53 protein-coding genes and 1 pseudogene (1 of these 54 running past the window's edge) are annotated in these 57,671 nt (G+C 52.1%); 15 read left to right on the top strand and 39 right to left on the bottom strand.

Annotation, left to right across the window (positions count from 1 at the left end):
- The 8 genes from ACPV3A_RS28975 to ACPV3A_RS28940 form a co-directional block, all read right to left on the bottom strand.
- Window positions 1-434 carry part of the coding region annotated (locus ACPV3A_RS28975) for a solute symporter family protein (protein WP_426202989.1) on the bottom strand (this coding region is incomplete at its 3' end). 684 nt of the annotated region lie to the left of the window's left edge, so 434 of the 1,118 annotated nt are shown.
- Window positions 435-569: 135 nt separating this feature from the next.
- The gene (locus tag ACPV3A_RS28970; protein WP_071218739.1) at window positions 570-2,081 is read right to left on the bottom strand and encodes a solute symporter family protein; all 1,512 of its coding nucleotides are present in this window, start codon (window positions 2,079-2,081) and stop codon (window positions 570-572) included.
- A gap of 6 nt (window positions 2,082-2,087) precedes the next feature.
- Window positions 2,088-2,387: a DUF485 domain-containing protein gene (locus ACPV3A_RS28965; RefSeq protein WP_426202986.1), complete on the bottom strand. Its 300-nt coding sequence runs from the start codon at window positions 2,385-2,387 to the stop codon at window positions 2,088-2,090.
- A gap of 186 nt (window positions 2,388-2,573) precedes the next feature.
- Complete coding sequence (locus tag ACPV3A_RS28960) at window positions 2,574-3,371, bottom strand: LytR/AlgR family response regulator transcription factor (RefSeq protein WP_426202984.1); 798 nt, start codon at window positions 3,369-3,371, stop codon at window positions 2,574-2,576.
- A complete protein-coding gene (locus ACPV3A_RS28955; RefSeq protein WP_426202982.1) occupies window positions 3,358-5,124 on the bottom strand; it encodes a LytS/YhcK type 5TM receptor domain-containing protein in 1,767 nt (588 codons plus the stop codon). The genes ACPV3A_RS28960 and ACPV3A_RS28955 overlap by 14 nt, the downstream gene beginning before the upstream one ends.
- Before the next feature lie 322 nt (window positions 5,125-5,446).
- Window positions 5,447-5,929, bottom strand: a complete 483-nt coding sequence (locus tag ACPV3A_RS28950; RefSeq protein ID WP_071218736.1) for a threonine/serine exporter family protein — start codon at window positions 5,927-5,929, stop codon at window positions 5,447-5,449.
- A gap of 23 nt (window positions 5,930-5,952) precedes the next feature.
- Window positions 5,953-6,708, bottom strand: coding sequence for a threonine/serine exporter family protein (locus tag ACPV3A_RS28945; protein WP_339295096.1), 756 nt, complete (start codon window positions 6,706-6,708; stop codon window positions 5,953-5,955).
- Between the two features lie 198 nt (window positions 6,709-6,906).
- Window positions 6,907-7,890, bottom strand: a complete 984-nt coding sequence (locus tag ACPV3A_RS28940; RefSeq protein ID WP_426202980.1) for an aldo/keto reductase — start codon at window positions 7,888-7,890, stop codon at window positions 6,907-6,909.
- Window positions 7,891-8,110: 220 nt separating this feature from the next.
- Between ACPV3A_RS28940 and ACPV3A_RS28935 the strand changes: the two genes are divergently transcribed.
- The 5 genes from ACPV3A_RS28935 (at window position 8,111) to ACPV3A_RS28915 (ending at window position 13,699) form a co-directional block, all read left to right on the top strand.
- Complete coding sequence (locus ACPV3A_RS28935; protein WP_194540056.1) at window positions 8,111-8,635, top strand: PadR family transcriptional regulator; 525 nt, start codon at window positions 8,111-8,113, stop codon at window positions 8,633-8,635.
- Window positions 8,636-8,721: 86 nt separating this feature from the next.
- Entirely contained in the window at window positions 8,722-9,432 is a 711-nt protein-coding gene (locus ACPV3A_RS28930) for an ABC transporter ATP-binding protein (RefSeq protein WP_426202978.1), read from the top strand.
- A gap of 36 nt (window positions 9,433-9,468) precedes the next feature.
- Window positions 9,469-10,239 carry an ABC transporter permease gene (locus ACPV3A_RS28925; RefSeq protein ID WP_426202976.1) on the top strand — a complete coding sequence of 257 codons (771 nt, stop codon included), beginning with the start codon at window positions 9,469-9,471 and terminating at the stop codon, window positions 10,237-10,239.
- A 332-nt stretch (window positions 10,240-10,571) separates the two neighbouring features.
- Complete coding sequence (gene serS / locus ACPV3A_RS28920; protein ID WP_426202974.1) at window positions 10,572-11,879, top strand: serine--tRNA ligase; 1,308 nt, start codon at window positions 10,572-10,574, stop codon at window positions 11,877-11,879.
- Window positions 11,880-12,661: 782 nt separating this feature from the next.
- Complete coding sequence (locus ACPV3A_RS28915; protein ID WP_426202971.1) at window positions 12,662-13,699, top strand: LLM class flavin-dependent oxidoreductase; 1,038 nt, start codon at window positions 12,662-12,664, stop codon at window positions 13,697-13,699.
- Between the two features lie 64 nt (window positions 13,700-13,763).
- Here the strand turns inward: ACPV3A_RS28915 and ACPV3A_RS28910 are convergent, their stop codons facing one another.
- The 16 genes from ACPV3A_RS28910 to uxaC all read right to left on the bottom strand — a co-directional run bounded on the left by ACPV3A_RS28910 (window position 13,764) and on the right by uxaC (window position 33,553).
- Window positions 13,764-14,522, bottom strand: coding sequence for an SDR family NAD(P)-dependent oxidoreductase (locus tag ACPV3A_RS28910; RefSeq protein WP_071218728.1), 759 nt, complete (start codon window positions 14,520-14,522; stop codon window positions 13,764-13,766).
- Window positions 14,523-14,632: 110 nt separating this feature from the next.
- Window positions 14,633-15,385: an SDR family NAD(P)-dependent oxidoreductase gene (locus ACPV3A_RS28905; protein WP_071218727.1), complete on the bottom strand. Its 753-nt coding sequence runs from the start codon at window positions 15,383-15,385 to the stop codon at window positions 14,633-14,635.
- 19 nt (window positions 15,386-15,404) lie between these two features.
- Window positions 15,405-15,869 carry a MarR family transcriptional regulator gene (locus tag ACPV3A_RS28900; protein ID WP_339295102.1) on the bottom strand — a complete coding sequence of 155 codons (465 nt, stop codon included), beginning with the start codon at window positions 15,867-15,869 and terminating at the stop codon, window positions 15,405-15,407.
- A gap of 364 nt (window positions 15,870-16,233) precedes the next feature.
- The gene (locus ACPV3A_RS28895) at window positions 16,234-16,875 is read right to left on the bottom strand and encodes a nitrite reductase (protein WP_339295103.1); all 642 of its coding nucleotides are present in this window, start codon (window positions 16,873-16,875) and stop codon (window positions 16,234-16,236) included.
- A gap of 87 nt (window positions 16,876-16,962) precedes the next feature.
- Window positions 16,963-19,392, bottom strand: coding sequence for a heavy metal translocating P-type ATPase (locus tag ACPV3A_RS28890; protein ID WP_426202968.1), 2,430 nt, complete (start codon window positions 19,390-19,392; stop codon window positions 16,963-16,965).
- Between the two features lie 36 nt (window positions 19,393-19,428).
- Window positions 19,429-19,629 (bottom strand): cation transporter, encoded by a 201-nt coding sequence (locus ACPV3A_RS28885; protein ID WP_194540064.1) that lies wholly within the window; start codon window positions 19,627-19,629, stop codon window positions 19,429-19,431.
- 287 nt (window positions 19,630-19,916) lie between these two features.
- Complete coding sequence (locus tag ACPV3A_RS28880; protein ID WP_071218722.1) at window positions 19,917-20,240, bottom strand: metal-sensitive transcriptional regulator; 324 nt, start codon at window positions 20,238-20,240, stop codon at window positions 19,917-19,919.
- Window positions 20,241-20,411: 171 nt separating this feature from the next.
- The gene (locus ACPV3A_RS28875; RefSeq protein WP_339295106.1) at window positions 20,412-20,957 is read right to left on the bottom strand and encodes a hypothetical protein; all 546 of its coding nucleotides are present in this window, start codon (window positions 20,955-20,957) and stop codon (window positions 20,412-20,414) included.
- A 215-nt stretch (window positions 20,958-21,172) separates the two neighbouring features.
- The gene (locus ACPV3A_RS28870) at window positions 21,173-23,260 is read right to left on the bottom strand and encodes an alpha-glucuronidase family glycosyl hydrolase (protein WP_426202964.1); all 2,088 of its coding nucleotides are present in this window, start codon (window positions 23,258-23,260) and stop codon (window positions 21,173-21,175) included.
- Between the two features lie 197 nt (window positions 23,261-23,457).
- Window positions 23,458-24,474: an endo-1,4-beta-xylanase gene (locus ACPV3A_RS28865; protein ID WP_426202962.1), complete on the bottom strand. Its 1,017-nt coding sequence runs from the start codon at window positions 24,472-24,474 to the stop codon at window positions 23,458-23,460.
- Window positions 24,475-24,641: 167 nt separating this feature from the next.
- A complete protein-coding gene (locus tag ACPV3A_RS28860; RefSeq protein WP_071218718.1) occupies window positions 24,642-25,577 on the bottom strand; it encodes a carbohydrate ABC transporter permease in 936 nt (311 codons plus the stop codon).
- A gap of 52 nt (window positions 25,578-25,629) precedes the next feature.
- On the bottom strand, window positions 25,630-26,670 hold the full coding sequence (locus ACPV3A_RS28855) for an ABC transporter permease (RefSeq protein ID WP_426202960.1): 1,041 nt from the start codon (window positions 26,668-26,670) through the stop codon (window positions 25,630-25,632).
- Window positions 26,671-26,772: 102 nt separating this feature from the next.
- Complete coding sequence (locus ACPV3A_RS28850; RefSeq protein WP_426202958.1) at window positions 26,773-28,455, bottom strand: ABC transporter substrate-binding protein; 1,683 nt, start codon at window positions 28,453-28,455, stop codon at window positions 26,773-26,775.
- Between the two features lie 233 nt (window positions 28,456-28,688).
- Window positions 28,689-30,431 (bottom strand): sensor histidine kinase, encoded by a 1,743-nt coding sequence (locus ACPV3A_RS28845; protein ID WP_426202956.1) that lies wholly within the window; start codon window positions 30,429-30,431, stop codon window positions 28,689-28,691.
- Window positions 30,428-32,038: a response regulator transcription factor gene (locus tag ACPV3A_RS28840; RefSeq protein WP_426202954.1), complete on the bottom strand. Its 1,611-nt coding sequence runs from the start codon at window positions 32,036-32,038 to the stop codon at window positions 30,428-30,430. Before ACPV3A_RS28840 ends, ACPV3A_RS28845 begins: the two co-directional genes overlap by 4 nt.
- A 111-nt stretch (window positions 32,039-32,149) precedes the next feature.
- Window positions 32,150-33,553 (bottom strand): glucuronate isomerase, encoded by a 1,404-nt coding sequence (gene uxaC / locus ACPV3A_RS28835; RefSeq protein WP_426202952.1) that lies wholly within the window; start codon window positions 33,551-33,553, stop codon window positions 32,150-32,152.
- An 86-nt stretch (window positions 33,554-33,639) separates the two neighbouring features.
- On the opposite strand from uxaC, the gene ACPV3A_RS28830 reads away from it, so the two are divergent.
- The 3 genes from ACPV3A_RS28830 (at window position 33,640) to ACPV3A_RS28820 (ending at window position 36,467) form a co-directional block, all read left to right on the top strand.
- On the top strand, window positions 33,640-34,317 hold the full coding sequence (locus tag ACPV3A_RS28830) for a GntR family transcriptional regulator (protein WP_339220515.1): 678 nt from the start codon (window positions 33,640-33,642) through the stop codon (window positions 34,315-34,317).
- A 120-nt stretch (window positions 34,318-34,437) separates the two neighbouring features.
- Window positions 34,438-35,535 carry a mannonate dehydratase gene (gene uxuA, locus ACPV3A_RS28825; protein WP_194540074.1) on the top strand — a complete coding sequence of 366 codons (1,098 nt, stop codon included), beginning with the start codon at window positions 34,438-34,440 and terminating at the stop codon, window positions 35,533-35,535.
- Window positions 35,532-36,467, top strand: a complete 936-nt coding sequence (locus ACPV3A_RS28820; RefSeq protein ID WP_426202949.1) for an SDR family oxidoreductase — start codon at window positions 35,532-35,534, stop codon at window positions 36,465-36,467. The genes uxuA and ACPV3A_RS28820 overlap by 4 nt, the downstream gene beginning before the upstream one ends.
- Window positions 36,468-36,532: 65 nt before the next feature.
- On the opposite strand, the gene ACPV3A_RS28815 is transcribed toward ACPV3A_RS28820, so the two are convergent.
- The 6 genes from ACPV3A_RS28815 to ACPV3A_RS28790 all read right to left on the bottom strand — a co-directional run bounded on the left by ACPV3A_RS28815 (window position 36,533) and on the right by ACPV3A_RS28790 (window position 43,675).
- Window positions 36,533-37,405 carry an RNA polymerase sigma-70 factor gene (locus ACPV3A_RS28815; protein ID WP_426202946.1) on the bottom strand — a complete coding sequence of 291 codons (873 nt, stop codon included), beginning with the start codon at window positions 37,403-37,405 and terminating at the stop codon, window positions 36,533-36,535.
- Window positions 37,383-38,681 carry a phytoene desaturase family protein gene (locus tag ACPV3A_RS28810; protein ID WP_426202944.1) on the bottom strand — a complete coding sequence of 433 codons (1,299 nt, stop codon included), beginning with the start codon at window positions 38,679-38,681 and terminating at the stop codon, window positions 37,383-37,385. Before ACPV3A_RS28810 ends, ACPV3A_RS28815 begins: the two co-directional genes overlap by 23 nt.
- A gap of 306 nt (window positions 38,682-38,987) precedes the next feature.
- On the bottom strand, window positions 38,988-40,304 hold the full coding sequence (locus tag ACPV3A_RS28805) for a 6-phospho-beta-glucosidase (protein WP_426202942.1): 1,317 nt from the start codon (window positions 40,302-40,304) through the stop codon (window positions 38,988-38,990).
- A 65-nt stretch (window positions 40,305-40,369) separates the two neighbouring features.
- Window positions 40,370-41,353, bottom strand: coding sequence for an N-acetylglucosamine kinase (locus tag ACPV3A_RS28800; protein WP_339220524.1), 984 nt, complete (start codon window positions 41,351-41,353; stop codon window positions 40,370-40,372).
- Window positions 41,354-41,462: 109 nt separating this feature from the next.
- Entirely contained in the window at window positions 41,463-42,359 is an 897-nt protein-coding gene (locus tag ACPV3A_RS28795) for a helix-turn-helix domain-containing protein (RefSeq protein ID WP_426202940.1), read from the bottom strand.
- A gap of 239 nt (window positions 42,360-42,598) precedes the next feature.
- Window positions 42,599-43,675, bottom strand: a complete 1,077-nt coding sequence (locus ACPV3A_RS28790) for a branched-chain amino acid aminotransferase (RefSeq protein ID WP_220687197.1) — start codon at window positions 43,673-43,675, stop codon at window positions 42,599-42,601.
- Between the two features lie 122 nt (window positions 43,676-43,797).
- Between ACPV3A_RS28790 and ACPV3A_RS28785 the strand changes: the two genes are divergently transcribed.
- On the top strand, window positions 43,798-44,688 hold the full coding sequence (locus ACPV3A_RS28785; RefSeq protein WP_113057843.1) for a LysR family transcriptional regulator: 891 nt from the start codon (window positions 43,798-43,800) through the stop codon (window positions 44,686-44,688).
- A 69-nt stretch (window positions 44,689-44,757) separates the two neighbouring features.
- Here the strand turns inward: ACPV3A_RS28785 and ACPV3A_RS28780 are convergent, their stop codons facing one another.
- The 5 genes from ACPV3A_RS28780 to ACPV3A_RS28760 all read right to left on the bottom strand — a co-directional run bounded on the left by ACPV3A_RS28780 (window position 44,758) and on the right by ACPV3A_RS28760 (window position 48,599).
- Window positions 44,758-45,231 (bottom strand): GNAT family N-acetyltransferase, encoded by a 474-nt coding sequence (locus ACPV3A_RS28780; RefSeq protein WP_426202936.1) that lies wholly within the window; start codon window positions 45,229-45,231, stop codon window positions 44,758-44,760.
- Window positions 45,158-45,553, bottom strand: a complete 396-nt coding sequence (locus ACPV3A_RS28775; RefSeq protein ID WP_426202933.1) for a hypothetical protein — start codon at window positions 45,551-45,553, stop codon at window positions 45,158-45,160. Before ACPV3A_RS28775 ends, ACPV3A_RS28780 begins: the two co-directional genes overlap by 74 nt.
- Before the next feature lie 462 nt (window positions 45,554-46,015).
- On the bottom strand, window positions 46,016-46,552 hold the full coding sequence (locus ACPV3A_RS28770; protein WP_071218703.1) for a GNAT family N-acetyltransferase: 537 nt from the start codon (window positions 46,550-46,552) through the stop codon (window positions 46,016-46,018).
- 322 nt (window positions 46,553-46,874) lie between these two features.
- Window positions 46,875-47,801, bottom strand: coding sequence for a macrolide 2'-phosphotransferase MphI (gene mphI / locus ACPV3A_RS28765; protein WP_220687195.1), 927 nt, complete (start codon window positions 47,799-47,801; stop codon window positions 46,875-46,877).
- 507 nt (window positions 47,802-48,308) lie between these two features.
- Window positions 48,309-48,599: a DUF6509 family protein gene (locus ACPV3A_RS28760; protein ID WP_339220535.1), complete on the bottom strand. Its 291-nt coding sequence runs from the start codon at window positions 48,597-48,599 to the stop codon at window positions 48,309-48,311.
- A 200-nt stretch (window positions 48,600-48,799) separates the two neighbouring features.
- Here ACPV3A_RS28760 and ACPV3A_RS28755 point away from each other — a divergent pair, with 200 nt between their 5' ends.
- Window positions 48,800-49,432 (top strand): hypothetical protein, encoded by a 633-nt coding sequence (locus tag ACPV3A_RS28755; RefSeq protein ID WP_233354686.1) that lies wholly within the window; start codon window positions 48,800-48,802, stop codon window positions 49,430-49,432.
- Window positions 49,433-49,525: 93 nt separating this feature from the next.
- On the opposite strand, the gene ACPV3A_RS28750 is transcribed toward ACPV3A_RS28755, so the two are convergent.
- On the bottom strand, window positions 49,526-49,996 hold the full coding sequence (locus tag ACPV3A_RS28750; RefSeq protein ID WP_194540084.1) for a DUF3052 domain-containing protein: 471 nt from the start codon (window positions 49,994-49,996) through the stop codon (window positions 49,526-49,528).
- Window positions 49,997-50,141: 145 nt separating this feature from the next.
- On the bottom strand, window positions 50,142-51,203 hold the full coding sequence (gene rlmN / locus ACPV3A_RS28745) for a 23S rRNA (adenine(2503)-C(2))-methyltransferase RlmN (RefSeq protein WP_194540085.1): 1,062 nt from the start codon (window positions 51,201-51,203) through the stop codon (window positions 50,142-50,144).
- Window positions 51,204-51,510: 307 nt separating this feature from the next.
- On the opposite strand from rlmN, the gene ACPV3A_RS28740 reads away from it, so the two are divergent.
- On the top strand, window positions 51,511-52,992 hold the full coding sequence (locus ACPV3A_RS28740) for an FAD-dependent oxidoreductase (RefSeq protein WP_194540086.1): 1,482 nt from the start codon (window positions 51,511-51,513) through the stop codon (window positions 52,990-52,992).
- Window positions 52,993-53,049: 57 nt separating this feature from the next.
- On the top strand, window positions 53,050-53,646 hold the full coding sequence (locus tag ACPV3A_RS28735) for a TetR/AcrR family transcriptional regulator (RefSeq protein ID WP_194544982.1): 597 nt from the start codon (window positions 53,050-53,052) through the stop codon (window positions 53,644-53,646).
- Window positions 53,647-53,739: 93 nt separating this feature from the next.
- On the opposite strand, the gene ACPV3A_RS28730 is transcribed toward ACPV3A_RS28735, so the two are convergent.
- On the bottom strand, window positions 53,740-54,699 hold the full coding sequence (locus ACPV3A_RS28730) for a metallophosphoesterase family protein (RefSeq protein WP_339296737.1): 960 nt from the start codon (window positions 54,697-54,699) through the stop codon (window positions 53,740-53,742).
- Window positions 54,700-54,890: 191 nt separating this feature from the next.
- Here ACPV3A_RS28730 and ACPV3A_RS28725 point away from each other — a divergent pair, with 191 nt between their 5' ends.
- The 3 genes from ACPV3A_RS28725 to ACPV3A_RS28715 all read left to right on the top strand — a co-directional run bounded on the left by ACPV3A_RS28725 (window position 54,891) and on the right by ACPV3A_RS28715 (window position 57,420).
- Window positions 54,891-55,664 carry a DeoR/GlpR family DNA-binding transcription regulator gene (locus ACPV3A_RS28725; RefSeq protein WP_194540087.1) on the top strand — a complete coding sequence of 258 codons (774 nt, stop codon included), beginning with the start codon at window positions 54,891-54,893 and terminating at the stop codon, window positions 55,662-55,664.
- On the top strand, window positions 55,664-56,515 hold the full coding sequence (locus ACPV3A_RS28720) for a DMT family transporter (protein ID WP_216533600.1): 852 nt from the start codon (window positions 55,664-55,666) through the stop codon (window positions 56,513-56,515). The genes ACPV3A_RS28725 and ACPV3A_RS28720 overlap by 1 nt, the downstream gene beginning before the upstream one ends.
- A gap of 101 nt (window positions 56,516-56,616) precedes the next feature.
- Window positions 56,617-57,420, top strand: coding sequence for an alkaline phosphatase family protein (locus tag ACPV3A_RS28715; protein WP_194540089.1), 804 nt, complete (start codon window positions 56,617-56,619; stop codon window positions 57,418-57,420).
- A gap of 110 nt (window positions 57,421-57,530) precedes the next feature.
- Here ACPV3A_RS28715 and ACPV3A_RS28710 read toward each other — a convergent pair.
- Window positions 57,531-57,638: pseudogene (locus ACPV3A_RS28710) on the bottom strand (IS3 family transposase); the annotation flags it as partial.
- Between the last annotated feature and the right edge of the window lie 33 nt (window positions 57,639-57,671).

The raw sequence follows: 57,671 nt of genomic DNA, 5'->3' as shown, positions 1-57,671 counted from the left end.
AAATGCACGAGCCACCCGGCACCGACGAGCTGGGCAATCATGTAGAACACCGTAATCATCATGTTGTTGACGGCGATACATCCGCGCAGCCGTTTCTCGCTGAACCGGACCGCCACCGCATCCGCCATCGTATACCTGCCCAGGTTATGAAGCGGCTCGGCTATGATGTACTGCACGATCACATAGGAGGCTAGAAAGCCGATCGAATAGAAAAAGCCGTCGAAGCCGTACACCGCAATGGAGCCCGCGATGCCAAGGAAGGACGCCGCGCTCATATAGTCACCGGAAATGGCCAAGCCGTTTTGCAGCCCGCTCAGACGATTGCCCGCTGCATAGAAATCATTCGTGCTCGTTGTCCGCCTGGCAGCATAATACGTAATCATTAACGTGCCGACCACAATCGCCAGAAAAAAAACGATGCCGGATATGTTCATTTGCGTGCCTCCTTCCGCTTCAGCCTGAAAGTCATGTTATATCTTTATTTTACGATAAAATGACAAAAAAAGGGCGATCTCCCATGCTGCCAAGCAGCTGGATACGCCCTTTTTGGTCAAAGAATCGAATCCGGATTACGCGCCCGTATTGGCCTTGACCAGCACTTCGGCATACTTCGCTTCATCCTTGGAGGAGGATAACAGCGTGCCGATATAAGCTGCCAGAAAGCCAAGCGGAATAGAGATGATGCCCGGGTTGCTCATCGGAAAGATCGGATCGCCAATCAAAATTGCCTTTCCGGCCGGATCCCATATATTCGGACTAAGCGCCACAAGAATCACCGTGCTGATCAGCCCGGTCAGCATCCCGGTCACTGCGCCTGTCGTATTAAACCTCTTCCAGAACACCGTGAACAGGATGACCGGTAAATTCGCGCTGGCCGCAACGGCGAAAGCGAGCGAGACAAGGAATGCTACGTTCATCTTCTGAGCGAACAACGCGAGCAGAATGGAGACAATGGATACGCCAATCGATGCGTACCGTGCCATCTTCAGCTGCTCCTTCTCCGACGATTCGCCGCGGCGCACGATTTGTCCATAGAAATCATGGGCGAAGGCGGATGCCGCGGACAGCACAAGCCCCGTCACCACGGCGAGGATTGTCGCGAACGCAACCGCCGAGATGAGCGCGAACAGGAAATCGCCGCCAATCGCTTTGGCCAGGAGCGGGGCAGCCATGTTACCCGCTTTATCGACCTCGGTAATATCCGCCGCGCCTACAAAGGCGGCAGCCCCAAAACCGAGAAAGATCGTCATGACATAGAAGATGCCGATAATCCAGGTAGCATATACCACGGAGCTGCGTGCCGTCTTGGCGTCCTTAACGGTAAAGAAACGGGTCAAAATATGCGGCAGACCTGCCGTGCCCAGTACGAGGGCAAGGTTGAGCGACAGTGTCTCCAGCGGGATTTTGTATTTATTCCCCGGGTTCAGGAATGCCTCCTGCAGCGGCGTGGCCGTCTTCATATGATGGAACATCTGGGTCAGACTGAAATCGAATTTGGCGAATACGATCAGCGAGATGATGAACGTGCCAGCCATGAGCAGCACGGCCTTCGAGATTTGAACCCAACTCGTGGCATGCATGCCGCCGAAGACAACATAGATCGTCATGAGCACGCCGACAATCAGCACGGACGTGACATAGTCCAGTCCCAACAAAAGCTTAATCAGTGCGCCTGCCCCAACCAGCTGCGCGATCATGTAGAAGATGGAGATGGAAATCGTATTCAGCGCTGCAACGCCGCGCACTTTTTTGTCGGAGAAACGAGCGGCAATCATATCCGCCACCGTATACTTCCCAAGGTTCCGAAGCGGCTCGGCGACAAGGTACAGCACCACCAGGTAAGCTACAAGGAAACCGATGCTATAGAAGAAGCCGTCAAAGCCGACTAACGCGATCGAGCCTGCGATGCCAAGGAAGGAGGCAGCAGACATATAGTCACCGGCGATGGCTGTCCCATTCTGCCAGCCCTTGAGCCCTCCGCCTGCCGTATAGAAGTCGCTGGTGTTGGTTGTTTTCTTGGCAGCGTAATACGTTATGATCAGCGTGAGCAATACAATTCCGCAAAACAACGCGATAGCCATAGTCGATTACGCCCCCATTTCCTTTTTAATATCGTCTACCATACGATCGAACTGGGCCGCCTTGCGGGAGTACAGGATGCACAAGACCCATGTCATGACAAACTGCGCGAATGCAAATACCCATGCCCACGTGATCGGGCCGATCGCAGGGTGGTTCAACACGTCGGTGTACGAAGTGAGAATCGGCAGCGCAAAGTAAAACAGAAGAAAAAAGACGGTCATCGGAATAATGAACCGTTTCTTGCGGGAGAGCAGCGTTTTGAATTTTTCAGAATGCCATACTTCGGTATAGCTTTTTTCTTCCATTGCCTTTCCCTCCATTAACGATCAGGATTCTATGGCGTCTCCCATGAATGAAAGCGCTTTAGAATGATTATATACAGGAGGATTGCCCGCGACCACAGCTCCTGCGCGAAACGTCCGATAGGGTGTGCGAAAGGGCGGATATGCCGCCTGAACCGGGAGACCATCACCGTCCTTCCGCGCTTCCCCCTATGCCTCCCTAAGCAACCGGAACAAATCCCGGGCGGCTTCCCGCGACAAGGGAATCATCGTCCGCTGCTCATCCTTTAGCACAATATTGTAAGCGCCGTTCTGCCAAGGGGACAGCTCTGCAATCCGGTTCACGTTAACCAGGTAACTGCGATGAGGACGAAAGAACGAGTAACCTGCCAGCTTCTCCTCCAACTCCTGCAGCGTGCTCTTGCTCGTAATCCGCTGGCCTTCCGCCGTCCAGATGCGGATGACCCGCTCCTCGCGCACCGCGTACAGTATCGCCTCGGGATCGATGAGCACATGCTTGTCCCCATCATCGAACAGCAGCTTTCCGCGCATGCTGCGGGCAGCAGCCTCAGTGGAAGGATACGAGGCTGCCTGTGGGACGACATCATAGGCTGCCTGCTTTTTCGGGGCTTGCCCTTCATGAACCCTGCTGCGTATTCGCTGCAGGGTTTCCTTTAATCGCATATGGCTGTAAGGCTTCAGCAGATAATCAATCGCATTCAGACCAAACGCCTCGACAGCATACTCGTCATAGGCTGTCGTAAATACAATGAAGGGAGAGATCGGGGAGGCTTTCAGCATTCGCGCAGCCTGCAACCCTTCAAGCTCCGGCATATGAACGTCGAGAAAGACGACATCCGGCTGCCGTAAGGGAACCAGCTCAAGCAGTTCCCGGCCGTTCGCGGCATGAGGAAGCAGCTCGATATCAGGCTCCTGTTCCAGCAGGTAAGCCAGCTCCTCCCTTGCCAATCGTTCGTCTTCCGCTATCATCGCTTTAATTCGCTTCACGGTACCGGCTCCCTTCCGATAGACTGCAGGGGATGCTGAAGGATATGCTGCATCCGCCCTCTGCAAGATTTTCTACGATGAGTCTGGCCTCCTTGCCAAACATGCTGATTAAACGCTGATTGATATTGTAAATGCCGTTTCCCGTACCCTCGCTGCCGATGATCGGCTGTTCGCCGAGACTGTCCAGCACCTCAGGCGAGATGCCTGCCCCGTTGTCCCGCAGTTGTACAACCGCCAGATCGCCCGCACGCTTTAGGGTCAGCTGGATGATGCCCCCGCTCGCCTTATCGCGCAAGCCGTGCTTAATGCTGTTCTCCACCAGCATTTGCAGCGTTGCAGGCGGAATCATAAGCTCGCCAAGCACCGGATCCAGCTGGCATTCAAACGTGAACTGATCCTCGAACCGGATTTGAATAATGTCCAGATAAGCATTCAACAGCTCCATTTCCTCACGAATGGTCGTTCTGCGGGAGGCCATGACCTTGACGTTCAAGCGCATGAACGCCCCCAGCTGCATCGTGGCATGCCTTGCCAGCAGCGGATCGCTCCGGATCAACGAATGGATCGCGTTGAGCGTATTGAACAGAAAATGCGGATTGATCTGCGCCTGCAGAAGCTTCAGCTCCGCCTCTTTCATTAAATGGCTCATCTTCTCGTGGGCCGTGGCCCCGAGCTGATAGGAAATGAGCTGTCCAAGCCCTTGGGCCATCACCAGCTCGACGCGCCGAATATCCTGCGGCCGCTTGAAATAGAACTGAATGACGCCCACGATCTCGTGACCCTCGATCATCGGGACAAGAATGGCGGCGCCGAGCGCCGGATGACGAGGCTGAATATCTTCCGCATTCTCTATGATCCGAAGCTCGCCGGTCGCAATGACATTCTTGGTCAAGTCGGATGCGATCTCTTCTCCGGGATCAATGGTACGGCTGGCGGCACCGGCATGGGCCAGGAACCGCTCCGTATCCGTAATGGCAACGGCCGTTGTTTTCAGCTCGCGCAGCAGCAAGGTGGCCACGGCCTGAGCCGTTCGGTACGTTAAGCCCTGCTTCAGATGGGGCAGCGCCGCTTCCGCGATATGGAATGCCTTCTCCGTCTCGTACGCGGCTGCCCGCTCCTCCTCGGTGAGCGCAACGCGCAGCATCGTCGTGAAGATCGCAATCGATATGCTGTTGGTCAGCACCATCGGCAGACCGATCAGGTTGACCAGCTCAACCGCGCGGTCCGGCTCATCCGCACAGATCAAAATAACTCCCATGTGCAGGATCGGGGCGAACATGCCGACGAATAACGCTTTTGCCGGCGAGATCACCCGCTCCTGCGAGAAGAATCGGGCTACGCCCCCGGCCAGGGCGCCCGTAAGCGGTACGGCGATCGCTCCAGCCAGCCCCGTGTAGCCGCCGATATACAGGAGATGGGCTCCTGCCAGAAGCCCGCCCCCGATGCCAACGCGGGGCCCGCCAATCAGCCCGCCAATCACAACGCCGACCAGGGCGGAATGGGCCAGGGCCTGCTCCTCCGTCAGCCGCATCAGCCAGAAGGAGGAGCTCGATTCGCCATTCTCCACGACAACGCCTGCGTATGCCCCTAGGATGCCGAAGAGGCCAAACAGACAAGAATAGATGAACATCCGCGTGCCGGACATCTCTTTGCGGTCCAGCAATTGGCGGAACAGCGGAATTCTCGTCAGTATAAACGTCAGGATGAGCAGCATGCCCATCCGTTCGAACAGATGCAGCGTCAACTCCTGCATGGACATCCCTCTTCTTTGATGGACTAGGAATCTTCATCTGACGGTCAGTGTACGATATCGATAGATTGAATAGAATTGAATGCGGTTTCATTTCATGCAGTAAAGATTATATAGCACAGCGAGGATTTGGACAATAAAAAGGAATAACATGAAACTTATGTAAAAATATTCACGCAGGGGACATACCCTTCAGTGCACTCAAAAAAAACCGCATCCCCCGCAGTTAAGCGAAAGATACGGCCAGTAAGCAGCTGCAAGCCAAAACATCCGAATCTGTTCAGCATCCTGATGTGTTAGTTAGGTCTCTCTAAATCGCAAGATCCTACGATGAGCCGGTCGAATTGGGTTTTCCGGCTCTTCTCCGGGTTATCGACCATTTCCGGATGACCTGATTGGTCACCTCCGATAGCAGCAAACCTAGCGCGATGGCGCCTGAAATCATGAACGCTTGCGCCCCCAGCTGGACGGCCTGGTCGAATTGATTCTGGGCTACATGGCGAAGGGCATTATAGGCAACACCGCCCGGTACAAGCGGAATAATCCCTGACACGCTGAACACGATAATGGGAGTCTTGTATTTTTTGGCGAAAAAATGGCTGATCATCGTCACGCAAAAAGCCGCAAATACGGTAGCCGTCACCGGCTCAACCATCATGTTCTGCAGCAGGATGTAGAGCAGCCAGCCCACCATGCCCGCAAATCCGCACTGCAGCAGTGCTTTTTTGGGTACGTTAAATAGGATCCCGAAGGCCGCCGAAGCAACGAAACTCGTGATGAGCTGCTGTATATAAAAGGTTGCCACCATCTTCACCTCCACTCACTCATCTCTTAGAATGACAACGTAAACGCAATACCTGCACCGATGGCAAAGGACGTAACAAATGCCTCCGCGCCTTTGGACAAGCCGGATATCAAATGCCCCGCCATCAGATCGCGGATAGCATTCGTGATCAGCAAGCCCGGTACCAGCGGCATCACGGAACTGATAATGATCGTATCCAGCTGATGGCCGAGTCCGTATCTGACCATCCATACGGAGGTTATGCCGATGACCAGCGCTCCAGAGAATTCGGCGAAGAATCGCACCGGTATGACCCGATGCATGAATACAAAGCAGGAGAAGCCAAGGCCGCCCGCTATGGCCGCCGGTACGAAATCCGGCCAGATGCCGCGAAACATAATGAGAAAGCAGCCGCTTGCGATCGCGGACAGGAGAATCAACAGCCATGTCGGATAAATCGCCTGTTCATGCTCGATTTTCTCAAGCGCCTTGTGTGCCTCTTCAATCGTCAGCTCACCGAGGCTTATGCTCCGAGACACGCTGTTGACCTGATGGATCTTATCGAGATTGGTTGTCCGATCCGAAATACGAATGAGCCGCGTAATATGCTGAGGCTCCTCCACTGAGAAGATAATCCCGGTCGGAGTCATATAGCTGTGGCTGTTCTCTACGCCGAAAGCCGCAGCGATCCGCATCATCGTATCCTCGACCCGATAGGTTTCCGCACCGCTTTGCAACATAATTTTTCCTGCTAACAAGCAAACCTTGATGATGTCATGCTCCCGCTTCAACAAGTCATTCAAAACGGCAATCCTCCTGCTGAACACATTCCGATTCAGAATCTTTGCCTATATTATAGTATCATTACCATGATCAAGCATAGGATATGCTTTAAAGCAGCACTGCGGCAGCTGCATTCGTTCTGTACAAAGCCCTCCTCCTACACAAAAAGCCCCCCGAATGATCGGGGAGCTTCTCTACGATGTACTTCGGATTTCGGCTTAATAGGCACCGCGGATGTGCATCGCTACCTGCTCCTGATAAAAAAGCGCAAGGCGCTCTTTCTCCTCCATACTGAACGAAGGCACGTCCAGCGTGCCCAGATTGTCTTCGATCTGGCGAACGTTGCGGAAGCCGGGAATCACGGCGGTGACCTCGGGACAGTCCAGAATCCATCGCATGGATGCACGGGCCATGTCGCCTCGGCCCTCGGCAATCCAAGCGAGCTCTCTGGCGAGCTCAACCCCTTTTTCGAACCGCAGGCCGGCAAAGGTCTCGCCCACGTTAAACTGCTCCCCGTTCGCATTGAAATTCCGGTGATCCCCTTCGCTGAAGGTGGTGGTCTCCGTAAATTTCCCGGTTAACAGACCGCTGGCAAGCGGCAAGCGCACCAAAATGCCGACGCCTGACGCTTTGGCTTTCGGGAGCAGCTGGGCCAGCGGTTTTTGGCGGAACAGATTGAAGATAACCTGCAGCGACCTTACGCCAGGTAACCCCAGGCAAAACAAACCTTCCTCCACCGTCTCCACGCTGACGCCGTAATGCCGGATTTTCCCCTCGGCCTGCAGCTTGTCCAGCACTTCAAACACTCGCCCGTCCTTCAACACCTCGAAGGGAGGGCAGTGAACCTGATAGAGATCAATTCGTTCACGCTGCAGCCGCTTCAGGCTGTTCTCGCAATAACGGCGGATCGACGCTTCGGAATAGGTCTGAAGATCGTGAATATCACCCGCTCGGCAAAACTTGGTGGCGACATGCACGGAATCTTCCTTCCCTTTGGTTGCGCGCGCGAGCAAATCCTCGGCATGCCCATCGCCATAAACGTCGGCGGTATCGAAGAAGTTCACGCCCTCGCCGATGGCGCGGTCCAATCCCTTCAAGGCTTCCTGATCATCGGTCTGCCCCCATGAGCCTCCGATCGCCCATGTGCCGAAGCTGACCTCGCTAATGTGAAGCTCCGTATTTCCCAATTGTCTGTAATTCATCGACGTTATAGCCTCCTCATCAACTGCCATACTAGTTCACACTACTAGACTAAACGTTAAATCGCTTTCATTCAATCCATTTGGGACAATTACCTATTTTTCCGCTGGTTATTGACAATTCATTCCATCGACTCTATAATAACTATCAATATATATCCAACGTTGGATATCCAGTTATGTAGTTCTTCTTCACATACACATCCTAAGGAAGTGACCCAACATGACCAACCTCATCCTGCTCTCATTCCTGCGCCAGCGTCCGATGCACGGCTACGAAATTCAGCAACTTATTCAGGCCAGCCGTATGGACATATGGACGAATATACTATCCGGCTCCATCTATTATGCACTTAACAAGATGGAAAGCGACGGTCTGATTGCAGCCACTGCTGAAGAGCGGACCGGTGCGAGACTTCGCAAAATTTACAGTATTACGGATGAAGGCGAGAAGTTATTTCAGAAGATGATTCGTGAAACCTTGACGCTTCCTCCCCACACTGTCAAATCCGACTTCTCTCTCGGTTTGGTCTGGATCGAGAGCGTTCCGAAGCAGGAAGCGGTTGAACTGCTGCAGCAGAACCTCAAGCAGGTAGAAGAATCGCTTGCACAGTGGCGTTCAGGTAAAGAAATCAAGGGACAGTACGGCTTATCCAAAATCGCCCTGGCCACCTTCGACAATGCGATCTCGATCCTGGAACAGGACATCGCCTTTCTCAACAAGATCATAACACTCGTTCAAGAATAAGCCTCAGCATCAGCTGCGGCTTTCATTTCCGGTCAATATCCAACATTGGATATATAATATTGGTTAATAAGGGGCGTGAACACGAGATGATGTTACCTACTCTCATTCAAGCGAAAGGTTTAAGAAAAACCTATGGTCAGCGAACGGTCGTACATGATGTGGCTCTGGATATACGGGAAGGTGAAGTGCTTGCAATCATCGGGCCGAACGGCGCGGGGAAATCAACGACACTGGATTTGGTGCTGGGCTTGCGCCGACCCGATATCGGCACGGTCACCTACTGGACCAAGAATCCTGCCCCGCATATCGGGCTTCAGCTGCAATCCACTCCCTTCTTTCCGGGATTTACGGCCCTTGAGAATCTGCGAATGTTCGCTGCTTTCTATGGAAAGCGGCTCAAGGATGCGGTGCTCATCGAGCACCTTAGCAGCTGCGGGCTTGCGGATGCTGCCAAAACCGATGCACTTCGTCTCTCGGGAGGCCAACAGAAACGACTCGCCATTGCCATTGCGCTAGTCCATACACCCAAGCTGCTGTTCCTTGATGAGCCCACTGCTGCACTGGACCCACGGGCACGCCGGGATATCCGGGAGCTGATCCGTTCCCTGGCAGACAAGGGCACCTCGATCGTCTTCACTTCGCATGACATGGAGGAGGTTCATAAACTCGCTTCCCGGCTGGTGCTCATCTGTGATGGGCGGGTGAAAGCTTCCGGCACGCCGGATGAGCTCCTCGGCTATTACCAAACAGATAGCCTCGAACAACTGTATATCCAACTGACTGATGAACAGGAATAACGACCGATTGGAATAAAAACCTTAGGAGGAATATCTATGCGAATCATAATGACCACCATGCTGCGGAGCATGTTCCGCGACACCCATACCCTGGTCTGGAACATCGTTTTTCCCATTGCCATGCTGATCGGATTGGGACTATATTTCAGCGACGCCGCCTATTCTCACCGACTCCTCGCGGGCGTGCTGACAACCAACATTTTGTTTGGGGCCACGATGGTTACCGCGTTTAACGTCATGGCCCAGCGCAACCGCGGCATCTATAAGCTGCTGCGGGTGACACCTTTTCGTACCGTCTCGTTCATTACCGCAATGACGGGGGCGCGAACCGTGCTGGCACTGCTCGTCAGCGTGTGTGTCATTCTCATGAGTCTATTTATGCTCGGAGTGAAGCTAAGCCTGACTGGGCTTACGCTGATGCTGCTTGTCCTTCTGATCGGCACCGTTTGTTTTACCGCACTCGGTTTTCTGGCAGCCAACCTGTCCAGGGATGAGGGCAATGTCAACATGATCTCGAACCTGATGAGTTTTCCCATGCTGCTGACAAGTGAAGCCTTCTATTCTTTAGAACATGCGCCTGCATGGGTGGTCATCCTGGGGAAACTGCAGCCGTTCCACTACCTGGTCGATGCCATGTCCACTGCCGTTTCTCCGCAAGGCAATATCTCCGGCATCTGGATGCCCCTGCTGATCCTCGCAGGCTTCACGATCCTTATCCTCGGCGCAGCCGCATGGACCTTCCGCTGGGATGCGGAGCATCCTGCCGGATGGAAGCAGGGAAGTGCGAACAAAGCGGCCACGATGTAACAGAAGCACAAAAATCCGAAGAGCCCCTTGTATAAAAGACATCTCATGCGGTATACTGAACAACAATATCAACATCAGGCCGATGAAGAGCTTCCAACTCCGAGGCGTTCTCGTCAAGGGGATCCGATCCTTCAACCGATCAGCCATCCCCCTAAGTTAACCGGACCCGCCCGTTACCGCGGAATCAAAGTGGATTGAACACGGACCCGCCTGTTTCGTGATGAGGTTACGGTTCAATCAATTTGGGTGGCACCGCGAGCGCATAAGCGTCCCTCGTCCCATATGGACTAGGACGCTTTTTTATTTTTTTCAGAAAAAGGAGCGCGGTGATCATGCTAGATATGAAATGGATCCGGGAAAGCACAGAGAATCAGGAAGAATTGCAGCGAGTAGCTGACCAGAAAGGCATTGCCCTGTCGGTTGCCGAACTTGTCCGGCTGGATGACCAGCGTCGGCCGCTGCTGCTGACCGTGGAGGGATTGCGGCAGCGGCGCAATGCCATCTCGCAGGAGATCAGCACGCTCGTGCGGCAAGGCAAACAGGAAGAAGCCGAGCGGACGAAACAGCAGGTCAAGGATATCAATATGGAGCTTGACGAGCAGGAAGCGTTGTACCGGAAGGTCGATGCGGATTACGCCCAGCTGCTCATCCTTGTGCCCAATATCGTTTCGCCGGATACGCCGGTCGGAGCTTCGGATGAGGACAATGTGGAGATCAGACGTGTTGGCGAGCCGCCCGTGTTTGATTATGAATACAGGGATCATGTCACGCTCGGCGAGCAACACCGGATGATCGACATCCCCCGCGGCGTCAAAACCGCCGGCACGCGCAGCTACTATCTGACCGGCATCGGCGCAATGCTGCATCGGGCCGTTCAGCAGCTTGCGGTGGATATGCTGGTCGCCAAGGGTTTCACCCTTATGGACGTACCGTTAACCGTAAGGACGGAGGCCATGGAGAATACCGCCTTTTTCCCGCTTGGTCAGGATCAGGCATTTCAAATTACGGAGCAAGATAAGTGGCTCGTCGGTACCTCGGAGGTGCCGCTCGTATCGTTCTATAGCGGTGAAGTCGTCGATGTGGCGCAGCCGATTCGCCTGGCGGCAGCATCGCTGTGTTTCCGAAGCGAGGTCGGCTCGGGCGGCCGGGACGTCCACGGCCTGTACCGGGTGCATCAGTTCGCCAAGGTGGAACAGGTCGTTCTCTGCGAAGCCTGCGAGGAAGCCTCGGAGCAGCTTCTACAAGAAATCACGGCCAATGCCGAGGAGCTGCTGCAAAAGCTCGAATTGCCTTACCGTGTCGTTGCCGTCTGTACCGGGGATATGTCGCAGAAAACGTACAAGCAATATGACATCGAGACGTGGATGCCAAGCCGCGGTGCTTATGGGGAGACCCACTCGTCGTCGAATCTGCTCGACTTTCAGGCGCGTCGCTCGAACATCCGCTACCGGGACGCGGAAGGCAAGCTGCGCTACTGCCACACCCTGAACAATACGGCCGTGGCTTCGCCGCGAATTCTTATCCCGCTGCTGGAGAACCACCAGCAGGCCGATGGCTCGATTCTCATACCGAAGGCGCTCCGACCTTACATGAACGGGATGGAGCGAATCGAGCCGCCAGCCGATGCAGTCATGGAGTAAAGAAAGCTGCAGTACGAATAGGGTGCGATCCTATAGGCTGTCATCCGAGACCATCCATTCGTAGCGACATATAAAGGCAGCCGGCGATCCGGCTGCCTTTCCTCTTGTTATTTTCTATGGTCTGTTATGCTGTCCTTGCCAAACATGGCCGCTGGACCGGAATATCCCCTTCTATTCGAACGGCCCCTCACAAGTGAGGGTAATCTTTTTTACTTGAAAAGGCTTAGGAAGCATATAGTAAATGAAGATACGTCTGTCTTCTCTGAAGGTTCTTCGATGTATATTTTTCTTTAGATTATCGAAGCCCTATGTTTTCAGCGATGCTGAACCATTCGATAATCGCAAGAAAAATTTCCTCTTAATGCGGTCTGTCTTCTCTGAAGGTTCTTCGATGTATATTTTTCTTTAGATTATCGAAGCCCTACGTTTTCAGCGAAGCTGAACCATTCGATAATCGCAAGAAAAATTTCCTCTTAGTGCGGTCTGTCTTCTCTGAAGGTTCTTCGATGTATATTTTTCTTTAGATTATCGAAGCCCTATGTTTTCAGCGATGCTGAACCATTCGATAATCGCAAGAAAAATTTCCTCTTAATGCGGTCTGTCTTCTCTGAATTACATCGATGTATATTTTTCTTATGGATTAAGTAGGTATATAATGTTCGTTATATAGGGATACCAACTATCGATAAATAGGTTTCTTTTTTCCGGCATCCACTTAGACGGTTATCTTCTCCCTATATAACAACTTACCGTGCAGTGCACGAATAAGGAGGTCATTCCATATGACAGAACCCCATCTTGATCATACAGCGCCCAAAACGCTTCGCGATATCCCTATTTCCATTCTGGATCTCGCCCCGATTACAGCGGGCAGCACCGCTGCACAGTCGCTGCGAAATACGCTCGATCTGGCCCAGCATGCCGAGAAGTGGGGGTATAACCGCTACTGGCTTGCCGAACACCACAATATGCCGGGAATCGCCAGCTCGGCCACTTCGGTCGTCATTGGCCATGTCGCCGGGGGCACGAGCAAGATCCGCGTCGGAGCCGGCGGCATTATGCTGCCGAACCACGCTCCCTTGGTCATAGCCGAGCAGTTCGGCACCCTGGAATCGCTCTATCCCGGCCGGATCGATCTCGGCTTAGGTCGTGCGCCGGGATCGGATCAGCTCACATCTCGGGCGCTTCGCCGCGGTCCCGGCAGCGACGGGCAGGACTTCCCGGATCGCCTCGGCGAGCTGCGGAATTACTTCCAGCCCACCTCAGGCTCGTCCATGCGCATCCGGGCGATTCCCGGCGAAGGTCTGCATGTACCGATCTGGCTGCTCGGCTCCAGCGGTTTCAGTGCGCAGCTGGCAGGACAGCTGGGGCTTCCGTTCTCTTTTGCGAGCCACTTTGCCCCGGATTATCTGATGGCCGCGCTCGACCTGTACCGCACCAGCTTCCGTCCTTCATCCGAGCTGAGCAAGCCTTATGCTATGATCGGCGTGAACGTGATCTGTGCCGATACCGATGAGGAAGCACGGCGCCTGGCTACCTCGCCGTACCAGCAGTTCCTGAACATCATCCGCGGCCGCACCGGCCAGCTGAGTCCGCCGGTGGACAGCATGGATGATCTATGGAACCTGCAGGAGCAGGCCATCGTGAAGCGCCAGCTGAGCTTCTCTGCCATCGGCAGTCCCGCAACCGTCCGCGCGCAGCTGGAGCAGTTCCAGCAGTCAACGAATGCGGACGAAATCATTGTCGCGGCCGCCATCTATGATCATGAGGCGCGCCTGCGTTCTTATGAGCTGCTGGCGGATGTCGTCGGCATCAAATAAATGCTATACCAAAAAGACCAGTCAAACCCGGTATTCCGGTGCTTGACTGGTCTTTTTTTATATCTTACAGCGTCAATCCGCCATCAATCGTAACCAGCGAGCCTGTCATGTAGCTGGAGCCCGGAGAAGCCAGGAAAGCAACCACGTTCGCGATTTCATCCGCCTCAGCCGGGCGTCCCATCCGCATGTTGCCCACTTCCTCAGGCACGTAGCCCCCTTCCATGAAGGACTTGGCTACCGCTGCCGTAAGCGGCGTCTGAACGCCTCCCGGACAAATCGCGTTCACGCGAATGCCCTGCTTCACGTATTCCAGCGCTGCTCCCTTCGTCAAGCCCACCACCGCATGCTTGCTTGCCGAATAAGCGGCTGCACTGTGCTCGCTGCGGATACCTGCCGTGGAAGCGGTGTTCACGATATGTCCGCTGCCCTGCTCCTTCATGACTTTCAACACATACTTCATGCCGAGGAAAGCACCCTTAACGTTCACGGACATTTGACGGTCAAATTCGTCCTCGTCGATATCATCCAGCATCGAAAACTTCTGCACGATGCCTGCATTGTTGAAGAAGAAATCGATTCGGCCGTAAGCTTCAACCGCCCTGTTTACGTAGTTCTGGACATCTTCAGTTTTCGTCACGTCCGCTTGCACGAAGATGCCCTCTCCGCCCTGCTCCTTGATCAAACGCAGCGTTTCTTCGCCGGCTTCCTTGTTGAAATCAACGAGCACTACCGCTGCACCGTTCTCTGCCAGTTTCAAGCTGCTGGCTCTGCCGATCCCGCTGGCTGCGCCGGTAATGACAGCGATCTGTTTGTTATCGGACATGAAACAACACTCCCCTTGATGAAAATATAAAATGAGTTCTAACCGAGTTTGTATCCCTATCGTTTCTGTTGTTCTATAGCTTATAAATACAGGTCAATGGAAAGCATGACTTACTTCGCGAAATATCCGCCGTCAATCGGCAGCTCAACGCCTGTAATATAGGAAGACTCATCCGAAGCAAGGAACAATACGCCGCGTGCGATATCTTCCGCTTTGCCCAGGCGAGGAAGCGGAGTCTGGGATTGGAACCACTGCATCATCTGCTCATCCTTGAACAGATCCACGGTCATTGGCGTTTCGATGTAGCCAGGGTGAACCGAATTGCAGCGGATGTTATGCTTCGCAAAGTCCACGGCCGTGGCTTTGGTCAGCATGCGTACCGCGCCTTTGCTTGCCGTGTAAGGACCGGCGCCGCTGCCCCCTGTCAGGCCAGCAATGGAGGAGATGTTGACGATGGAACCGCCGCCGGCTTCGATCATGTGCGGAATGACATATTTCTGACCGAGGAATATGCTCGTAACGTTAATCGACATCGTCTTCTCCCAGCCCTCTACCGTCAAATCCATGAACGGTGTTGCATTGGAGACACCGGCATTGTTGACCAGAATGTCGATCTTGCCGAATTTTTGAACGGTCTCGTCCACGACACGAACCCAGTCTTCCTCGGAAGCTACATTGTGCTTGAATCCAATCGCTTCGCCGCCAAGGGCTTCAATCTCCGCTACAACGTCTTTGATCTTGTCTTCCTGCAGGTCCGTAATCGCAACCTTGGCTCCCTCCTGCACAAACAAAAGAGCGTCAGCTTTACCCATCCCACCTGCTGCACCTGTAATGATTGCTACTTTATTGTCTAATCTCCCCATGGGAAACCCTCCTGAATATTTAGTCGTTGGTTCGGCTATCTTCTTTGGACTGCCCGATCTTAAGCTGCAAATGTTCAATCATCTTCTCGTATGAAGCGATTAACACATCCATCTCCTGATCCGAGAAATCCGACCATAAGCCTTCATTCAATTCACGGTACTTCGCAATCATCCGGGCTTCAACTTCACGGCCCTGCTCCGTAATCTTAAGATAGACCTGACGCCTGTCCTCGCTTGACGCCACCCGTTCGATATAACCCTTACTGACCAGCTTGTTGCTCAAGTTGGTCACAGCCGAAAGCGTAACATTCAAGGCATTGGCAAAATACGAGCTGGTCTGCTGCCCCTCATACGCCAAGGTCTGAAGCACGTAGTACTGCGGGCCGGTCAAATCATTGTCCAGAATCTTGGCATAGTTCGCCACAAGCGTCATCATCTGACGGGCAACCATGTTAGATAATTGTTCCCTCTTATCCAGTTTCATCACCTCGATGCACAACGAAGTCCTTACAAATATATTACAATTTTAAATAGTTAAAAGCTTTTAACAATCTAGATTGTATACCCTTTCACATCGATCGTCAACCACGTTAAAATGCCCAATATGGTTGTTATTCCCACTGCCCTCATCCATAAAAAACAACATAAAAAAGCTCCCGTGTCGCAATTATGGAAGACAAAATGCGTTCGGAGTTGATCTCGCTTGATCGATCCAAGCAAGGATCCCAGTGGATAGCGTGTTCTAATCTATAGAAAAAAGAGCACCCTCAGGTGCTCTTGAAAGTATATCCATCCTCGTTTGGGCGTATCCTATTCACCCAAAAGGTGATGCCTGTTAAGCCTTACGTTTACCCTGCCGTATCCATCCGCGCATCCAGCGTGAGTTGACGCAGCTGCTCGATCGTCATGCGATCCACGAAGCGGGAGAACTTCTCTTTCTTCTTGCCGTTCTCCTGATAGACGGCGATCAGCTTCAGGATGATCGGAGCCAGCTGATCCGGCGCTAAATCCGTGTGCAGCGGCTTCGCCAGAGCAGCTTTCAACCCTCTCGGCTCTCCACCAACATAGATATCATAGGTATTCCTCATCTTCATCACGGCAATATCTTTCAGCAGCGGTTCGCTGGTGCCAAGCGCGCATCCTGCGTAACCGATCTTTAGCGGATTGGGTACAGGATGATCGGCGATCGCTTCATCCAGCATCTTTGCAACATCCAGCCCCGAATCCTCCGCCCCCCGGCAAAAGTTGCAGGTGATCAGGCTCTTGGAGACAAAGCCGGCGGGATGAACCTGAAGTCCGGCAGCTTCCAGCTTCACCTTGGCTTCTTCCACCCGCTCTGCATCCATCTCCACGTAGAGCTGCTTAAAGGTAGTCATCTCAATGCGGGCGTCCTCGCCCACGATGGAGCCCAATACGGCCAGCTGATCCGGGCGGAACAGCGTTCCGCCCACTTCAAAGCCGGGTGTCACTGCAAATTTTTGCATGGCCAAATGTCTACACTCCCATCAAGTTACCCAAATATCGTTCTCTTGCTCGGTTACCAATCATACTCTATATAAAAGGTCTGCCAGCGTTCGTTATACCTTCATCCGCTGCAGGCGAAGGGCATTCAGCACGACCGATACAGAGCTCAGTGCCATGGCGGCCCCAGCCACCCAAGGTGCCAGAAGCCCGATGGCGGCAATCGGAATGCCAAGCGAGTTATAGCCCAGCGCCCAGAACAGGTTCTGACGGATGTTGCTCATCGTCTTGCGGCTCATGTAGATGGCATCCGGAATGCTGTTCAGGTCGCCCTTCATCAGCGTCACGTCAGCGGCTTCCATTGCCACATCCGTACCTGTGCCGATGGCCATGCCGATATCGGCAACCGCAAGGGCCGGCGCATCGTTAATGCCGTCGCCCACCATGGCGACCTTCTTGCCCTGCTGCTGGAGCTTTTTCACTTCATCCGCTTTGCCTTCCGGCAGAACCTCGGCACGCACATGGTCGATGCCAACCTGCTTCGCGATGGCCTGTGCCGTGCGTTCATTGTCCCCGGTAATCATAATGACCTCAATGCCCATTTCTTTCAATCTCGCTACGGCAGCACGGGACGTCTCCTTGATCGTATCTGCCACAGCCACAAGACCTGCATATTGGCCGTCTACAGCCGTCAGCATAGCAGTCTTGCCCTCGGTTTCAAGCTCCGACATTCTGCCGAGGATCGAATCAATCGGCACGTTATGCTGTGCCATCAGCTTACGTGTGCCTACCAGAACCTCATGTCCTTCCACGCTGGCACGGATGCCGTAGCCTGGAATGGCTTCAAAATGCTCCGCAGTCGGAAGCCGCGTTCCTTTTGCTTCAATCCCGGCCACAATCGCTTCGGCAAGCGGATGCTCGGAGCTCTTCTCAGCTGATCCGACCAGACGAAGGAACAGCTCTTGATCAAAGTTATGAACTTCCACATCGGTTAACTCAGGTTTCCCTTTTGTTACCGTTCCTGTTTTATCCAGAATAATCGTGTTGATTTTATGGGTAGACTCCAGATGCTCCCCGCCCTTGAACAGAACGCCCAGTTCTGCAGCGCGGCCCGACCCGGCCATGATCGAGGTCGGTGTAGCCAGACCCAACGCACACGGACAAGCAATAACCAGAATCGCGATGGCAATTTCTAACGATTGCGCGAAATTACCAGGCGTTACCCAGAAGTACCATACGAGGAAGGCAACAATCGCAATGCCCACCACGATCGGAACGAAGATGCCGGAGATGACATCAGCGACCCGCTGAATCGGAGCCTTGGAACCTTGGGCTTCCTCAACCACCTTGATAATTTGCGCTAGAGCGGTCTCTTTACCCACTTTCGTCGCTTCAAGCGTCAAGCGCCCGTTCTTGTTTATGGTGGCGCCGATGACGGCGTCGCCCGCTTTTTTCTCAACCGGAATGCTTTCACCTGTCAGCATCGACTCATCTACCGCCGACGTGCCCTCGACCACTTTACCGTCCACCGGGATTTTCTCACCCGGCTTTACCAATACAAGATCACCCACCAGGACCTGTTCCACCGGGATAGTCATCTCCTGACCGTCACGAACGACCAGCGCCGTTTTGGCTTGAAGCCCCATCAGGGTTTTGATAGCCTCCGAGGTACGGCCTTTGGCCAGGGATTCAAACAGTTTCCCCATAATGACCAGCGTGATCAGCACCGCACTCGTTTCATAGTACATTTCGGGCCCATGGTGTGCATTTGCTCCGGCAGCGGCCCAATCGATCGTTAAATACAGACTGTAGAAATAAGCTGCCGAGGTACCGAGCGCGACCAGAACGTCCATATTGGCGCTTTTGTTGCGGAGAGCCTTATAGGCTCCCACGTAGAACTGTTTTCCGATAAAAAACTGTACTGGCGTGGCCAGGATCAGCTGGAACCAAGGGTTCATGAACAGATCCGGCATCCAGATCCAGGAGGTGAAGGAGAAATGGCTCACCATGGCCCAGAGCAGCGGCAGCGACAGAATCGCCGACAGGAGCAGCTTCCGCTTTTGCTTGGTGATGGCCTCCTTGCGGTGACCTTCCTGATCAAGCGTCTCCTGTTTGGAAACCGCCTGATACCCGAGCTTCTCCACACGCTGTTGAATATCGCTAAGGCTTACCTCTGCGGGATTGAATTCCACCCGGGCCGTCTCCAGCGCAAAATTGACGTTGGCCTGATTAACACCTGGCATCTTGCTTACTACTTTTTCGATTTTCGTAGCACAGGCGGCGCAGTACATGCCAATCAGCTGCAGGTCCACGGTTTCCTTTGCCGTTCCGTAACCCAGCTTTTCAATTTTCTCTTCCATCTGCTGGACGGAAACCACATTCGGATCAAATGTAACCGACGCTTTTTCCAGCGCAAAATTCACATTCGCTTCCTGGACGCCCTCCATTTTACTTAGACCCTTCTCAATCCGATTCGCACAGGCGGCACATGTCATACCCGTTAACTGCAGCGACGTTTTCTTCTGTTCCATTGTTCCTGCTCCCATCTTCTCCTCACCCCTCTTCATCCTCGTGCCGTTTGATTAAACTACGTTATATCCTTGTTCCTCGATAATTTCTTTGATTTTATCCAAGTTGATTTTGCCTGCGTCATATTTCACGGAGACCGTGCCTGCCTTCAAATCCACATGTCCCTCGATGTTCTCATTCTTTAAAGCTCCCTCAATGGAATTCACGCAATGCATGCAAGACATACCTTCAACTTTTATTGTTACCTGTTCCATGTTCAATCTCTCCTTTGGGTTATGAATTATTTTGAGCAGCCCTTCTAAAAGCGTGCCCGGAATTAGTTTTGAACGGGTTGTTCTCGTTTCTTGATGTTAGTATACCCCCCTACCCTATATATAGTCAATGGGTTTTCTCATTTTTTTTGAAAAATAAGTCGTCGCTATGATTTAACCGCATAACCGTGCGGTATTGTTCACCCTGAATAAACACTTACTGCCACCTTTAGAAGGTGGCAGCTCCATGGAAAGTCATCATAACCAGACCGTCTCCAGTCAGAATTCCATTATTTCATTAACTTGTTCATGGTTGTTAACAACTCGGTTATAACCTCATCGTCGCCTTCCTGCAGGCGCTCCACCACACAGCTCTTCATATGATGCTCAAGCAGCAATTTGCTGACGCCGTTCAAGGCCGACTGAATCGAGGAGATCTGGTTTAATACATCGTCACAGTACGTATCCTTCTCAATTAAGCCTTTCACGCCGCGAATCTGTCCTTCAATTCGGTTCAACCGGCTGACGAGGTTGCTTTTTGTTTTATCGGAATGATGGCTCTTCCGTTCACTGGTTACTGCGCATGCATCATGTACATGTTTCTCGACTGTCATACCCATTCCCCCCTTGATCACTACTTCATCTTATTCTAACCCTATTCTCAGTATATCATATAGCCCCCCACCCTATAAAGCCCAGCTTCTGAAATGAAGTCCATCTCTTTAACAGCATGCCGTTCTGTAGATCCTGGTTTTTGCACACAAAGATTATCGCCCTGTCCTGAATCACTTGCCAGAGGACGCGTAGTAACTATCAAGAAACAAAAGGGTGTCCGCGTACCCATCATGAAACATGGATGAAAAGATAAAAATATTCCGCGCCTCTTCTTCTGTTTCGGGCGCATTTTTCTCGAGGAACTTTCCTTTTTTATAGTCATAGAAGTAATCCAGGATATCATCGGACTGTGATGGCTCATATTGCTCCCCATATCGTTGTTTGATCTCGTCTATTTGCATTCCTATTTCAGCACCGCGCGTTGTTTGATAATGACCTTTCGATTCTTCCTCCATCCTGATCGCGACAACGGCATCATCTCTGTAGAACACCGCGATGCCGGAATCGTAATCAAATACGCCCCTGGCATGCTCTTGGCCTTTCCCAAGCACTTCTTCAGCTTCCGCACGATTCATGCCGTAGAATACCTTCTGGCCATTGTCTAACCGCACGATTCCCATATCTTCTGCGGTAAACTTCTCTTTAGGCTCATCGCTTCCACTGCAGCCTCCGAAGACCAGGATCAACAATATCAACAAGCAGAAGTATCTAATCATGTACTCCTCCTCCTTTGGAGTTTTTTTACAAGATTTTACCATATAAAACTTTGCACAGGGCATTATTTTTTACCTGGGAAGTATGTCATCAAAAGTGCATGCTCACAAAAGGTTCAGCATTCGAACAGTATTCAGCCAAGAAAAAAGATGCCCCATCAGTTCCGAAATCTGATGGGGCACCCCCCTATATTTTCGTATTCAGTTATAAAATGAACTTAATATATCGTCCGCCCCTGTTCATCCGGCACGCCGGATTTACGGAAGAAATACGTGTTGATCACATCCCGCCAATGCTTCGCATGCTCGGCTTGATCCGTGAGCCGCTCCGTCACTTGAACGAAGCGCTCCGGATCGACCTTTCCTTCCAAAGAGGTCCAAGCCTCAAGCAGTCCTGTCGCTGCTTCCGCCCCGCCAAAATGTGAGTCATAGATATGCTGAATCACCGTTTTGCCGGATTTCAGCACATGGGAATACGGCACATGATGGAAGAACAGCAGCAGCTCGTCAGGACAATCCGCCAGTGAATCATATCGGGCCTTATTCGGCCCGAAATACTGCGCGGTATAGCCTGTGCCCGATGTCACCGTGCGATCGACGCCCATCCCGTCCCGATCGGCGAAATGATACGTGCCCCACCTTGAATATTCATAGCCGTCCACATCCGGACCGTAATGCGTATGCGGCGTAATCATCCAGCCCACCCCGAGCGGGGCGGTATAGCTTTCATAGATCGGCCACGATTGCATCAGCATGTCGCATACCGTATGGACCACCGTGTCGTCATTGCCGAAGGTCAGCCTCGTCCATTCTTCCGCGATCCCCTCGGAGGACAATTCCGGATCCCAGACCAGACGTCCGAAGCCATACAGATTCGCCTGTGCCAAGGTGTGCCCCGTCCAGTTCTCATCATTTCCGATGTTGGAAACGGCGGCGATCCCGCTGTATTTCATGTCGTGCAGCGAACCGTTCACGATCTTCTTCACCTCGGACCCCGACCCATTCGCATAGGTATCGAAATCCAGCACCTCTTTCCACTGCGGCACCAAATAGCATACGTGGCGCTGCTGCCCCGTATATTCCTGGGCGACCTGAAACTCCAGCACTTGATTGGTCTCTTTCATGCTACCGAACAGCGGCGACACCGGTTCCCGCACTTGAAAGTCCATGGGCCCGTTCTTAATCTGCAGCAGCACATTGTCCTTAAACCTGCCGTCCAGCGGGGTAAAATGATCATAGGCCGCCCGCGCTCGGTCTGTGCTGCGATCGCGCCAATCCTGCATGCAGTTGTATACGAAGCAGCGCCAGATGACGAGCCCGCCATGCGGCTCCAAGGCCTCAGCGAGCATATTGGCGCCATCGGCATGGTCCCTTCCATAGGCAAACGGGCCGGGGCGATGCTCCGAATCCGCCTTCACCAGGAAGCCGCCGAAGTCCGGGATATGATCATAAATCTCATCCGCCGTATCCTTCCACCACTGTCGAACCTCTTCGCTCAGCGGATCGGAGGTCGATACGCCGCCGATATGCAGCGGAGCCGCAAAGTTAATGCTCAAGTACAATGAAATGCCATATTCCCGGAAGATATCCGCGACCTTCACAATCGTCGGCAAATATTCCGCGGTAATGAACTTCGTCTCGATCTCATGCACATTGACGTTATTAATGGAGATGGCATTCAATCCCACGGAAGCCAATAAGCGGGCGTAGTCTCTTACGCGATCCAGATTTTCGGTGAACCGTCCGTTTTCGTAAAAAATCGAGTGGCCCGAGTACCCGCGTTCCACCGAGCCGTCGGCATTGTCCCATTGATTGATCATCCGCAGTCCGTTCACTGGCTGCTCGGTCACCTTCAAACCGGTTAACGGTTGGTGGGAGGCCAGCAATCTCAATAAATGAAACACCCCATATAATACCCCTTTGCCCGATCCACCGGTCAGTACCAGCTTTTCCTGCTTCCCTTGGATTGAATGCTCCAACTGAAAGCCTTCTGCGCCTAGCTGGTCTGCCATCAGGCTCCTATCCTCACCTGAGCCGACCCCATCTAGTTCTCCCATGCCGGGTTCGGTTGATGTCGAGATGCGCACCTCGAAGTAAAATGAAGACGGGGCCTCGGACGTGATGACCGGGACAATACCCAGCATGGATTGGCACGCCCTCTTCAGTTCCTCCATGGCGGCGTTCGCAACCCGCGACTGCTGCAGATCCGCTACAATCGTGCCGAGCAGTCTGCTGTATCCGGAGGCAAGCTCCCGGTCCTTGATGGGCGCATACTGCAGCCACGCTTTATATAAAGTGCTGTTCAATGTCAGTTCCTCCTTCTTTGGCCAAAAGTCAGTGCCATCTCTTCGGATTGCCGTTGTCTTAAACCTCCGCTTTCCGTCAAAGCCAAAATACAGATGCCGGCCACAAGGACCGGCAACATGACAAGCTGATGGGAGCCTTAATCGCATATATTGCTTTCTATTTGATTAGGATGAAGACTTGATCCGTCCAAGACGGATTACACCTTGACCATATGCTCCACCAAGCGATGAAACGCCGGTTTCGGCTGATGCCGCTCATCGAACAGGAAGGGCCAATTCTTCCGCCCCCGTACCGGGAAATCGTCCAGCCAAGTGTAATCGTCGGCAGCGCCCCAGAAGGTAACGGACGTAATATGATCCCGGTACTCCTTCAGAATGCCAAACATCGCCTCATACCTCTTGGCTTGAGCCTCCAGAAGTTCTTCCGGTGCTTCGGTCAGATCCTTCCGCTTGTCTTCAAACCGGAACATCGATACATCGAGCTCGGTGAGTTGAAGCTGCAGGCCGAGCGATGCATACTTCTCGATCGCGGAGCGGATATCATCAAGAGCCGGATCGTACAGATTCCAGTGCGCCTGCAATCCTATGCCATGGATCGGCGTTCCTTGATCCATCAGTAACTTGACCAGCGTATGGATTTTGTCCCGCTTGTTCGGGTGGGACTCATTGTAATCGTTATAGAACAACAACGCCGCCGGGTCGGCTTCATGAGCATACTCGAATGCCTTGGAGATGAACTCCGGACCCGCAATGTCCAGCCACTTGGACGGACGGAGAAGTTCGGCGCCTTCATCCGCAATTACTTCGTTGACAACGTCCCAGGCGTAAATATCGCCCTTGTACCGCTTTACGACCGTGTCGGTATGCGACTTTAACCGTTCGTACAGCGTGGCTTTATCCACCAGGTTCCCGTTCTTGTCTTCGAACAGCCAATCGGTTGTTTGGTTATGCCATACCAGTGTATGGCCGCGCATCTTCATTCCATGCTTGCGGGCGAAAGCGGCAAGCCGGTCCGCATCCTCGAACGTATACGTATCCTCCGCCGGGTGCACGCTGACAAACTTCATTTCATTTTCCGCCGTGATGCTGTTGAAATGATAGGATAGCAATTCCTCCTGCGTTTCGATCGTCCGCGGGTTCACGGCTGCTCCAATGAGAAAGTCATCCGCGAACATTTCCTTCAGCCTGGGTTCACTTCGCTGCGTGTTAGACATACGCAATCCCTCCTTGAATTTAGAGATCATAGCAAGATTGATGGTTTATGATCATGATGCAACGACATCGGTTGGTCGATAGCAGCCATCCAAGCATGCTCCAGACCATGCACCGTGCGTACAGGGAGCCGTGCACACGATGTACTTATTTGGCGACTCCAGCAGGCTTACCCTTTCACCCCGCCAAGGGTCATCCCTTGCACGAAGTATTTTTGCAGGAACGGATACACCAGAATGATCGGCACGCTGGCCACAATGGTCATCGTAGCCCGTATAGAGGTCGGGGTGACCTGGTTCGCACCGCTTTCCGAGCTTGCAAACTGGCTTGCATAGTCGTTGCCCGAATTCAGCGAGGAGTTCGAATTCTGGAGTATTTTCATCAACTCATACTGCAGGGTGCTAAGCTCACTGTATGAAGAGTTATACAAGAATACGTCAAACCAGGAGTTCCACTGGGATACCGCCGTAAACAGCGATACCGTAGCAAGTACGGGCACGCATAGCGGAAGCACGATTTTCATGAAAGTCGTGAATTCACCGGCGCCGTCGATCCGGGCCGATTCCAGAATTCCCTCCGGCAGTCCTTCAATGAAGGAACGGATGACGATAACGTTAAACACGCCGATCAGACCCGGAATGATGTACACCGAGAAGGTCCCCAGCATGCCCAATTCGCGAATCAACAGGAAGTTCGGAATCAAACCGCCGCTGAAATACATCGTCAAGATGAAGGCAATCGATACAAATTTGCGCAGCACATATTCCGGACGGCTGATGGTATAGGCCACCATAGCACAGCAGAATACGGAAGTGATCGTACCGATCAACGTACGCAAAACCGAGATGAAGGTAGCGTGGAATATCGTGGCCTCGTTAAATACATATTTATAATTCTCCCACGTGAAATCCCGCGGCCATAAATAAATGCCGCCTTTTACCGAATCCGTCGCATTGTTGAAGGAAACCGCGAGCGTATTGATGAACGGGTACAACGTGACAATCATGAGACAGATCATGAACACAATGTTAAAGGTATCGAATAACCGGTCCGCGGGAGACTTGAACCGGGCGTGGGCCCGTGGTGAATCTGAAATCTTCGCCATATGAATCCTCCTGTACGTTTTCTGATAGAGAACGGTCCTCGCAAGCTTTCGCTTAGAACAATCGATCTTCGCCCAGTCTCTTCGCGATATGGTTGGCCGTGAACAAGAGTATGAAGCTGACGACCGTCTTGAACATGCCGGCTGCAATCGAGAGCGAGAAGTTGCCCATCTGAATACCGTATTTCAGCACGAAAATATCCAGGTTCTCGGAATAATCCACGTTCATGCCGTTACCAAGCAAATATTGCGGTTCAAAGCCGGATTCGAGCAGGTTGCCGATATTCATGATCAGCAGGATGATGAATACCGGCTTCAGACCCGGCAAGGTGATGTTCCAGATCCGTTGAAAGCGTCCGGCGCCATCGATTTCCGCCGCCTCGTACTGCGAGGGATCGATCATCGTCATGGCTGCCAAATATATAATGGTGTTCCAGCCGACATTCTTCCATACTTCCGAAACACCGAGTATTCCCCAGAAATATTCCCCTTCCCCAAGCCATAAGATCGGTTCCTTAATAATCCCGAACCACATGAGGAGTTCATTGATAATCCCGCCGTCTGCGGACAGAGCCGTCGAAATAATGCTCGCTGCCACAACCCAAGAGATGAAATGGGGCAAATAACTGATCGTCTGCACCACCCGTTTGAACATCAAATTACGCAGCTCATTGAGCAGGATCGCTAACACAATCGCCGTAACAAAACCTAAGACAAGGTTGATAAAACTCATAGCGAGCGTGTTGCGCATGACCCGGAGGAAGTGTTCGTCCTGAAACAGAAAGGTAAAATGCTGCAAGCCTACCCATTCCTGATCGAATATCTTCTTGGCCGGTTTAAAATCCTGAAACGCGATGGTCCAGCCCCATAGCGGCAGGTACTTAAAGACAAACAACCATATCAAAAAAGGGATCGACATGAAGACCAGCGCCTTCTGCTGCAGCAGCTTCTGGAAGAAGCTTTTTTCGCCTGATGGCGGTTTATTGTTCAAACCAGTATTGTTTTTCCGTTGTTTATTGAAGAAACCTTTCGATACCGCCGGCGCTTCACGTAGCGCCGTCGTCTCTGCAGGTCCAATCGGGTTCGCCTTATCCACGGTTTCTTCTCCTTCCTATCCAGCCCGTACAATGGTTATAGAGGAGGAGGGACGAATACAAACTTATCGAGTGGTCCGCCCCTGACCTCCTCTTATCTATTATTATCCTTGGGCATTTGCGATTTTCTTGGCTACTTCCTCAGTGATCAGATCCTCATATCCCTTCACGTCCAGCTTGCTGAACTCGCCCACGTATTCGTTCCATATACCATCAAACTCCGCAGGGTTGGCAAGAACCAGTTTCGGGAAGTATTTACGCTGCAAATCGCTTTTCTTCTGCGTGAAGATTTGGGCCGGTGACCCCTGATCGATCGGAATGCTCCAAGCCGGATACCATGGGCGGTCGTCCGGTGCCGCAAACAGCTGCGAGAAGGAATCGATGTCGTATGCTTCAAGCAATTTCTTGTCCGGTTCGGAGTAAGACATTTTCGCAACCTCAGGCTGGCGTCCCGCACCTACGGAATTACCGTCAGAAAGCGTAGAACCGTTGCCGTAACGAGGCCAGTTGTATTCAAAGTACTTGAAGCCGAAGGACTCGCGGAAGGCTTCCGTATTGGTCTGTGCAATCTGCTCTTCCGTACGGTAGAAGCGACCGTTCTCATCTACGGAATACGTCTCGTCCTTGATGCCCCAGTTCGACAGAATTTGGTTCTCGTCCGTCAGCAGGTTGTTGAAATACTTCACAATGCGTTCCGGATCCTTCGCGCTGACGGAAATCCCTACGCCGCGGTTGTTAACAAAGGATGGCGGATCCAAATATTGATCCTTGGTATTCTCGTCGTATACGATCGGCAGCGCCATATATTCGAGATCGTCGTTACCCGATTTATTGGCTGTTTCGCGCAAGTTGTTCATCGCTTGGCCTACCTGCCATCTATAGTCGAAGAAGCCGAGCACCTTACCGGAAGTCAGCTTGGCAAGGTATTGATCATAGTTGTCCACGAAAGAGGATTTATCGAACAGGCCTTCCGCATTCAGCTTGTTCAGCTCCTGCAGGTAACGCTTCGTAATGTCGTCGTCAGCGTAATCATTCGCTACGTGAGTCTCCATGTCGATGATGATGCCGCCATCGTTCGGATAACCGGCCAAGTGCATCGGGGCATTGGTCAGGGCAAAAAATTTATCCTGCGTCGTCAGTGCCAGATATCCGGTCAAGCCTTCCTCCGGATGCTTCTTCACGTAATCGCGAATCAGGTTCAGGTACTCGTCGAAGGTCTTGATTTTCGGGTAACCCGCTTCCTTCAGGACGCGGCGTTGAATCCAGAATGCTCCTTGCTCGATATTGGGAGCCGACGTGTACTCTCCTACAACCGCACTTAACGGGAGGAAGTAAATGTTGCCGTCATCGGCTTTCATCAGATTGTAATACGGCTCGTACACACGCTTGATGTTAGGGCCGTACTTATCGATCAGGTCATTGAGCGGAATGAAGGCGCCCGCCCCGACCAGCTTATCGATCGAGCTCCCCGGCACAATCACATCGGGATAATCGTTGCTGGCAATGAATGTTCCCACCTTGGTGTTCTCGTCTCCTACCAAATGCTCCATTTTAAAATTCACGCCGGTTTGGTCTTCAAAAATTTTACCGATGGTGGTTTCGTTCGTATTTTTGTCTTTACCTGCTGCGGAGTTGAAATAGGTGAAGGTGACCTTCTCTTCTTTCTTCTCGCCTTCGCCGCCGGCAGCCGGTGCGTTATCCGCTGCCTCTTTACCGCCGCCGCAAGCCGCCAGAAGCGATACCATCATAACCACGGTCAGACAGCTCAGCCAAAATTTCTTGTTCATGCTCTTGACCTACCCCTTTCGGTCTCGTTAATTTGTAAGCACTTTCATTATAAGAGAGCTCTGGGACGATTTTCACCCGTCAATCTTTAGGTGATACTTTGAAAACTATAGAACCGTATCCCTGGTCGTGAAAAATGGCAGCTCTGCGGCCTTCGCCGCACCTCTCCTCCTGATTAACGAACAAATCCTGCTGTAGTCACTCCGAACCGGAGTGCCAAGCAGGATTTGCCCTGTTAGGTTTCGATGGGGATGGACAGTCTTATCCGGGTGCCTTGTCCAGGCGAGCTGTCGATTTTAAACTGGAACCGACTTCCGTAATACAGCTTCAGCCGGTAAATCACGTTCTGAATGCCGATCCGCTCGCCCATCTCGTCCTCGGTATCCAGGTAGCGATAGATGCGTTCCACCTGCTCAGCGGACATGCCTGCCCCGTTATCCTGAATGCTGCAGATAAGGCTTTGGCCCTCACGCACAACCTGAACTTCAATGCGACCCCCGTGCTTGAGCGGCTCAATGCCATGAATGCTGGCATTCTCCACAAAAGTAACGATGGCCATCTTCGGTATTTGCAAATGTCCTTCCTCTGCAGGGGCGTGAACCGAGTAATCAATTTTGTCGCCAAACCGATATTTCTGGATTTCAAGGAAACAGTGAATAAACTCCACCTCTTCCTTGAGCGTCACCATGTCTTTTTTCCAAACCAGGGAATTGCGGAAGATCTTGGCCATATTATGAATGATTTTTGCCGTCTCATCCTCATCCTTCATCAGACTGCGCATGCGGATGGTCTCCAAGGCGTTAAAGAGAAAGTGCGGATTAATCTGGCTCTGCAGAGCGTTCAATTGCGCATGCCGCCGCTGAAGCTCCAAATTCTTCTTCTGGATATCCGCCACGTACACGTCATTGATCAAGCTCTTAAGCTGCAGGGTCATCCGGTTGAATTCACCCGTCAGCTGACCGATCTCGTCATATGCCTCAGCCTCTTGGATCGTGTCGTAATTCTGGTTCTTGACCTTCTTCATATGCTTGAGTATCCGTATCAGACGCACGTTCAGGGAACGGCTTATCCAGACAATCACCAAGGTCGGAAGCAGAAAGTTCAGGCAGGTCAGCACAATGACGAATCGCAAGGACTGATGCACGTCGCGCAGCACCACATCCTCCGGCGTCACCGCCATGATCGTCCAGGTGTTTAGATTGTTGGTCGTGAACGTATCGGTGTGAAACTCCAGAAACCTGTCGCCATGCACGATGCTGCTGTACGGCACGGAACCCTGCATAATATCAACCTTCGGATCCGTGGTGTATTCGATATTTCCGGCACCGCTCAGCAGGTACACTTTGCCCTGCACATTCAGATTACTCATGATCTGCCGAATCGAGGGCATCCGCATATCAATCTTGAGATACTTGGTATGATCATCCTGGGAACTGAAATAATTCATGCTTCGGATGATGCTGAAGCTGTCCAATTGGCCATTCTTGCCCGTACGCATCACAATCGGCTGGGTTACGTTTTTGCCCGCAATTGCCTTGTACCAGGCCTCTTCCTTCACCTGGTCGCTAATATAATTAATGCCGCCGGAATACAGCAGGGTCGGATTGTCCACATACACCGTAATCTCGCTGACCGAATTGTACACGGCGCTGCCCGAATTCAAAATGCGGCGGAGATAGGTATCATAAGCCTCGATATAATCGGCCGGATGATCGTACACCGTCTCCATGATCTCGTTCAACTGAATGTCCGTGTAGAAGACGGAGGAGATCTCCAGCGCGTCCTCGACTTCACGACGGAACTCATTCTTCATCTGCTCAAGCGCCACCGTTATATCCTGGATCCGCTGCTCCCTCACGCTGCCGGATGTCACGTTGTAGAAGATGAGGTTGGTGACCAGGATTGGCAAAAATACGGCCAGGAAATACATCAGCAGCATCTTGTCCCGCAGACGGACATTATTCAAGCTTGGCTTCATCGATTCGCCCCTTGGGACGCGTCCTCCTTCATCAAGCGGCTCCGGTACTCGCTTGGCGTCATTCGCTCCAGCTTCTCGAATTGCGTGACGAAATAGTCCGGGTTGCTGAAGCCGACCCGTTCCGCCACCTCATAGATGCGCAGATCCGTCTGGCGCAGCAATCGCTTCGCTTCGTTCACGCGCAGCTGCAGCAGGAAGTCATTAAAGTAAATGCCATACGCCTTTTTGAAAAGCTGTCCCAAATACACCGGGTTCATATAGAACTTCCCTGCGATGCCCTTCAGGCTGATATTCTCATGATAATGGGCCTCGATATAAGCCCGGATCTTCTGGATTCCGCCCTTGTGCTGCTCCTTGCGAAGGTGCGCGATATAGTTCGCGCTCTCAATGGCGAATTCCGTGAACAACCGCTTCAGCCCCTGAAGCGACAAGTTGCGGTCATGCCATTCGGTCATCGGCTCCAAACTGGATAGCCGGCTCTGATCCCCGTCCATGCTGCCGAGCACCCGGACCACGCCCAGCACGCATTGGTTGATTGCCGTCTTCACCGCTTCGGGAGCATACAACTTCTCCCGGAAGGATTCGAACAGAAGGCGAATCGTCACTTCCAACTTCTCGAAATGCAGCTCCTCGATCTGCTCCAGAAACTGCTCGTAAAGCCCCTCTTCCAGCCCGATGTAGTTAAGGCCGTGCTGGGAGGCCTCCTCATGGATCACAATGCCGCTCTCATCATAGATATATTTGTACAGGAGTGATTCTTTGGCCGTTTCGTATGCCTCCTGAATGCGGGACAGCTGCAACACCGGTTGACCAAAATAAACAAAGATTCGTTCGTGGCCCGAATCGGCAAGCGATTGCTGAAGGCGTCTGGCAAATCCCCGTTGACACCCCTGGAAACAGTGCAGGATGCTGCCCGGAACGATAATGCCGATTCGATTGCGGTGCTCATGCAGGTAGAAGGGCTGTTCTCCATTCGAGATCGCAAGGAGAGCCGCCTCCACCCTGTCCTTGAATTCTGCTCTGCCATCGTCATTGCCGTTCGCCGCCGAAGCCTGCTGGTAGTCATTCCGTTCGACAAAGACGTAGAACAGGCGACTCTCCGGCTGAAGCTCGAGGCGTTGCTCCCATTCCTGCAGCAGCGCCTCATCGGCTTCTCCTATAATGAGTGATTCCATCAGGGCCCCGGACAACAGCCTCTCTTCTCTCAAGCGAGCCTCGCGGTCTGATTTTAGCCGCTCGCTGAGCCGAACCAGCGCATGGCTGAATTCCGTCTCATCAATCGGTTTCAGAATGAAATCATGCACGCCATAGCGGACGGCCTGCTGGGCATAATTGAAATCATCGTATCCGCTTACAATAATGAAATACGGCTTGACGATGTCCTTCGTGACGACATGCCTGATCAGCTCGAGTCCATCCAGCACCGGCATGCGGATATCGGTGATGACCACATCCGGTTGAAGCCGTTCAATCAGTTCCAGCGCATCTTCCCCGTTATCCGCCTCATCTACAATTTGAAAGCCGCAGGCTTCCCAATCAATCAGCTTCAGGAGCCCTTTGCGCGTAAACACCTCGTCATCCACCAATATCGCCCGGTTCCATTGCACGGTATGTCCCCCTCGCCTGTTCAAACACATCTGCTGTCACATATCTTCTACCTGACTATCAGCAAACGCTTTCATATAGTAAGTCTATTGTTCATGCTCCGCATGCAATTGTCAATGAATTTGAAAATAACGCTCGGCATTGTGGTAGCAAATATCCTGGATAATGGCACCGATATATTCATAATCCGCGGGCAGTTCCCCTTCCTTGATCCAATCGCCGAACAGGCGGCACAGCACTCTGCGGAAATATTCATGCCTCGGGAACGACATAAAACTCCTGGAATCGGTCAGCATGCCGACAAAAGTGCTGATCAGCCCCATGGAAGACAACGCGGTGAGCTGCTTCAGCATCCCTTCCTTCTGATCGTGGAACCACCAAGCGGAACCAAGCTGAAGCTTGCCCTCGACGCCAGCCGACTGGAAATTCCCGATCGTGGTAGCGATCATTTCGTAATGCGAGGAATACAGGCTGTACACAATGGTTTTCGGCAGCTGATCGTTCCTGTCGAGCCTGCTTAGAAAACCGTTCAGGCTTTCCGCCAGATGGAAATCGAGAATCGAGTCATACCCGCTGTCCTTGCCGATCTTCGAGAACATGCGAGCATTATTGTTCCGGATCGCCCCAATGTGCAGTTGCATGGTCCAGCCCTTGGCGTGATACATTTCTCCGAGCTTGAGCAGGGTATAGGTGCGATATTTCCGATCCTCAAGCGGTGTGAGGCTGCCCCCGCTGATCGATTTGCCGTAAATGTCCGCAACCTCTTGTTCATCGGCTTGTTCGAAAGGAAACGCGCCAAAGCCGTGATCCGACAGGCGACAGCCATGATCATGGAAATATTGAATCCGCTCCTGCAGGGCATCCAGCAATCCCTGATAGGTATCCACGGCTATACCGGCCGTTGTTCCCAGGTTCTGTGCATAGGGGGTGAAATCCGGGTTCGTGACATCCAGCACCCGATCCGGCCGGAATGCAGGGGCAACGATGGTCGACAATTCTCCATGATCCCGAATGGCCCGATGATACTCCAGCGAATCAACGGGATCATCTGTCGTGCAGGCCACTTTGACCTTGAATTTCTCCAGAATTCCGCCTGCCCGCAAGGCAGGAGCCTTCAGCTGCTCATTGCAAGCTTCCCAGATCTCCTTAGCATTCTCAGCGGTCAACCGCTCTTGAATCCCGAAATAACGGGTCAACTCCAGATGGGTCCAATGATAGAGCGGATTGCCCACCAAGCGCGGAACGCATTCCGCCCAGGCCATGAACTTGGCTTCGGCGCTGGCACCGCCTGTAATCAGCTCTTCGTCGACGCCAAGCCAGCGCATCGCCCTCCACTTGTAGTGATCCCCCTCCAGCCAAAGCTCCGTCAGGTTGTCGAACTGCCGGTTGATCGCGATATCCTTCGGGTTTAAATGGTTGTGGTAATCGAATATCGGCATCCCTTCCGCATAATCATAAAAGAGTTTCTTTGCGCTGTTGCTGTTTAGGAGCAGGTTTTCCGTGTCCAAACGGCCCATGTGATCGCCTCCGATTCTTATTTCGATTTTCAGTTCCATACTACCATACAAGTATGGTAGTATGGAATACATTAGGAGGTGATGCAGTGGTAGAATCTTTGCGATTACAGCCAGGATCGGCCGGAAATATCGTGTACTCCCGGCTTAAACAGCAAATTGTCAGTCTGGAGCTGCCGCCGGGAACGGCTTTATCCGAGAAGGAGGTTTCCCTATCCTTCGAGGTCAGCCGGACCCCGGTACGGGAAAGCTTTGTCCGTTTGGCCCAGGAGGACCTGGTTGTGGTGCTTCCCCAGCGCGGCACGCGCGTCTCGCTCATCGATTCGGAGTTGGTCGAGGAAGCGCGCTTCATGCGCGAGCAGCTGGAGAAAGCCGTGGTCCGGCTTGCCTGCGAAAGCTTTCCCGAGGATAAATTCGCCGAGCTGGAGCACAATCTGTCCGAGCAGCGCGAGAGCATCGAGAAGCATGACGGCAAGCATATGTTTGATCTGGATGAGGCCTTTCATCGTATTTTGTTCGAAGGCTGCCGTAAGGTCGGCACATGGAACGTGCTGCAGCAGATGAACGCTCATCTGAACCGGAGCCGGATGTTATGGTTGTCCGCCGATCCGAATTGGACCAACCTGTACGAGCAGCATCGGGAGATCGCGGACGCGATTTCACGTCATGACGCCGATCATGCCGAACGGGAAATGCAGGCGCATCTCAGCCTGATCATCTCCAATCTGGCCGTGCTGAAAGAGAAGCATCCCGATTATTTTAAATAAAGCAATCCAGGCGGATAGACTTAGCCGTTCGCAGGCTTCCATCTTGGCGGTGCACTCGTAACTTGCAAAATTCCCAGCAGCTTTGCGTTAACTCCTTAAACTTGTAAAGGCGGTGAAGAAATGCGCATGGTATTCAGGTGGTTTGGCGAGGGCAACGATACGGTCTCGCTGGATCAGATTAGACAAATCCCCGGCGTGGAGGGCATCGTATGGGCACTTCACGATATTCCTGTCGGCGAGGAATGGCCGATGGAGCGAATTGAAGAAATCGCGGACCAGGCAAAAGCGTACGGCCTTCATATTGACGTCGTCGAAAGCGTCAATGTGCATGAGGATATCAAGCTTGGGCTGCCCTCGCGGGATCAGTACATAGCCAACTACATCCGGACGATTGAGAAATTGGGCCAGGTCGGCGTCAAGGTCATCTGCTACAATTTCATGCCGGTGTTTGACTGGGCTAGAACCGATCTCCATAAGCAGACTGCCGATGGATCGACGGCTCTCTTCTTTGAGAAGGCCAAGATCCACGGCATTGATCCGATGGAGCTGGTACAGACGATCAACCGAAACAGCACGCTTACGATGCCAGGCTGGGAACCGGAGCGCTTGGCGCATCTGACCTCCCTGTTCGAAGCATACCGCGGCGTTACCGAGGACGATCTGTGGCGCAACCTCGAATATTTCTTAAGCGCCGTCATCCCGGCTGCCGAGAAGAACGGCATCCGAATGGCTATTCACCCGGATGATCCGCCTTGGCCGATCTTCGGTCTGCCACGGGTCATTACCAGCCAGGAGAATCTGCGGAGATTCCTCAAGCTATACGATAGTCCGGCGAACAGCTTGACCCTGTGCAGCGGTTCGCTTGGCGCCAATCCGGATAATGACATCGTCTCCATGATCCATGAGTTCCATGACCGGATTCCATTTGCGCACATCCGGAATGTACGCGTCTTTGATAACGGCGACTTCATTGAAACGTCCCACCGTACCGAGGACGGTACCGTTGATATTTCCGGCATTGTGCAAGCCTATCATGACAACGGTTTCACCGGATATGTAAGACCCGATCACGGGCGGCATATCTGGGGCGAGCAGTGCCGTCCGGGTTACGGTCTGTATGACCGCGCCCTCGGCATTATGTATCTCTGGGGGCTGTGGGACGCTTACAGCCGGGAGCGTGCGGGACGCGCAGCTCAGCTGAAGGAGGCTGTTCAATGAGTGAGGTAAATATCCATGCAACGGGTACATCTGAACCCGGACCAAGCGGAGTTTCTCATGAATCCACGCCACAAGTGACGTCATCCCTTCCCATTCATCCGTCATTAAACGGGAAGACGGTTGTTATTACGGGCGGCTCCGGGGTGCTGTGCCGGGCAATGGCTTTGGAGCTGGGCCGGCAAGGTACCAAGGTCGCCGTCCTGAATCGTACGGCCGAGAAAGGGCAGCAGGTGGCGGATGAAATTACGGCAGCCGGCGGTACAGCGATTGCCGTTTCCTGCGATGTAACGGATGTGGAAAGCGTCCGGCAAGCGGAAAAGGCTGTGCGCGAGTCTTTCGGACCTTGCGATATCCTCATTAACGGAGCCGGCGGTAACCGGAAAGACGCGAATACAACCAACGAAATTTTCCGTCCGGAGGATGTGGGGCAGCCGGATCTGACAACCTTTTTCGGGTTAAGCGTACCTGGCTTCCGCAGCGTATTCGATTTGAACTTCATCGGCACGCTGATACCGACGCAAGTCTTTGCGGAAGGGATGCTGGGACGTCCCGGGGCCGTCGTGCTGAATATCTCGTCCATGAGCGCACCCAGCCCGATGACCAAGGTCCCGGCTTACAGTGCAGCCAAAGCGGCCATCAACAACTTCACGCAGTGGCTGTCCGTACATCTCGCGGAATCCGGCATTCGCGTGAACGCGATCGCGCCAGGCTTTTTCCTGACCGAGCAGAACCGCAATCTGCTGACCCATAGCGACGGTTCATTAACCGAGCGCTCTCATAAAATCATCTCCCATACCCCCATGAGACGGTTCGGCGTGCCGGAGGATCTGCTCGGCACCCTGCTCTGGCTTGTGGATGATCAGACCTCCGGGTTCGTCACCGGAACGGTGATTCCCGTAGACGGCGGCTTCATGGCTTATTCCGGCGTATAACGGATTACTATGCAGCAGGGCCGATTTAAGATCCTATGATCTTAAATCGGCCCTGTTTTTTTGCATCACGGCAACTGTACATGCCTGAGTTTATCCGGATTTGCCACGGTATAAATCGTTTCGATCCGATGGTTCTTAAAAGCAAAAGAATAAATGAATTGGACACCGTTATCCAACCGGATCCGCATTCCCGGCAGACCATTGACGGTAAGATAAGAGTACGCATATTGTCCTTCATACATTTTAAGCAGGTTCAGATGCAATTGGATCACTTTATGGACTCCAACCACAGGAATTTGCGCAGCTCTGACTTTACCGCCACCGTCCGAGTAGAGAACGACATTTTCGCTTAACAGCTCCAGCAGCTTACTCGTATTCCCCTGTAAGAGGGAGTCCACAAAATCCTTGATCTGCGCCTCCGCCACCGAGATCGAGGGTCTCTGATCAGGATCAAAATGAATGCTGCTCTTAGCGCGGCGGAAGATTTGACGGCAATTGGCACTGCTTTTTCCCAGAATTTCAGCAATTTCGTCATAGGAATAATGAAAAATCTCGCGAAGAAGAAAAACAGCTCTTTCCACCGCGTTAAGCTGCTGAAGGAGCAGCAGGTATGCTGTAGAAATGGACTCTTGCTGCTCTACGATAAGCGAAGGGTCCGTCTCTGACGCCATATTCTCGATTAAGGGTTCCGGCAGCCAGGGACCGACGTACAGCTCGCGCTTTTTGGCAGAAGAGCGCAGCAAATCCAAGCAGCGATTCGTTACGATTTTGTACAGAAACGCTCTCTCATTGCGAATGTCCTCCGGATGAGGCAATTGGTTATAGCTGATGAAGGCCTCCTGTACGATATCTTCCGCATCCATTACACTTCCCAGCATCCGGTAAGCTAACGAGAAAAGAGCGGATCGATAGCTTTTATACAATAACTCTGTGCTCATTCGGGGTCCTTTCCTCACTTTCAAGCGAGAGTATATGCTGTACAGCCCGCTTGGCGCTTGCAGTTGCAGCATCAACCAAGAGTTCGCCATGCGCTGCCCATTCTCCCGCTACATACAACCCGCCGATTTCAGGGACGGCTGGACCCGGGTTCTCCTGGCGTTTCACATGCATAAAATCGTGGCAGACCGTGATGTTAGGAAGGTATTGTTTCTCCACGAGCTCGTTGCGCCAACCGGGCTGCACCAAGTCTAAGGTTTCTTCTAATTCCTGCAGATCCCTTCTTGCATCCTTCTCCTTGCCCTGATACTTAAGCAAGGTTATGACTTGTGCGCCATCATCACTCAGGTAAGCCGCTCGGGATTGATTCGAGAGAAAGACGGTTTGATCGAGGCCGTACACAAACTGCTGCTTCGGTTCCGGAAGACGACGCAGGGCTACATCCAAGCAAGCCGCTGTCACTTCGACCGCCTGCTCCTTCCAAGTATGAAGGGCGGTTTCTTCTGCATGGGGCACCAGTTCGTGAGCGACAGCTGGCGGTGTGGTAAGAATAATATGGTTTGCTTCTATTTTCATGCCATCGCCGCAAAGGACGTGCCGTACCTTTCCCTCGTGATGCTCAACCGAAAGGACTTTATTCTTCGTTATCATTTGAACTCCCTGCTCCAGAGCCTTTTGTTTTAATTCATCGACCATGGCCCCCCAGCCCCGATCCAGATACAACACTCCCTTAAGCGCATGCTTAAGCTGCTGCAGTACGGGACCGGCAGCCTGCAGGTCAGGGGCTACCACATAACTCGCTGTACGCAATAGCGAATAGAATAAATTTCGTACCATCGGATCCTGCACGCTATCTTCAATCCATTCGCGCAGACTCATGTTGTCGTACAGCTGCGTATCCAGTTTACCTAATTTCGCAAGCCAGGCGCCGAGCTCCATCTTGCCCTTCCAGGATAATAGAGGGGTGGTGAATAGGGATTTCACGCCCATGGGCAACGGACTTAGTTTCCCTTTCCAAATCCCGTACCCGTCAATCGAAGGTTGGCCTCCCGGCAATTGGAGCCCTAATTCGCGAAAGGTTGAAAGGGCATCTCCATGATATAAGGCATGCCCGCCCAGATTGAAGTAGGCTCCCTTCTTCTTATAGGTCATGGCCCGACCACCTAAACGCTCCTGCTTTTCAACGAGTATCGTTTGCTTTCCGGCTCTTGCCGCATAGATTGCAGCTGTTAAACCGGCTACGCCTCCACCTACAACGGCTACGTCATATTTTAGCATCCGTCATCATCCCTTTCGGTTTTATACGGGTATGACGGGCGAGGGCATCGAGATGTGACAGGAATGAAGATCCAAACCGAAAATTCATGTTATTCATGATTTCAAGACTCCTGTAAAAAACCTCTATGGACGCACTTTCACAGATGACAGATTTACGCAGTTAGAGGAAGTTTTCCATGCGATATCAGGAAGTCACAAGCTTCGAAGTTATACTTTCTGATAACTTCAATAAACCCCTCTTCAATTTCGAAGAGGGGTTTTGCATGGCTCTATATCAAAATCGCACCGTTTGGGTTTCATTCCGCCTTACAGCACAGCCTCCGGCTTAAAAAAAGCCGGCAAGTACTTTTTGTTCGCCTCCAGCATTTCACCCAGCAGCTGCTTCGCTACACTTACGGAAGGCACCAGCGGATGGTGAACCAGCGCTTGCAGCGCAATGCCGCGATCACCGGTAATGGCGGCTTCGATCGTCAATTGTTCGTATACCTTAACCGCATGCATTAGCCCTTTTACATGGGAAGGCACGTTCTGCGGTGCAAGCGGGATGGGACCCTGGCCTGTTACCACGCAATTGATCTCGATGCTGGCGTTCGCAGGCAGGAAATCATAGATATTGCCGTTTGCGACATTCAATGTCTGGATATCATGGCGGTCATTGTAGATGGACGTCATCAGATTGACTGCCGCTTCAGAGTAATAAGCACCGCCCCGCTGCTCAAGCTGCTTCGGTTTCACGGCCAAATTCTCATCCTTGTAAAGCTCAAACAGCTCCTGTTCAACGCGGCTGACCACGTCCGCTCGGGTTCCGTCCTTCTCCAGCGATGCCTTCATATCCGCAAACATCGTATCGGTCATGTAGAAATATTTAAGATAATACGTCGGGATCGCCCCAAGCGAGCGGATAAAGTCCGCATCCCAGCCGAAGGTCGGCACGTTCTTCGCCGTATACGATTTGCCGCCGTCCAGCAGCTCCGGCATCTTCTCTTCCCCGTTAACGATAGCGGACGTCACCCAATGCAGATGGTTGATCCCGACAAACTCGGCCAGAACGTCCTTCTCCGACACGCCATACTCCGCCGCCAGGAACTTCTGAAAGTTAATCGGCGAGTTGCACAGACCGACCGATTTCACCATACTGTGCTTAGCAACCGCCTCCGTGACGATACCCGCCGGATTCGTGAAGTTCAGCATCCACGCATTCGGTGCCAGCTCCTCGATATCGCGGCAAATGTCCAGAATCACCGGAACCGTGCGCAGCGCCTTCAGCATGCCGCCCGGGCCCGTCGTCTCCTGCCCGATGACGCCGTGTTTAATCGGAATATGCTCATCCTGTTTACGTGCCGCGAGCAGGCCGACACGCATCTGGGTCGTCACAAAATCGGCACCCGCAATCGCTTGTCTGCGATCCAGCGTCAGGTGAACCTCGATCGGCAGGCCCGACTCTTTCACCATGCGTTTAGCCAGATTGCCTACAATCTCCAGCTTATGCTTGCCTTCTTCAATGTCAACAAACCACAGTTCGCGAATCGGCATTTGCTCATAATTGCGAATGAAACCTTCAACAATTTCCGGGGTATAGGAGGAACCTCCCCCGATGACCGCTATCTTTAATCCTGCTGCCACGTTAATCGCCTCCAAGGTATGATATCAATCCGTATTTATCAGGTTCTTATCCAACGATAAATTGATCAGGCTGTGGTTGCCTGCTCAAACGTAAATGCTTTCAGTTTGGCCTCCGCCTGTACATCAATGGCATGACCATCAGCGTCCATCGCGCAAAGAAGCGCGCCGGAAACCGGATCGGATGTCAGTCTTACACAGGTTGCATGCGGTGCCCGGACCGCAACGATCCGCTCGATCGCATCCGTCAGGATCGAGCTGTTCGGCCTGTTCAGCACACTGCCGATATAGACAATGTCAAAGGCTTCATCCGTCATGTCCAGCCGCCGGATCAGCGTACATACCGCATTGGCCAGCTCTTCGCCTTCATTCTCAAGAATTCGGGTGGCTACCTCGTCACCTGCTTCAGCCGCCTGGAACAGGGTCTTCACGAGGCTTGGCGGAACCTTCGTCTTACCGTAGAGGACATCCTCATACATCGGTTCTACAGACGTGTATCCCATTTGCTCCAGTACGAGCGATGTCAATAAAGTTGCCGGTCCCCGCTCATCCCAGGCCCGAATGACTGCCCGGAAAGCCAGCGTGGCAAATCCGGAACCGCCCGCGTAGCCGTCTCCATACAAGAAGCCAAAGCCTCCATACTGCAGCTCTTCTCCCGCACGATTTCGGGCCGCGCTGTTGAAGCCCGTACCGCAGATCAATGCAGCGCCATACGGACGGCTCGTTCCAGCCCTCATCCCGATCATGGTATCGCATGCGATATCATGCTTAGGATAACCGAGAGCCCCGATCATCGGACGCAGGATCTCATAATCGGCTTCCCGATCTGCTCCGGCCAAGCCGAAATAAGCATAACTGATATCTTCTTTGGCAGCTCCAGCCTCTTGAAGAGCCGCATTGCAGGCTTCCTCAATATTACGGGCCGCATGTTCACGGTGAATCTGGTGATTGCCGTTCCCAGACGCTCCCTTGCCAAGAATGTTCCCTTGTTCATCGCAGATCACGGCGTGTGTCTTACTACCGCCGGCATCTACACCCAGATACAAACTCATGCATTTCACTCCTACCCGCCATACAGCGGCGTCATGTGGTGGTATATATTTAAGATACCGCTTCCACTGGCATCCATCTACTGTTATACGATCAAGGAGTGATACTATCTTACTGTTTCTTGGTTTTTGAAGTGGAGGAGATTATAGGAGTGCCGGCATAAGCACGCTCCCGAGTTTCGCTTGGCGATGCGCCGACATGCTGCTTGAACAGACGATTGAAATTAGACAAATTCCGAAACCCGCAGGATTCCGCAATCTCGATAATTTTCTGGTCCGTCGTCTCTAGCAAGTGCACGGCATGCGTCAAACGCAGCTGAATCAGATAATGGTGCGGTGAAGTGCCGACCGCCTGCTGGAACAGAGCGCTGAACCGGGAAGGGCTCAGATGCGTTAAGTCCGACAGCTCCTGCAGCGTCCAGCTGTAGTCCAGCTGAAGCTCCATCGTGCGCAGGACTTCTTTTAACGCATGCATTCCCCTGCCCTTGATCGGCCTGTTCGCTTGAGCCGGAATCGAGAGATGGCGGTTCGCCAAACTCAGGAAACGAATAAGATCCGAGCGGATCAGGCTCATATATGCGGTACCTCGGGCTTGATACTCCTCCATCATGCGCCCCAGCAGGTGAGCCAATTCATCGTGCACGGGGGACTGCCTCTCCATGTTTCCGAGCGAACGGAAGGGAGCCATCAGATCCGGATCGAACTTGAGGTCGATGGATAATAATGAAGGCTCGAACATAATGACATCCATCACCAGGTTCTCAGTCTCATACGCCCGGTGAAGATCATTGCTGTTGATGAAAATAATATCCCCCTGCTGAAACTGGAGCTTCATCCCGTTAATCAGAATAAATCCGGTCCCGCTCTGAATATAATTGAGCTCCAAAGCATGATGCCAATGCAGGCGCTGGGCTCCGGCAAATATGCCGTGCGTGGTCGACGCTGTAAAAGGAAAGGCAGCGTTCGTAAAATCTATAGCATCAGGAACGACACTCTGCGGACGATTCACTAAAAAAGCACCTCCATGCCTTCGGACATCAACGTATCAACAATTTACCCTTATCGTAACATGAGCGCTTATTATACTTAAAACGTTTATGGACGTATTTCTCAGAACACAGGCCGCACTCACCCGGATGTTCTCTTGCGAAAATAGGCAGGGTAAGTCACTTGAAGGGTATACTTCCTATTACTAAAAAAAAGCCCTGCCTCAGTATACCTGAGACAGGGTCTTTAAAGAAAGGATCATTAAGATAATGCAAGCTCCACCGTCCAGCCGAACGGATCCTCAACCGTTCCGAGCTGGATGCCCGTGATGGCGTCATATACGCGTTTGGAGAGTTCGCCCGTTGCTCCCTCACCAATCTTCAATTGCTCATCCTGCCATTCCAGGGAGCCAATCGGTGAAATGACCGCTGCCGTGCCGGTGCCAAAAGCTTCGGTCAACAATCCGCTGCGATGGGCCTCCACGATTTCATCAATGGAGATGGCCCGTTCTTCTACCGGGATGTTCCAATGCTGAAGCAGCTGGATGACGGAGTTCCGGGTAACTCCATCCAGGATGCTGCCATTCAGTGCCGGGGTTACGACCGTATCACCCAGCTTGAAGAACACGTTCATGCTGCCGACTTCCTCGATATATTTGCGATGTACGCCATCGAGCCACAGTACCTGCGAGTATCCCTTCAGCGTTGCTTCATCCTGTGCCTTCAAACCTGCCGCATAGTTGCCAGCTGTCTTGGCATTGCCCACGCCGCCGGCTACGGCACGCACGTATTTAGGCTCCACGTAAATGCTGACCGGATTGATGCCTTCCGCATAATACGAACCGACCACCGATAGGATAATCATGAACTTGTATTGCAGCGATGGCGCTACGCCAAGCACAGGCTCGGTGGCGATCACAAATGGACGGATATAGAGCGATGTGCCAGGCTCGGAAGGAATCCAGTCGCGATCCACGAGCACGAGCTGCTTGAGCGCTTCCATAACGAGCTCCTCGTCCAATGCCGGAATGCTCAATCGCTGGTTGGACAGGTTCAGCCGCTGAATATTTTTGTTCGGGCGGAACATGAGAATCCGCTCATCTTCCGTCAAGTAAGCCTTCAAGCCTTCAAATACGGTCTGCCCGTAGTGAAATACCTTGGCGGCAGGGTCCAGTTCGATCGGCTGATACGGAACGACGCGCGGATCGTGCCAGCCTTGACTTGCGTCATAATCGAGAATAAACATGTGGTCCGTAAATACCGTGCCGAAAGCCTGTTTATGGTGGCTCGGCTTTGTCTTCGGGGTCGTCGTTAATTCCACGGGTATCGTGTAAGTCATGTGCACACATCTCCTTATTCTGCAAACGTTATTAGTTGAATCATATCAATGGATACCCTATATTAAAAATATCTGATTTATAGGGATACCATACCTTAAAGGTATGGATAGGGGGTATGAACATGGATATTCGACAGCTGCGATATTTCCTGACGATTGCACAGGAAGGGCAGATCACGCGTGCAGCAAAACAGCTCAATATGGAGCAGCCTCCATTAAGCCGTCAGCTGAAACTAATGGAGGAAGAGCTCGGGGTTCTGCTGTTTGAACGCAGCGGCAAGCAGCTTCAGCTCACCCACGCAGGCGAGCTGCTTCAGAACAGAGCGGCGTCCCTGCTGAACCAGTTCAATGAAACGCTAACCGAGGTAAAGGAGATCCATGCGGGAATCCGCGGCATGCTCTCCATCGGTGCCGTCGTCTCCTGTATCTCGCTCCTGCCGCAGCGCATCCATATCTTTCGGCAGCAATATCCCGAGGTCACGTTCAAGATCCGGGAAGGCGATCACTCCCTGCTGGCGGATCAGCTCGACAAGCGCAATATCGAGCTCGCGGTGACCCGGCTCCCTTTCGAATCCAGCTTCGGGCCTGAGCGTTATGCCGTTCAGCCTTTGCCCTCCGACCCGTTCGTCGCGGTCCTTCCAAGCAGCTGGGAAAGTGTATCCTCCCATTCGGAAATCTCGATGCGCGAGCTCGCGGAATATCCGTTCTTGTCCTTAAAAACCGATCAGACGATCGGGATGCATGAGCGGGTAATACAAGAATTTAAGCGCGGCGAACTTGAACCGCGTGTCATATGCGAATGCTCCAGCGTTGCCATTATCGTTGCATTGGTAGCGGAAGGCATCGGCGCCACCATTTTACCCGAGTCGGTGATGTCCTCATTTACGATTCCCAACATTCGGACACTGTCCATTACGAGCGCTGATTTCCAGTCGGATGTGGGTATTGTCTGGCTCCGGGATCATGTACTATCCAATCGGGCTATGCATTTTTTAGCTACCTTTATAGAATAACATTTATTGATGCCCTTCGTCTTCCCCGGCTTTGTCCAAGCCGAGCCGCTTTAGCGGATTCATTATTCGTTATTCATTGTTAACAAACTTGAAGTCGCTAATCGTCCCGCACCGGCTAAACCCGATATGTTGATACAATCGATTGGAGACCGGGTTGGCTTGATCGGCATACAGCATGGGCACCAAACCGTCCTGCAGCAAGCGAAGTCCGAGTTCTGCAACCAGGGCGCCGGCATAGCCTTTTTTCCGTTCAGCCCTCGGCGTGTATACAGCGTTGATGCGACCGTGCCGTGGTGACCGGTGTGCAACATTGGCCATCGAGACCGCTTTGCCGCCGGCTATCCATAAATTTAACCCCCCCTGCTGAATGAGTCGCTGCGCTGTCTCGATCTGGCTTGCCGCATTCGCGCGGACCCCATAAGCATCCTCCGAGAATCCGACCAGAAACTGGGCCACCTGCTGCGTATCTTCAGCAGCGGCCTGCCTGATGTCGCCCTCGACGAAGTGAGGGGGCTTCACGGCGGGGGCATGATAAGACTCCATCGTCATGTTCCTCTGCGTAACAGCTTGCAAACCGCTCTGCCACATCCGGCTCCCCGGTCACCCCAGGCAGGGTCACCTCCTTAAGCTCGCCAACCAGCGCTTGGAGCAGGTGCTGCCGCCTATCTCCGGAAACCTTCCGGGAAATCCATAACCATGCGTTCCCACGAGGAGACTGCGCAAAGATCATGCGTCCATCCGGCGATTTCAGCCCCAAGTTCTGCGGCGACCCGGCAAGGAGATGAATCAGATTATATGACACCTCATCCTGAATAAAATCTTCCTGGTACAGCACCTCGTCCTGAGGCATCAACTTCGTTAACATGATTCAGCCTCCCTCTCTCTAACATGATCTTTCCCTGCCCGGCCCAAGTGGTGGACCGATCGCACGGACCCGCCGCCTTTCAGCGTCTCCGTCAGCCCAAAGGAACACAAAAAAGCCCCGTCCCCTGTAGGGACGGAGCCTTGTCTCCGCGTTACCACCCTGATTCGCACCGGACAAGCCGATACGCACTCTCGTCATCATCCATCAATGATGCCCCATGATAACGGCAGGGAATACCCGGATACGCCTCAAGTTATAAACGATCGACGGATCTGCTCCGAGGTGATGGCCATGCATCGCCGCTGACTGCTTCGCACCACCCAGCAGTTCTCTGGCTCAGCTTCCATTTGCGATCCTGGCGTCCTCATCCTAGCATGTTCGAAAATTTAACTCAGTTTACTCCCGGCGGCATCCAGCTGTCAAGCCCGATTTCACCTATAAAGAAAGGCTGGAGACTCCATCTCATTTGTTATTAAAACGGAAGACCAGCATATCCCCCTTCTCCGGATGGACGCCATCATGCTCCGTATATCGTCCGCCCGTGTACGTGTTCAACGTTTTTCGCCAAAAAATCTGGGTACTCATATTGCGCTCGGTCGGATTCGTTTGCAGCTCCCATGCACCTTGGAAATGATCGAACACAAGCTCAGCCGCTCGTTGGGCTACACCTTGTCTTCGAAAAGTCCGAAGCACAAAAAAATCATTCAAGTAGTACTGGATATTCGGCGATGGGATGTATGGCGTGGTCGCCACCAGAGCCAGCCCTGCCGCAATACCATCTACGGAGATCAGATAAGGAAAAAGAACCGATGGCTGCTCCCACCACACATCGAGCTGCTTGCTCTGCTCGCTTAAGGTCGGCACATCCTCTTTTTCAAATACACCGAACCGGTTAGGACGGACCCCCCATATCTCAGCAATGTCATGCAAGTACAGCGGATATATGTTATGCAGAATAAATGACTGTTCCTTCGGGCATAAACGTACCTCAATATTCACGGTCAATCCCCTCCCTAATGAATGATGTATGTAAGTTTAGTATGTCTAGGATAACATATTTACACTACCAAGAGGTTTACAGGTATGTAAATTGCGTTACGAATGTAATAAAAATCCGTTAACCCTACTCCTTATTTCACCATGATTTTATTATATGTCCTACAGCTCATCCAAAATAATGTTGAATTCTGTTAATTTATATCATGCAAAGAGCCAACCGAATGTATGCATCGGTTGGCTCTTTGTTTTCTCAGCGCTGTATTCTGTGCCTTTGCAGTCTTATCAAACGGGAATACCCCCTTGCTGCATCCTCCTGCGAGGCTTACTCCGTCAAACCCAAGGCATTCCGCGCCATCGTCATATACTCTTCCTGACCTGTCAGGAGAGCGAACTGGGCGATCAGCACGGGATACGCGGCATGCTGTTCGACAATATGATCGAACATGCGCGGCCATACCTTCCCTCCGGCTTGTTCATACCGGTCCAACAGGACACGGAGATTATGCTCGCCATAAATAGCGTAGTATAACACGAAGTCTTTGGCGGGACTTGCTACCTCGGACTCCGTCCAATCCAAAAGTCCGGTCACCTGCACGCGCTCATCAATCAGGATATGCGGGGGGTGAAGATCGCCATGGATGAGGGCAGAATGCGTTGGCCAGTAGGAATCCTCCTCCAGCCATTTTTGCCACCTCTCCCACAGCGCATCGGAAACACCCAGACGGCTCTTGATGTCTTCCATATTTCGCGCCGTCTCATCACGAACCTCTTGGGGACTCTTTACCTGCAGACCTGCTGCTCGGGCTGCATCGTGATCGACGCCATGCAAGGCAACCAGCGCCTCAGCCAGTGAGCGGATAAACCCCTCGCCCGGATTCTCATGATCCATATTCCATGCATATCCTTCCATGCTGACGGAAGCGGCAGGCTCCCCGCTTAGCAGCGGGTAGGCAATGAGTTCCGGCGTGTAAATCCGCCAATCCGGTACATCAACCGGAAGATGGGATTGAATCAGCTTCAGGACTCGAGCTTCGTTATCTGCTCTATCCAGCACATCCGATCGTCTCGGTTTACGCAGAATCCACCGTGCTCCAGTCCCTGCTTCCTCTGCGAATCCAACAAGGAAATCCATGCCGGATTCATTCATCTCTATTCCCTCCGGAATCAAATTCACCCCGTGTTTTCCGGCAATCTCCAGCATCTCTTGGATCACTTGTGTATAATCATCATTTGGTTTTGCTATTGTCATAAGGAATCAATCCCCTTCCATTTTTCATTGCATCAAGGCCGTCATTACAACAAAAAAGCACAGGCAACGAGCTGCCTGTGCTGGGTAACCGGAACGGGTCTTAGCTGTCCACCGTTCCTGGAATGCCTACTCGAAATACACATTCAAATAAAACAGGAAGGTGAGAACACCGTTATCCCGCAAATGAAAAAACGTGTACTTCTATAGACATATCATAAAAATGGGTTACGTAAAAAAGACGGACCCATCCCGATTACCCTGCATCTGTGCAGGTCTCTTTAGCGCTATATCATTAGCCGCGAAAAGATCTCAATCGGGAATAATCCAACATACGTAACCCTCCGTTCGTTTATAAGTTGTGTATAACTTTACCAAAGTCATTCGTAGTTTGCAAGGACTATTTGGGCAATATTTCCCATTACTTTGGAATAAGATTCCATCCGTTTAGATTTGCACAGAAATGCCCAAGTCACTCCGGACTTGCCTGTTCTCATCTTCCGGCTCTATTTACGCTTCCTGCAAATGCTCTTTGCAAAAAGTCATGAGTTCTTCCTCTTCCTCGGGCTCCATATCGAAGTCCAGGTACTGGTCGGTTGTCCGCTCATAGAAGTCGTATTTTACAATGCGCGAAGACTCCTCGTCATCCAGATAAATCACTCTCAGATAGACGCCATGCTCCGAATAGAGCTCGTCGTCCTCCGGCACGTCCAAATCGCATACAAACTCAAAGCGTTTGCCTGCCAGGATTCCAAAAGGATCCTTCACCAGTTCAACGCTATATTCTTTGATTGTCAGCATATTCCCATCCTTTCTATCACTCTGATTATTATACACAACAGTGAGTGTCTTCTTACACTCTTTCTATTCGCAAAATGGTTGCCTATCAGCACTCAGGGCCCTTCCCCCATTTTCTATTCTATCAGCGCATACCTCTTACGAGCTGCATCGAATTCACTTACGATAAAATAAGACTCCATTGAAAAGAGGAGATGAAGCGCGTGTCCCAGAAGGAACATCTGACCATCACAGTAGAGAAGGGCAAGCAACGTTTCTCCGTAACATCGCCTCTTGGTGGTGTGGGGCGATTCGTCTTTGTGGTGAACGATCAATTCACCAATGCCCCCAATACCACTCAAATCGCCAGTGGCGCCAGTAAAAGCAGCGCAGCAGGCAACAATGCGGCCATTAAATCCCCGCACACGTACCAACAACAAAGCGTCGGAGCCGGGGGAATCGCTAAAAATCTCGGATTAAAAGACCCCAAGGACAAGGACCATTTCTCCAAACATCATCCGAAACATCACTCGAAACATAGCAAGCATAAAAAAAATCAAAAAGAAGTGGTATTCGTCATTAACAAGCAGGTCGTAAAGCTTCCGAAGGGAGGCCAAAACGCGTCTGCAACGCAGATCGCAAGCGGCGCCGGCAAATACAGCACAGGCGGCACCAACTCCGCGATCGAGAGCCGCGGCACCAGACAGCAGCACGCCGTAGGCGGCGGCAGTGGCAGCAAAGCCATTAACAAAGACGCCAACCAGCGTAAGCGCAAATCCAAGCACCGCGACTGGAAGTCCAAACACCATGACTGGAAATCCAGACATGACCACCGAACAAAGAAGAAGACGTATTAAGAACACAAAATGACCCTCGAAGGGTCATTTTTCTTTGATTCAGGCTGTAAATTTCACTAAAATCGATCTCCCGTATGCCTATCGAACTTGCAATTATTTATCGTCCTCTTGACCGGTCCGTTCCTTCCCCTTCGCGGTTGCTGCGAACGATCTGGTCATGGACTTGATCAACTCCACTTTACGGTAACGCAAGGCGGACCAATCCTCATCGATAGCGATTTGCCGAACGGGCTCATAGCCTTCGTCAGCAAGAATGCCCGTAATACTCTCCCGGCTGCAATCGGAATTCTTGTAGGTTTTGGACGACTTCTTGGGGTAACACAGCCACAGCAGGCCATTGTCAGTCACAGAGCTGGCTGCGATCTTGGCTAAGCGCTGCAATTCTTCATTGCTTGTCCCGAAGGCTTGCACAAAATCGTAAGGCACTTGCTTAGGCTCCGTATGAACTTCCCCTTGCAGGGAATTGATGACCTCTTGAAAGGCCTGTGGTGCGTTTAGCATCAGAACCGGTTGGCCGAGGTCCTTGAATTGCAGCTTTTTGACGGTTGGATGTGTCTCCAGCATGTTAAAGCATCCTTCCTCTCGATTCAATTTTTATATAACGCTTCGGATTTCATTAAGAAGAGCATACCCATATGAATGGGTACGCCCTTACAGCTGGTCAATCCACATAGCGGTTAAATTCCCCTGGGATTGCGCGTTATTCTTGTTACTGCGCTTTCTTGATCTGCTTGCTTCGCAGCTGCCCGCAGGCTGCATCGATGTCGGTTCCATGCTCCAGACGAACGCTGCAGCTGATGCCTTGTTTTTTCAAAGTATCGTAAAAAGAGGTAATCGATTCTTTTGTGCTGCGCTGATATTGGCTGTGCTCATCCACCGGGTTGTACGGAATGAGGTTCACATTCGCCAGATTGCGTCGCTCGCCAACAAGCTCTGCCAGCTCAAGCGCATGCTCCCGCTGATCGTTCACATCCTTCAGCAGAATGTACTCCAGCGTGATACGGCGATTCGTTTTTTCCAGATAATAATCAATCGCTGCCATCAGCTTCTCGATCGGAATCGCTTTGTTAATCTTCATAATGCGGGTCCGAATCTCATCATTCGGCGCATGAAGGGAGATGGCGAGATTCACGCCCAGATCGCTGTCCGCGAACTCGACGATTTTGTTAGCCAGCCCGCTGGTCGATACCGTAATATGACGGGGACCAATGGCAAGCCCCTTATGATCCTTGATCACGCGAATGAAATCCGACATGTTCTCATAATTATCAAACGGCTCCCCGATCCCCATCACCACGAGATGGCTGACCCGCTCGCTTTTGCCTTGTTGATCCAAGTGAAGCTGAACCTGCATGACCTGCTCCACAATTTCCGCTGCGGACAAATCGCGGCTCTTCTTCAGCAAACCGCTGGCGCAGAAGCTGCAGCCAATGTTACAGCCGACTTGAGTAGTCACACAGACCGACAAACCGAATTTATGCCGCATTAATACGGTCTCAATCAGATTGCCGTCCACCAGCTTGAACAGGAACTTAACCGTTCCGTCCAGAGACTCCTGCTTGGTGTGCTCCTCCAAGGTCAGTATCGTATAATGCTCCGCGAGCAGCTGCAAGCATTCCGGATGCACATCCGTCATATCGGAAAAAGCGGTGACCCGCTTCCGATACAGCCACTCCCATACCTGTGTTGCCCGAAACTTTTTATGTCCACGCTCGCCTAGCCAAGCCGTCAACTGATCTAATGTTAATCCATAAATGGATGGTTTGTTCATTGATTGGTCCTCTTTCTATTCATAGTCCACTCCTTATTGTCCCAAAATTCCGAAGCGAACACAAGGGGAGTTATAGGCAATTCGCGCTTCTTATACGTAAATCAGGATTGACATATCCAATAAATACCTTTATCTTATGATTGACTGACCTAATCAATCATAAATATAGAGTAGAAAGGAGACATCGCTCCATTCGTTAAGGACGTTCACCGCTATTTGTCCTGCTTCTTTATCCAAATTTGAAATTCAGAGGATGTTTTTCGTTTATTATTGACTGACTAAATCAATCTATATTGGAGGTCTTCGAATGAAAACAAAAGGCAAAGCGCTCATTCTAGGTGGAGGCATAGCCGGACTATTCGCTGCAACCGTGTTATCCAAGCATTACGAAGAGGTAATCATCACGGATCGGGATGAGTTTCCAGCAGGACCGGAGACTCGGGCGGGTACGCCGCAGGCCTATCATCCGCACCGTTTCCTTGAGCGCGGCAAGATGATTGTTGAACGATGGTTCCCCGGCATAACCGAGGAGCTGGTTCAGCACGGGGCCCACCCCCGGGCGCATAAGTCCGTTAAAATGACCAACCGCTTCGGCACGCTGGAAATGCCCGATGAGCCCAATGCGGGATGCAGCCGATCCCTGCTGGAGTGGACGCTGCGCAGCAGAGTGGCCAAACTGCCCAACGTCACCCTCCTACCGAAACTGACGGCCCAACAATTGCTGTTTGACGCAGACAAGAATACCGTTACCGGTGTGGTGTTCCGGGACAGAAGCGTCGAAGAGCCGGCGCTCCTTCATATGAATGCGGATATCGTCGTGGATGCAAGCGGGCGCGGTTCCAAGCTATCGGATTGGCTCCAGAACCTCGGTTATGCGACACCCGAGGCCGAGAGGCTGCACATATCCCTTGGTTATAGCACGCGGCATTATAAGGTGCCAGAAGACATCCAAGCGGCGTGGAGCACCATTGTGAACGAAGGAGATCCCTCCCGTGGTATCGGCACGGCCGTATTCAATCCGATCGAGAACCAGATTGCGGAGGTTGTTCTGTACCGCGCGGGAGGAGACTCTTATCCGACAACCAACCATCAGCTGTACGACCAGGAGGCACAAAATCTGTTCGGCGCTGCCATCGGAGATTTGTTTCAGCAGCTTGAACCGGTCTCAAACCCGCGCGGCTACCGGATCGAGGAATGCCTTAGACAGCATTTCGAGCAGATGGAGGATTGGCCTTCCGGTCTGCTGGTGCTCGGTGATGCTTTCTGCAGTTTCGATCCGATATTCGGCCAGGGCATGACGGTGGCCGCCATCCAGGCAGATACGCTGGACCAATGCTTGCAATCGATGCAGAATGGAGTTCTGCTTGAGGAGGGATTCGAACGCTTCGCCCTCCTAAAGATTCAATCCGCCATTGAGCCTGCATGGTGGCTTAGCGCAGCCGCGGATCTCAGATGGCCGGGCGTGACATACGAGGGCCACCTGTCCGCCCAAGGCTTCTCTTTTGCCCAGAGGCTGTTCGATATATGCCAGGAGCTGGCTTATGATCATAACGATATGGCCGTATTCGAACAGTATATGATGGTAACGGGTCTCTTCGCCTCACCTCAGGATTTGTTTAATGCCGAATATATCACCGCACTCGTGAATGCAGACCCATCGGGTAAAGGTAAAGCTTGGCTTCATCAAGTATTACAGGAGACAAACTTGCCCCTGGAAGAACTACTCGCGCGGATCATCCCGGTCTTTAATAACGAATTTCTGCCCTTATCCATGGGATTGCCCGAATAAATCAAATGCGTTATTGTTGATATCAGCAAGAGAATTCCATGATGAGGGATGGACGCAATGGCCCCGTTAAACGAAGAACAATTGCATCAAATACGCGACGAACGAAAAGAACAAATCATGCGAGCTGCCATCAAGGTATTTTCCAGAAGAGGTATTTTCGGAACCAAGATGAGCATGATCGCCAGTGAAGCCGGGGTCAGCCACGGTCTTCTCTATCATTATTTTAAATCCAAAGACGAGTTGTTCATCACGCTCGTTCAATGGTCGATGGAGGAGGCACGGCTAGCGCTCTCCGAAATCTATAACGTGCCCGGTACCCCTCTTGAGAAAATTACATTGCTAACCTCCATGATTCTCCAAGAGGATGATAATACGCACTTTATGCTGATTCAGCAAGCACGTACCTCGGATGGCGTGCCCGAAGAGGCCAAGCGGATTATCGAGAGCTATTCCATCCATGCCTTTGTTGACCAGCTGATGCCGCTGTTCGAAGCCGGGCAGGATGCCGGGGAGATTGCGGCAGGCGATCTGAGAGAGCTCGTAGCCTGTTATTTATCCGTGCTATCGGGATTAATGACGCTGAAGTCCCAAGAGGACCCGAGCTATACGCCCCCTAAGGCGGAGCTGCTGCTGCGACTGCTTAGGAACGGATAAGGATAATAACGCAAACCAAACACACCTCCCATGAAACCACCGGATCTTTTCCGTACATTTCATAAGAGGTGTGTTTTTGACTATTGTCGTATATCAGAGGGGCGTCTCGGGTTCATGCTTCTCCTGTTCCCGAATCTGCGAGCCGTCGCTCAGCGTAATCCAAGTGTCGAACTGCCGCTGTCCTTCATGCAGGCGAATAACCCTCGCACCACGGAGCATGCCTTCCCGGCCATATGTACCATAACCGGTAGCTCTGCCGTAACAAAGACGGATGCCGTGCAGCTCCCCCCAGTAATCATTGATATGATCATGTCCGGCGAACGTGCCCATCACATCGCCCCGCTCCAGCATGGCCGCGAACAGACCGGTATTCACCTCCGGACAGCATACCCTTTCAAACTTGCTGCCGTAACACGTCTTCCGCTCCCACACCTCACGATACTCCGGCAGAGGGATATGGAAAAAAGCCAATGACGGCAGCGGATTCCCTTGATGCTTGGCGCTGTAAGCCAAGGACGCCATCTCATACCAGCGGATCTGATCGCGCCGAATCCAATCGTACCCCGGAACTGCAGGATGTTCGGACTCTCTCCCTGAATCGAAGAAGTACAAGACGGCCGCTGTCTCTTCCCCATTGCTGCCGTATAAAGGAAGCGTATAATTCCCTACGCCTTGAATTTCCGGCGAGCCGTGCTCTGCACAGTTGTAGGTGTGCTGCAGGGCTGCATCCATAAGCTCTTCACGTGTGATATCCCCCTCCGTATCATGATTCCCGAATACGAAGGCCCAGCGAATTCCGCGTGACTCCACCGTCTTGACAACATCCTTGAAGGCCTGCACTGGATCCTGGCACTTTTTCCAGCCGGGATCGGCTTCCCCCGAATAAATGAGATCGCCCGTAAATACCACCAGATCAGGCTGCTCCAGGTCCAATACCGTTTCCATGCAGCGCCGGCTCATCTGATCCTCCGGCTCCCCATTCTTCCAATGAATATCTGTGAATTGCACAATCTTGAAGGTATGATCGTCTCCGAATCGAAGAGTTGGCTTCAACATAACCGTCTCCTTTACATGGACATGTGGTTTTTCAATGAATTTATGTGGTTTTATGTGTATATTAGTGGGGAAAACAATGAAAAGTCAATGTTTTTTTGTTGACAACACGGTTTAACCAGCCTAGTATAAAATCGAATCCACATCTTCGGTCAACATCAGTCATATACAATATTGAGGTGAATGAATTTATGTCTGTAACCTATGAGGAACGCAGGGGGAAGATCCTAAATCAATTGGAGCTGGAGGGCAAGGTGAGAGTCCACGCCCTTGCGGAGCAGCTGGAGGTATCCGCGGAAACGATCCGCCGCGATTTGGACCGGTTAGAGAAAGAAGGCCAGCTGCGCAAAGTTTACGGCGGCGCCGTCAAATCTCGTTCCGGGCATATTGAACCGTCCTTCACCAGCCGTTCCCAGACATGCGCAGAGGAAAAGGCCGCGATCGGTAAACTCGCCGCCTCCCTAGTCAAGGAAGGGGAGACCATTCTGCTGGATAACGGAACAACCACGATTGAAGTCATCCGTTATCTTAAGGACCGGTCCGATGTGACGGTCATCACCCATTCGCTGCCTGTCCTGAATCTGGCTATGGAGATTTTTCAGGGAAAGATTATTTATATCGGCGGGGATATGGACCGGACCAAGCAGGCGGCAACAGGTCCTCTCACTGAAATGCTGCTGGAACAGTTCAAGGTCAATAAAGCATTTATCTCGGTCGGCGGTATCTCCTTAACCGATGGCATTACCGATTACAATCTGGATGAAGCCTACATATCGCGGAAAATGCTGGAGCGTTCGGAGGAAGGCATCGTTCTTGCCGATCACACCAAGCTCGGGGTAACCACGTTCTCGAAGCTCGCCAAACTGGAGGACATCTCCATGGTTATCACGGATCCGGGCTGTTCGCAGGAATGGGTGGATAATCTGTCCGCCCGCAGCATTGAAGTCCTTATCGGACATTTCTGATGGAGCTGCTATCCCTGCTGTTGGTGCTGTCTTCCGGTCTTACCCATGCCCTCTGGAATCTGTTCACGAAGCGAAGCATTCATAAATCGGTGTTTCTGTGGTGCATCCATTCTGTCACCTTAATCCTCCTGATGCCTTCATTTCTCATGGAGATGTCAGGGCTAAAGCTGGAACCGCACATTTACGGACTTATGCTGCTGTCTATGACCATTCAGGGCTTCTATATTACGCTGCTCTCCAAAGCCTATACCCATGGCGATATGTCCCAGGTATACCCGTTTATGCGAGGGCTTGGGGCCATGCTGACCTCGCTGTGCAGCCTCGTGTTGTTCCATGAGCATCTAAGTGCAGCGGGTTATATGGGCCTTAGCATCATTATCTTTTCGTTGTTTGCTTTATCGGGTTTGAAATTCAGAGGCCCTTCCAGCCTGAACCCCAAGGCCTTAATCTATGCTTGCCTGGTTGGGCTATGCATTTCCGGATATACCCTGACCGACAAGGCTGTTCTGGACGCAGGGGTCTCTCCGATCGCCCTGATTCAATTATCCAATATCAGTTATTTCATCGCTCTCATCGTTCCCGTGATACTGTCCAGAGGGCTGAAACAGGAATGGACGGTGAACTGGCGCACGATTCTGTTGGGCTCCATCCTGGCACCGGGATCGTACTTGCTATTCCTGTTCGCCATGCGGCTTACTCCGCTTGCACACATCGCGCCGGTTCGTGAAATCAGCACGGTATTCGGCACTCTGCTCGGCATCATCGTTCTGCGTGAGCAGCAAGGCTGGCGGCGAATCATTACATCCGTGCTCATCACGCTGGGTATCATCACCATTGCATCATGGGGGTAGCAACAGTCATTGCTGCAGCAATCCTGTACACATGATGCATATTGTTTTATTCAGCTTCTATGCATAAAGATCAAATTGTTCTTACCAAGGAGGTTTTATCGATGGCTAAACGCGTCATTATTCTTGGAATTGATGGAGCAGGCAGGTTCGTTCAAGAAGCGGATGCACCGCATCTTCACGCCCTGCTGCAAGCTGGAGCCTACTCGTACGATGCGCAGACCGTATTTCCCAGCATCAGTGCTGAATGTTGGGGCTCGTTGTTATATGGCGTAAGCCCGGCCCAACACGGTCTTGATAATGACCGGGCGATCCACGGGCAAATTCCGGATGACTTCCCCTATTCGTCACTATTCAAGCTGGCCCGCCAGCAATGGCCGGATGCTCCTCTGTCCGCGTTCAGCTGCTGGGAACCGATCAACACAGGAATCATTGAGAATACGATCAATGTTCATATGGAATCCAAACCCGATCCCGAGCTGACGGAAGCCATCGTCGATTATATTCATCAGCAGCCCGATTTCAAACTGATGTTCATTCAGTTGGATCACCCCGACGGCGCGGGCCACAAGTACGGATTCGGTACTGATAAGCAGCTGGAGCAGATTGCCGTTACGGATAAGTACGTAGACATGATAATCGAGGCACTGGATGATCAGCAACTGCTGGAAGATACGTGGATCATCACGGTTACGGACCATGGCGGCGGAGGCGCTCATCCTAATGACCATGGCAGTGACCATCCGATGGATATGACCATCACCTGGGGGATTACGGGTCCGGGCGTAAAACCCGGCCTTCTCGACGCTCCGATCAGCATCATGGACACGGCCGCCGTCATCGGTCATGTGCTGGGGCTGCACACACCGGATTGCTGGGAAGGCAAGGTGCCCGAAGGAATATTTTAACCAGAAAATCGAATTATGGCGGAAGCCCGTCCTTATAAAGGATCATCTATTCATTATATAAAAGCCGGCGATTATGAAGTGACCCCCAAAAGTTAGACACGGTTATTTCATTAGGCAGCTTTCTCAAAATGAGTTCGGTACTGTACCGGACTCATTTTTAATTTTGCCTTTAACCGTTTGGTATTGTAGTATTCAATATATTTTTTCAGTTCTTCCTTAATTCAATATATTTTTTCAGTTCTTCCTTAAAA

The sequence above is a fragment of the Paenibacillus sp. Dod16 genome (assembly GCF_049893405.1).
Lineage (GTDB): Bacteria > Bacillota > Bacilli > Paenibacillales > Paenibacillaceae > Paenibacillus_AQ.
Note: the sequence above shows the minus strand (reverse complement) of the source record. Positions and strands in the feature narration are given on the sequence as shown.

Coding starts and splice junctions, on each gene's coding strand:
- mphI (WP_220687195.1), bottom strand. CDS start 47,801: ATGACAATAGCAAAACCAAATGATGATTATACACAAGTGATCCAAGAG.
- ACPV3A_RS28940 (WP_426202980.1), bottom strand. CDS start 7,890: ATGAATTACAGACAATTGGGAAATACGGAGCTTCACATTAGCGAGGTC.
- ACPV3A_RS28900 (WP_339295102.1), bottom strand. CDS start 15,869: ATGAAACTGGATAAGAGGGAACAATTATCTAACATGGTTGCCCGTCAG.
- ACPV3A_RS28715 (WP_194540089.1), top strand. CDS start 56,617: ATGGCTAAACGCGTCATTATTCTTGGAATTGATGGAGCAGGCAGGTTC.
- ACPV3A_RS28800 (WP_339220524.1), bottom strand. CDS start 41,353: ATGAGTTTGTATCTGGGTGTAGATGCCGGCGGTAGTAAGACACACGCC.
- ACPV3A_RS28735 (WP_194544982.1), top strand. CDS start 53,050: ATGGCCCCGTTAAACGAAGAACAATTGCATCAAATACGCGACGAACGA.
- ACPV3A_RS28720 (WP_216533600.1), top strand. CDS start 55,664: ATGGAGCTGCTATCCCTGCTGTTGGTGCTGTCTTCCGGTCTTACCCAT.
- ACPV3A_RS28905 (WP_071218727.1), bottom strand. CDS start 15,385: ATGGGGAGATTAGACAATAAAGTAGCAATCATTACAGGTGCAGCAGGT.
- ACPV3A_RS28875 (WP_339295106.1), bottom strand. CDS start 20,957: ATGATTAGATACTTCTGCTTGTTGATATTGTTGATCCTGGTCTTCGGA.
- ACPV3A_RS28915 (WP_426202971.1), top strand. CDS start 12,662: ATGACAGAACCCCATCTTGATCATACAGCGCCCAAAACGCTTCGCGAT.
- ACPV3A_RS28790 (WP_220687197.1), bottom strand. CDS start 43,675: ATGACTTACACGATACCCGTGGAATTAACGACGACCCCGAAGACAAAG.
- ACPV3A_RS28955 (WP_426202982.1), bottom strand. CDS start 5,124: ATGCAGGAGTTGACGCTGCATCTGTTCGAACGGATGGGCATGCTGCTC.
- ACPV3A_RS28845 (WP_426202956.1), bottom strand. CDS start 30,431: ATGAAGCCAAGCTTGAATAATGTCCGTCTGCGGGACAAGATGCTGCTG.
- ACPV3A_RS28950 (WP_071218736.1), bottom strand. CDS start 5,929: ATGGTGGCAACCTTTTATATACAGCAGCTCATCACGAGTTTCGTTGCT.
- rlmN (WP_194540085.1), bottom strand. CDS start 51,203: ATGAACAAACCATCCATTTATGGATTAACATTAGATCAGTTGACGGCT.
- ACPV3A_RS28970 (WP_071218739.1), bottom strand. CDS start 2,081: ATGGCTATCGCGTTGTTTTGCGGAATTGTATTGCTCACGCTGATCATA.
- ACPV3A_RS28810 (WP_426202944.1), bottom strand. CDS start 38,681: ATGCTAAAATATGACGTAGCCGTTGTAGGTGGAGGCGTAGCCGGTTTA.
- uxuA (WP_194540074.1), top strand. CDS start 34,438: ATGCGCATGGTATTCAGGTGGTTTGGCGAGGGCAACGATACGGTCTCG.
- ACPV3A_RS28890 (WP_426202968.1), bottom strand. CDS start 19,392: ATGGGAGCAGGAACAATGGAACAGAAGAAAACGTCGCTGCAGTTAACG.
- ACPV3A_RS28780 (WP_426202936.1), bottom strand. CDS start 45,231: ATGGAGTCTTATCATGCCCCCGCCGTGAAGCCCCCTCACTTCGTCGAG.
- ACPV3A_RS28965 (WP_426202986.1), bottom strand. CDS start 2,387: ATGGAAGAAAAAAGCTATACCGAAGTATGGCATTCTGAAAAATTCAAA.
- ACPV3A_RS28935 (WP_194540056.1), top strand. CDS start 8,111: ATGACCAACCTCATCCTGCTCTCATTCCTGCGCCAGCGTCCGATGCAC.
- ACPV3A_RS28740 (WP_194540086.1), top strand. CDS start 51,511: ATGAAAACAAAAGGCAAAGCGCTCATTCTAGGTGGAGGCATAGCCGGA.
- ACPV3A_RS28925 (WP_426202976.1), top strand. CDS start 9,469: ATGCGAATCATAATGACCACCATGCTGCGGAGCATGTTCCGCGACACC.
- uxaC (WP_426202952.1), bottom strand. CDS start 33,553: ATGGGCCGTTTGGACACGGAAAACCTGCTCCTAAACAGCAACAGCGCA.
- ACPV3A_RS28775 (WP_426202933.1), bottom strand. CDS start 45,553: ATGTTAACGAAGTTGATGCCTCAGGACGAGGTGCTGTACCAGGAAGAT.
- ACPV3A_RS28885 (WP_194540064.1), bottom strand. CDS start 19,629: ATGGAACAGGTAACAATAAAAGTTGAAGGTATGTCTTGCATGCATTGC.
- ACPV3A_RS28750 (WP_194540084.1), bottom strand. CDS start 49,996: ATGCTGGAGACACATCCAACCGTCAAAAAGCTGCAATTCAAGGACCTC.
- ACPV3A_RS28725 (WP_194540087.1), top strand. CDS start 54,891: ATGTCTGTAACCTATGAGGAACGCAGGGGGAAGATCCTAAATCAATTG.
- serS (WP_426202974.1), top strand. CDS start 10,572: ATGCTAGATATGAAATGGATCCGGGAAAGCACAGAGAATCAGGAAGAA.
- ACPV3A_RS28850 (WP_426202958.1), bottom strand. CDS start 28,455: ATGAACAAGAAATTTTGGCTGAGCTGTCTGACCGTGGTTATGATGGTA.
- ACPV3A_RS28880 (WP_071218722.1), bottom strand. CDS start 20,240: ATGACAGTCGAGAAACATGTACATGATGCATGCGCAGTAACCAGTGAA.
- ACPV3A_RS28815 (WP_426202946.1), bottom strand. CDS start 37,405: ATGAGCACAGAGTTATTGTATAAAAGCTATCGATCCGCTCTTTTCTCG.
- ACPV3A_RS28865 (WP_426202962.1), bottom strand. CDS start 24,474: ATGTCTAACACGCAGCGAAGTGAACCCAGGCTGAAGGAAATGTTCGCG.
- ACPV3A_RS28910 (WP_071218728.1), bottom strand. CDS start 14,522: ATGTCCGATAACAAACAGATCGCTGTCATTACCGGCGCAGCCAGCGGG.
- ACPV3A_RS28860 (WP_071218718.1), bottom strand. CDS start 25,577: ATGGCGAAGATTTCAGATTCACCACGGGCCCACGCCCGGTTCAAGTCT.
- ACPV3A_RS28785 (WP_113057843.1), top strand. CDS start 43,798: ATGGATATTCGACAGCTGCGATATTTCCTGACGATTGCACAGGAAGGG.
- ACPV3A_RS28930 (WP_426202978.1), top strand. CDS start 8,722: ATGATGTTACCTACTCTCATTCAAGCGAAAGGTTTAAGAAAAACCTAT.
- ACPV3A_RS28820 (WP_426202949.1), top strand. CDS start 35,532: ATGAGTGAGGTAAATATCCATGCAACGGGTACATCTGAACCCGGACCA.
- ACPV3A_RS28760 (WP_339220535.1), bottom strand. CDS start 48,599: ATGCTGACAATCAAAGAATATAGCGTTGAACTGGTGAAGGATCCTTTT.